The 53,151-nt window shown below is 67.9% G+C and carries 57 protein-coding genes, 3 tRNA genes, 1 other RNA gene and 1 pseudogene (2 of these 62 only partly in view); 35 read left to right on the forward strand and 27 right to left on the reverse strand.

The genetic code is table 11. From position 1 onward, the window contains the following. On the reverse strand, positions 1-145 hold the beginning of the coding sequence (locus tag FPZ61_RS09580) for a glycosyltransferase family 4 protein (protein ID WP_185465951.1). The gene continues 947 nt to the left of window position 1, outside the view; 145 of the gene's 1,092 nt are visible here — the first part of the coding sequence; it begins with the start codon at positions 143-145; its stop codon lies off the left edge, out of view. After that, positions 142-1,104: a DMT family transporter gene (locus tag FPZ61_RS09585; protein ID WP_185465953.1), complete on the reverse strand. Its 963-nt coding sequence runs from the start codon at positions 1,102-1,104 to the stop codon at positions 142-144. Before FPZ61_RS09585 ends, FPZ61_RS09580 begins: the two co-directional genes overlap by 4 nt. A 53-nt stretch (positions 1,105-1,157) precedes the next feature. Here FPZ61_RS09585 and sppA point away from each other — a divergent pair, with 53 nt between their 5' ends. The 9 genes from sppA (at position 1,158) to FPZ61_RS09630 (ending at position 7,390) form a co-directional block, all read left to right on the forward strand. Continuing rightward, positions 1,158-1,970, forward strand: a complete 813-nt coding sequence (gene sppA, locus FPZ61_RS09590; protein WP_185465955.1) for a signal peptide peptidase SppA — start codon at positions 1,158-1,160, stop codon at positions 1,968-1,970. Further along, positions 1,967-2,347 carry a chorismate mutase gene (gene aroH / locus FPZ61_RS09595; protein WP_185466095.1) on the forward strand — a complete coding sequence of 127 codons (381 nt, stop codon included), beginning with the start codon at positions 1,967-1,969 and terminating at the stop codon, positions 2,345-2,347. The genes sppA and aroH overlap by 4 nt, the downstream gene beginning before the upstream one ends. A gap of 104 nt (positions 2,348-2,451) precedes the next feature. Continuing rightward, positions 2,452-3,084 carry a DUF2808 domain-containing protein gene (locus tag FPZ61_RS09600; protein WP_185465957.1) on the forward strand — a complete coding sequence of 211 codons (633 nt, stop codon included), beginning with the start codon at positions 2,452-2,454 and terminating at the stop codon, positions 3,082-3,084. A gap of 52 nt (positions 3,085-3,136) precedes the next feature. After that, a complete protein-coding gene (gene rpmH / locus FPZ61_RS09605) occupies positions 3,137-3,274 on the forward strand; it encodes a 50S ribosomal protein L34 (RefSeq protein ID WP_006170261.1) in 138 nt (45 codons plus the stop codon). 24 nt (positions 3,275-3,298) lie between these two features. Beyond that, positions 3,299-3,688 carry a ribonuclease P protein component gene (rnpA, locus tag FPZ61_RS09610; protein WP_185465959.1) on the forward strand — a complete coding sequence of 130 codons (390 nt, stop codon included), beginning with the start codon at positions 3,299-3,301 and terminating at the stop codon, positions 3,686-3,688. Then, a complete protein-coding gene (locus FPZ61_RS09615) occupies positions 3,685-4,113 on the forward strand; it encodes a PH domain-containing protein (RefSeq protein ID WP_185465961.1) in 429 nt (142 codons plus the stop codon). The genes rnpA and FPZ61_RS09615 overlap by 4 nt, the downstream gene beginning before the upstream one ends. A 120-nt stretch (positions 4,114-4,233) precedes the next feature. Then, entirely contained in the window at positions 4,234-5,370 is a 1,137-nt protein-coding gene (yidC, locus tag FPZ61_RS09620; RefSeq protein WP_185465962.1) for a membrane protein insertase YidC, read from the forward strand. Between the two features lie 20 nt (positions 5,371-5,390). Continuing rightward, on the forward strand, positions 5,391-5,912 hold the full coding sequence (locus FPZ61_RS09625; protein ID WP_255441511.1) for a DUF177 domain-containing protein: 522 nt from the start codon (positions 5,391-5,393) through the stop codon (positions 5,910-5,912). After that, positions 5,909-7,390, forward strand: coding sequence for an AAA family ATPase (locus tag FPZ61_RS09630; protein ID WP_185465966.1), 1,482 nt, complete (start codon positions 5,909-5,911; stop codon positions 7,388-7,390). Before FPZ61_RS09625 ends, FPZ61_RS09630 begins: the two co-directional genes overlap by 4 nt. A gap of 7 nt (positions 7,391-7,397) precedes the next feature. On the opposite strand, the gene FPZ61_RS09635 is transcribed toward FPZ61_RS09630, so the two are convergent. Beyond that, complete coding sequence (locus FPZ61_RS09635) at positions 7,398-8,483, reverse strand: acetate/propionate family kinase (RefSeq protein ID WP_370593408.1); 1,086 nt, start codon at positions 8,481-8,483, stop codon at positions 7,398-7,400. A gap of 23 nt (positions 8,484-8,506) precedes the next feature. Then, on the reverse strand, positions 8,507-10,894 hold the full coding sequence (locus FPZ61_RS09640; protein WP_185465970.1) for a phosphoketolase: 2,388 nt from the start codon (positions 10,892-10,894) through the stop codon (positions 8,507-8,509). Between the two features lie 383 nt (positions 10,895-11,277). Here FPZ61_RS09640 and FPZ61_RS09645 point away from each other — a divergent pair, with 383 nt between their 5' ends. Further along, entirely contained in the window at positions 11,278-11,436 is a 159-nt protein-coding gene (locus FPZ61_RS09645) for a hypothetical protein (RefSeq protein WP_185465972.1), read from the forward strand. Positions 11,437-12,407: 971 nt separating this feature from the next. Next, a complete protein-coding gene (locus FPZ61_RS09650; RefSeq protein ID WP_185474815.1) occupies positions 12,408-13,610 on the forward strand; it encodes an aminotransferase class V-fold PLP-dependent enzyme in 1,203 nt (400 codons plus the stop codon). Positions 13,611-13,614: 4 nt separating this feature from the next. Here FPZ61_RS09650 and aqpZ read toward each other — a convergent pair whose 3' ends face one another. The 4 genes from aqpZ to yidD form a co-directional block, all read right to left on the reverse strand. After that, complete coding sequence (gene aqpZ / locus FPZ61_RS09655) at positions 13,615-14,337, reverse strand: aquaporin Z (protein ID WP_185465976.1); 723 nt, start codon at positions 14,335-14,337, stop codon at positions 13,615-13,617. A gap of 121 nt (positions 14,338-14,458) precedes the next feature. Continuing rightward, complete coding sequence (locus FPZ61_RS09660; protein ID WP_185465978.1) at positions 14,459-15,985, reverse strand: UDP-N-acetylmuramoyl-L-alanyl-D-glutamate--2,6-diaminopimelate ligase; 1,527 nt, start codon at positions 15,983-15,985, stop codon at positions 14,459-14,461. Between the two features lie 51 nt (positions 15,986-16,036). Next, positions 16,037-16,342 (reverse strand): glutaredoxin family protein, encoded by a 306-nt coding sequence (locus tag FPZ61_RS09665; protein ID WP_370593409.1) that lies wholly within the window; start codon positions 16,340-16,342, stop codon positions 16,037-16,039. After that, a complete protein-coding gene (gene yidD / locus FPZ61_RS09670) occupies positions 16,339-16,635 on the reverse strand; it encodes a membrane protein insertion efficiency factor YidD (RefSeq protein WP_185465980.1) in 297 nt (98 codons plus the stop codon). Before yidD ends, FPZ61_RS09665 begins: the two co-directional genes overlap by 4 nt. A 69-nt stretch (positions 16,636-16,704) precedes the next feature. Between yidD and rpsD the strand changes: the two genes are divergently transcribed. After that, positions 16,705-17,313: a 30S ribosomal protein S4 gene (gene rpsD / locus FPZ61_RS09675; protein ID WP_185465982.1), complete on the forward strand. Its 609-nt coding sequence runs from the start codon at positions 16,705-16,707 to the stop codon at positions 17,311-17,313. A 182-nt stretch (positions 17,314-17,495) separates the two neighbouring features. Here rpsD and trpC read toward each other — a convergent pair whose 3' ends face one another. The 5 genes from trpC to FPZ61_RS09700 form a co-directional block, all read right to left on the reverse strand. Continuing rightward, positions 17,496-18,380 (reverse strand): indole-3-glycerol phosphate synthase TrpC, encoded by an 885-nt coding sequence (trpC, locus tag FPZ61_RS09680; RefSeq protein WP_185465984.1) that lies wholly within the window; start codon positions 18,378-18,380, stop codon positions 17,496-17,498. Positions 18,381-18,456: 76 nt separating this feature from the next. Beyond that, positions 18,457-19,905, reverse strand: coding sequence for a dihydrolipoyl dehydrogenase (gene lpdA, locus FPZ61_RS09685; RefSeq protein WP_185465986.1), 1,449 nt, complete (start codon positions 19,903-19,905; stop codon positions 18,457-18,459). Next, a complete protein-coding gene (locus FPZ61_RS09690) occupies positions 19,902-20,780 on the reverse strand; it encodes an RNA methyltransferase (protein ID WP_185465988.1) in 879 nt (292 codons plus the stop codon). Before FPZ61_RS09690 ends, lpdA begins: the two co-directional genes overlap by 4 nt. Further along, entirely contained in the window at positions 20,755-21,003 is a 249-nt protein-coding gene (locus FPZ61_RS09695; protein WP_185465990.1) for a hypothetical protein, read from the reverse strand. Before FPZ61_RS09695 ends, FPZ61_RS09690 begins: the two co-directional genes overlap by 26 nt. Before the next feature lie 74 nt (positions 21,004-21,077). Further along, positions 21,078-21,161, reverse strand: a tRNA-Leu gene (locus FPZ61_RS09700). A 185-nt stretch (positions 21,162-21,346) separates the two neighbouring features. Between FPZ61_RS09700 and murA the strand changes: the two genes are divergently transcribed. From murA to FPZ61_RS09725, 5 genes are all read left to right on the forward strand, one after another. Then, positions 21,347-22,648, forward strand: coding sequence for a UDP-N-acetylglucosamine 1-carboxyvinyltransferase (murA, locus tag FPZ61_RS09705; RefSeq protein ID WP_185465992.1), 1,302 nt, complete (start codon positions 21,347-21,349; stop codon positions 22,646-22,648). Positions 22,649-22,678: 30 nt separating this feature from the next. Then, a tRNA-Leu gene (locus FPZ61_RS09710) sits at positions 22,679-22,760 on the forward strand. A gap of 74 nt (positions 22,761-22,834) precedes the next feature. Beyond that, on the forward strand, positions 22,835-24,022 hold the full coding sequence (locus FPZ61_RS09715) for an aspartate aminotransferase family protein (RefSeq protein WP_185474818.1): 1,188 nt from the start codon (positions 22,835-22,837) through the stop codon (positions 24,020-24,022). A gap of 31 nt (positions 24,023-24,053) precedes the next feature. After that, a complete protein-coding gene (locus FPZ61_RS09720) occupies positions 24,054-25,349 on the forward strand; it encodes a folylpolyglutamate synthase/dihydrofolate synthase family protein (protein WP_185465994.1) in 1,296 nt (431 codons plus the stop codon). Beyond that, the gene (locus FPZ61_RS09725; protein ID WP_185465996.1) at positions 25,346-25,942 is read left to right on the forward strand and encodes a pentapeptide repeat-containing protein; all 597 of its coding nucleotides are present in this window, start codon (positions 25,346-25,348) and stop codon (positions 25,940-25,942) included. Before FPZ61_RS09720 ends, FPZ61_RS09725 begins: the two co-directional genes overlap by 4 nt. Here FPZ61_RS09725 and FPZ61_RS09730 read toward each other — a convergent pair. From FPZ61_RS09730 to FPZ61_RS09740, 3 genes are read right to left on the reverse strand one after another with little or no spacing between them, the layout of a single operon-like run. Beyond that, positions 25,923-27,425, reverse strand: coding sequence for an FAD-binding oxidoreductase (locus FPZ61_RS09730; RefSeq protein WP_185465998.1), 1,503 nt, complete (start codon positions 27,423-27,425; stop codon positions 25,923-25,925). The two genes, FPZ61_RS09725 and FPZ61_RS09730, sit on opposite strands and share 20 nt — an antisense overlap. A gap of 49 nt (positions 27,426-27,474) precedes the next feature. Beyond that, positions 27,475-28,797: an amidohydrolase family protein gene (locus tag FPZ61_RS09735; RefSeq protein WP_185466000.1), complete on the reverse strand. Its 1,323-nt coding sequence runs from the start codon at positions 28,795-28,797 to the stop codon at positions 27,475-27,477. Beyond that, entirely contained in the window at positions 28,791-29,240 is a 450-nt protein-coding gene (locus FPZ61_RS09740) for a DUF4359 domain-containing protein (RefSeq protein WP_255441512.1), read from the reverse strand. The genes FPZ61_RS09735 and FPZ61_RS09740 overlap by 7 nt, the downstream gene beginning before the upstream one ends. 42 nt (positions 29,241-29,282) lie before the next feature. Here FPZ61_RS09740 and FPZ61_RS09745 point away from each other — a divergent pair. After that, positions 29,283-29,355: transfer RNA gene (locus FPZ61_RS09745), tRNA-His, on the forward strand. A gap of 2 nt (positions 29,356-29,357) precedes the next feature. Here the strand turns inward: FPZ61_RS09745 and FPZ61_RS09750 are convergent. After that, positions 29,358-30,416 (reverse strand): annotated as a pseudogene (locus FPZ61_RS09750) (DUF1611 domain-containing protein); the annotation flags it as partial. Continuing rightward, positions 30,410-31,534 (reverse strand): dipeptide epimerase, encoded by a 1,125-nt coding sequence (locus FPZ61_RS09755; RefSeq protein ID WP_185466103.1) that lies wholly within the window; start codon positions 31,532-31,534, stop codon positions 30,410-30,412. The gene FPZ61_RS09755 and the pseudogene FPZ61_RS09750, both read right to left, overlap by 7 nt. A gap of 34 nt (positions 31,535-31,568) precedes the next feature. Here FPZ61_RS09755 and miaB point away from each other — a divergent pair, with 34 nt between their 5' ends. The 5 genes from miaB (at position 31,569) to ftsZ (ending at position 36,725) form a co-directional block, all read left to right on the forward strand. Next, positions 31,569-32,993, forward strand: coding sequence for a tRNA (N6-isopentenyl adenosine(37)-C2)-methylthiotransferase MiaB (gene miaB, locus FPZ61_RS09760; protein WP_185466002.1), 1,425 nt, complete (start codon positions 31,569-31,571; stop codon positions 32,991-32,993). 50 nt (positions 32,994-33,043) lie between these two features. Then, entirely contained in the window at positions 33,044-34,162 is a 1,119-nt protein-coding gene (locus FPZ61_RS09765; RefSeq protein ID WP_185466004.1) for a D-alanine--D-alanine ligase family protein, read from the forward strand. Further along, positions 34,159-34,569, forward strand: coding sequence for a hypothetical protein (locus tag FPZ61_RS09770; protein WP_185466006.1), 411 nt, complete (start codon positions 34,159-34,161; stop codon positions 34,567-34,569). Before FPZ61_RS09765 ends, FPZ61_RS09770 begins: the two co-directional genes overlap by 4 nt. Next, on the forward strand, positions 34,566-35,405 hold the full coding sequence (locus tag FPZ61_RS09775) for a cell division protein FtsQ/DivIB (RefSeq protein ID WP_185466008.1): 840 nt from the start codon (positions 34,566-34,568) through the stop codon (positions 35,403-35,405). Before FPZ61_RS09770 ends, FPZ61_RS09775 begins: the two co-directional genes overlap by 4 nt. A 213-nt stretch (positions 35,406-35,618) precedes the next feature. Next, positions 35,619-36,725, forward strand: coding sequence for a cell division protein FtsZ (gene ftsZ, locus FPZ61_RS09780; protein ID WP_185466010.1), 1,107 nt, complete (start codon positions 35,619-35,621; stop codon positions 36,723-36,725). 44 nt (positions 36,726-36,769) lie between these two features. Here the strand turns inward: ftsZ and ffs are convergent. Further along, an RNA gene (gene ffs, locus FPZ61_RS09785) (signal recognition particle sRNA small type) lies at positions 36,770-36,866 on the reverse strand. A 46-nt stretch (positions 36,867-36,912) separates the two neighbouring features. On the opposite strand from ffs, the gene panB reads away from it, so the two are divergent. After that, entirely contained in the window at positions 36,913-37,749 is an 837-nt protein-coding gene (gene panB, locus FPZ61_RS09790) for a 3-methyl-2-oxobutanoate hydroxymethyltransferase (protein ID WP_185466105.1), read from the forward strand. On the opposite strand, the gene hemW is transcribed toward panB, so the two are convergent. Next, on the reverse strand, positions 37,652-38,872 hold the full coding sequence (gene hemW, locus FPZ61_RS09795) for a radical SAM family heme chaperone HemW (RefSeq protein WP_370593411.1): 1,221 nt from the start codon (positions 38,870-38,872) through the stop codon (positions 37,652-37,654). The genes panB and hemW overlap by 98 nt on opposite strands. Before the next feature lie 142 nt (positions 38,873-39,014). Here hemW and FPZ61_RS09800 point away from each other — a divergent pair, with 142 nt between their 5' ends. The 6 genes from FPZ61_RS09800 to FPZ61_RS09825 all read left to right on the forward strand — a co-directional run bounded on the left by FPZ61_RS09800 (position 39,015) and on the right by FPZ61_RS09825 (position 44,787). Beyond that, the gene (locus FPZ61_RS09800) at positions 39,015-40,127 is read left to right on the forward strand and encodes a PIN/TRAM domain-containing protein (protein WP_185466012.1); all 1,113 of its coding nucleotides are present in this window, start codon (positions 39,015-39,017) and stop codon (positions 40,125-40,127) included. Between the two features lie 32 nt (positions 40,128-40,159). Next, the gene (locus FPZ61_RS09805) at positions 40,160-40,834 is read left to right on the forward strand and encodes an ATP-dependent Clp protease proteolytic subunit (protein ID WP_185466014.1); all 675 of its coding nucleotides are present in this window, start codon (positions 40,160-40,162) and stop codon (positions 40,832-40,834) included. 83 nt (positions 40,835-40,917) lie between these two features. Next, the gene (locus tag FPZ61_RS09810) at positions 40,918-41,520 is read left to right on the forward strand and encodes an ATP-dependent Clp protease proteolytic subunit (RefSeq protein ID WP_185466016.1); all 603 of its coding nucleotides are present in this window, start codon (positions 40,918-40,920) and stop codon (positions 41,518-41,520) included. A 50-nt stretch (positions 41,521-41,570) separates the two neighbouring features. Next, positions 41,571-42,566: a ketol-acid reductoisomerase gene (ilvC, locus tag FPZ61_RS09815; RefSeq protein ID WP_185466018.1), complete on the forward strand. Its 996-nt coding sequence runs from the start codon at positions 41,571-41,573 to the stop codon at positions 42,564-42,566. 50 nt (positions 42,567-42,616) lie between these two features. Beyond that, positions 42,617-43,693, forward strand: a complete 1,077-nt coding sequence (locus tag FPZ61_RS09820) for a hypothetical protein (RefSeq protein ID WP_370593412.1) — start codon at positions 42,617-42,619, stop codon at positions 43,691-43,693. 17 nt (positions 43,694-43,710) lie between these two features. Continuing rightward, positions 43,711-44,787: a CobD/CbiB family cobalamin biosynthesis protein gene (locus tag FPZ61_RS09825; RefSeq protein WP_370594282.1), complete on the forward strand. Its 1,077-nt coding sequence runs from the start codon at positions 43,711-43,713 to the stop codon at positions 44,785-44,787. 10 nt (positions 44,788-44,797) lie between these two features. Here the strand turns inward: FPZ61_RS09825 and FPZ61_RS09830 are convergent, their stop codons facing one another. Both FPZ61_RS09830 and FPZ61_RS09835 read right to left on the reverse strand, forming a co-directional pair. Continuing rightward, on the reverse strand, positions 44,798-45,466 hold the full coding sequence (locus FPZ61_RS09830) for a sugar transferase (protein ID WP_255441524.1): 669 nt from the start codon (positions 45,464-45,466) through the stop codon (positions 44,798-44,800). A 135-nt stretch (positions 45,467-45,601) separates the two neighbouring features. Beyond that, positions 45,602-46,813, reverse strand: a complete 1,212-nt coding sequence (locus tag FPZ61_RS09835) for a glycosyltransferase (protein ID WP_185466025.1) — start codon at positions 46,811-46,813, stop codon at positions 45,602-45,604. A gap of 103 nt (positions 46,814-46,916) precedes the next feature. On the opposite strand from FPZ61_RS09835, the gene FPZ61_RS09840 reads away from it, so the two are divergent. From FPZ61_RS09840 to FPZ61_RS09855, 4 genes are all read left to right on the forward strand, one after another. After that, on the forward strand, positions 46,917-47,159 hold the full coding sequence (locus FPZ61_RS09840) for a hypothetical protein (RefSeq protein WP_185466027.1): 243 nt from the start codon (positions 46,917-46,919) through the stop codon (positions 47,157-47,159). Positions 47,160-47,173: 14 nt separating this feature from the next. Continuing rightward, positions 47,174-47,428, forward strand: a complete 255-nt coding sequence (locus tag FPZ61_RS09845) for a DUF6737 family protein (RefSeq protein ID WP_185466029.1) — start codon at positions 47,174-47,176, stop codon at positions 47,426-47,428. 106 nt (positions 47,429-47,534) lie between these two features. Continuing rightward, positions 47,535-47,744: a hypothetical protein gene (locus tag FPZ61_RS09850; RefSeq protein WP_185466031.1), complete on the forward strand. Its 210-nt coding sequence runs from the start codon at positions 47,535-47,537 to the stop codon at positions 47,742-47,744. 172 nt (positions 47,745-47,916) lie between these two features. Further along, positions 47,917-48,597, forward strand: a complete 681-nt coding sequence (locus FPZ61_RS09855; protein WP_185466033.1) for a hypothetical protein — start codon at positions 47,917-47,919, stop codon at positions 48,595-48,597. 222 nt (positions 48,598-48,819) lie between these two features. Here the strand turns inward: FPZ61_RS09855 and FPZ61_RS09860 are convergent, their stop codons facing one another. The 4 genes from FPZ61_RS09860 to FPZ61_RS09875 form a co-directional block, all read right to left on the reverse strand. Further along, the gene (locus FPZ61_RS09860; RefSeq protein ID WP_185466035.1) at positions 48,820-49,182 is read right to left on the reverse strand and encodes a hypothetical protein; all 363 of its coding nucleotides are present in this window, start codon (positions 49,180-49,182) and stop codon (positions 48,820-48,822) included. A 36-nt stretch (positions 49,183-49,218) separates the two neighbouring features. After that, on the reverse strand, positions 49,219-50,241 hold the full coding sequence (gene ppk2, locus FPZ61_RS09865; RefSeq protein WP_185466037.1) for a polyphosphate kinase 2: 1,023 nt from the start codon (positions 50,239-50,241) through the stop codon (positions 49,219-49,221). A 73-nt stretch (positions 50,242-50,314) separates the two neighbouring features. Further along, complete coding sequence (locus tag FPZ61_RS09870) at positions 50,315-51,673, reverse strand: ATP-binding protein (protein WP_185466039.1); 1,359 nt, start codon at positions 51,671-51,673, stop codon at positions 50,315-50,317. 3 nt (positions 51,674-51,676) lie between these two features. After that, positions 51,677-52,402 (reverse strand): response regulator, encoded by a 726-nt coding sequence (locus tag FPZ61_RS09875; protein WP_185466041.1) that lies wholly within the window; start codon positions 52,400-52,402, stop codon positions 51,677-51,679. Between the two features lie 157 nt (positions 52,403-52,559). On the opposite strand from FPZ61_RS09875, the gene FPZ61_RS09880 reads away from it, so the two are divergent. After that, positions 52,560-53,087, forward strand: a complete 528-nt coding sequence (locus FPZ61_RS09880) for a hypothetical protein (RefSeq protein ID WP_185466043.1) — start codon at positions 52,560-52,562, stop codon at positions 53,085-53,087. Between the two features lie 2 nt (positions 53,088-53,089). Here the strand turns inward: FPZ61_RS09880 and FPZ61_RS09885 are convergent, their stop codons facing one another. Beyond that, positions 53,090-53,151, reverse strand: the 3' portion of a protein-coding gene (locus tag FPZ61_RS09885) for a hypothetical protein (protein ID WP_185466045.1). The gene runs 388 nt beyond the window's last position; 62 of the gene's 450 nt are visible here — the last part of the coding sequence; the start codon falls outside the window, past its right edge; it ends in the stop codon at positions 53,090-53,092.

Below are 53,151 nucleotides of genomic sequence, written 5' to 3' on the forward strand. Positions count from 1 at the left end.
CGGCCGCGAGCACCGTGAGCTGGTGTCCGCGGCCGATCAGGCCGGCCACCAGGCTCTCGAGGGTGCGCTCGACGCCGCCCCCGCCGCCTGAGCCGAGCGCCCCCACCGGTGTGCTCACCACCAGCAGGCGCCAGGGGGCCGTCATGGCTGCAACCCCGGATCGGGCACGACCTGGCGCCAGAATCGCTGGCGCTGGTTGATCAGCAGCACCGAGCCCAGCGCCAGCACCGAGCCGAACCACTGCAGCGGCCGCAGGCGTTCATCCAGCAGAAGCAGGCCGCAGAGCAGAGCGAACACGGGCGTGAGGAAGGTGAGTGCCGTGAACCCGGTCAGATCGCCGCGGCTGGCGAACCAGAAGAACAGTCCGTAGGCCAGGGCACTCCCCAGCAGACTGGCGTAGGCCATCAACCCCCACTGGAGGGCACTCCAGGTGGGCCAGAAGGGAGTCGCGGCGGCATCGAGGCTTGTGATCCCCAGGGAACCCAGAAGCAGGGGCACCCCGCCGATCAGCATGTGCCAGCCGGTGACGGCCACCGGATCGCTGCCGCGGCTGGCGTAGCGGCAGAGCACGGTGCCGAAGGCCATGGCCACCGCCGCCCCCAGCATCCAGGTTTCGCCATGGCTCCAGGGATGCAGCCCAAGAGCCTCCGGTCCATCCAGCCACCAGTGGCGCAGCAGTGGCGCCGGCAGCCCCAGACAGGCGATGCCGGCCAGGCCCAGCAGCAGGCCCGACCAGCCCACCGGATTGATGGCTTCGCCGAAGAGGCCGCGGGCCAGCAGGGCCACCAGCAGGGGCTGGGAATCAATCAGGACCGAGCCCAGCCCGGCCCCGGTGCTCTCCAGACCACGGGCCAGAAGGCCCTGGAACAGGGTGCCGTCCACCAGGGCGAAGGCCAGCAACCAGGGCCGGTCGGAGGCGGCCACCCCCAGGGAACGCTTCTGCAGTCGCGCCACAGCCAGAACAGCCAGGCCAGCGGGCAGCAGCCTCATCCAGGCGATCGTGAGCGGACCGGCGCTCTCGAGCAGGGGCTTCATCGCCGCCATCGCCGTGCCCCAGAGGGCAAAGGGCAACAGCATCAACAGCCAGCGCAGCGGGGGTGTCATCGAAGCGGCCGACGGTGACCTTTTTAAGATCCAGCCATTCCGATCTGCATCGCATGCCCTGGCCCTGGCGCCGCAAGTCCCGCAAGAGCATGGCGAGGATCGTGATCGAGGGGGCGATCGCTGGCCCGACCCGGGAGCGGGTGGTCAAGGCCCTCCGGCAAGTGGAGGAGAGGGAATTCCCGGCTTTGCTGCTGCGTATCGACAGCCCCGGCGGCACCGTCGGCGACAGCCAGGAGATCCATGCGGCCATCGGCCGCCTGCGCAGCAAAGGGTGCCGCGTGGTGGCCAGCTTCGGCAACATCTCCGCGTCCGGAGGGGTGTACGTGGGGGTGGCCGCGGAGAAGATCGTGGCCAACCCGGGCACGATCACCGGCTCAATCGGCGTGATCCTGCGCGGCAACAACATCTCGAAGCTGCTGGAGCGCATCGGCATCAGCTTCGAGACCGTCAAGAGCGGCCTCTACAAGGACATCCTCTCGCCGGACCGGGCCCTCACGGCCGATGAGCGGCTGCTGCTGCAGGGGTTGATCGACTCCAGCTACGGGCAGTTCGTCGCAGCGGTGGCCAGTGGCCGTGGGCTGAGCGAAAGCGAGGTGCGTGGCTTCGCCGACGGGCGGGTGTTCAGCGGCGCCCAGGCCATGGAGCTGGGTCTGATCGACGAACTCGGTGATGAGGAACACGCCCGCCGACTGGTGGCGCAGCTCGCCGGCCTGGATGAGGAGAAAACCCAGCCCGTGCTGTTCGGCAAGCCCCAGAGACGGCTGGCGGGCCTGATTCCTGGCCGCAACCTGCTGGGGGGGCTGCAGCAGGCCCTCAGCCTGGAGCTGGCCTGGTGCGGCCAACCGCTCTGGCTCTGGCGGCCATGACGGAGGCCCTGGAGTTACGGGCGCTGCGGGGCGCCACCACCGCGATGGCCAACACCACCGCAGCCATCGAGGAGGCTGTGAGCGAACTGCTGGCCAGTCTGATCGCCGGCAATGGCCTGAGCGGGAGCCAGATGCTGTCCGTGACCTTTTCGGTGACCGCCGATCTCGACGCCGGCTTTCCAGCCGCGGTCGCCCGCCGGCAGCCGGGCTGGGACGGGGTCGCCCTGCTCGACTGTCAGCAGATGGCCGTGGCCGGCGATCTGCCCCGCTGCATCCGCCTGCTGGCCCACGCCTGGATGGAGCCCGGACGTCCCCCGCTGCACCCGTACCTGAGGGAGGCGGCGCGGCTGCGGCCAGACAGATCCGGTCACAACTGACAGCTGCGCCGCTGCACCCCCGAGGGACATGCCCCGATGGCGCGGGCCGACAATCCTGAGAACACCGGGCCCGCTTCGCGCTTCCCGCCCCTTCCCTTTCCTTCATGACCCGACCGAATCTGCAACAACGGCTGCGCCGACTGAGGAGCACCTGGCCGAGCCGCGCCGGCCTGCTGATGGCTGCCGCGGGCATGGGTCTTGGAGCGGCGCTGGCCGGTGCGGGAGCCTGGATCGCTCCCACCTCTGTCCTGGCTCAGGGCACCCCCAGTCTGCTGGAGTTCCGCTGGGACAACAACAAGGACTATCGCCGGCTCTACTACTTCGTCACCGACACGTCCCGCCTGAAGCGGTCGGAGTATTACCTGATCCTGAGGCCAAAGGATCGCAAGACGGCCATGCTCAAACTCACCATTTCCGTACCCGATAACTTCGACTCAAAAATCGACCCCGATAAAGTCAAGCTCTGTGTGATGCAGGAAGGTGGGATGCTCTCGCGCACCCGTTGCAAGGAAACGATTCCTGCCGTCATCGAAGTGAATGGCAACGGCAAATCGATCGAGATCTTCCCCGAACGTCCGGTCCCAGTTGATGGCACCATCGGCGTCTACATGTCGCTGTTCAATCCCTTCAACATCGGCATGTACCAGTTCAACGCCCTCGCCCAGGCCCCTGGTGATGTGCCCTTCGGTGGCTACCTGGGCAGCTGGCTGATCCAGATCGACCCGGGGATCGACTGACCCTGGCTGTTAAGTTGATCGATCGACAACAGGCCAGCCGCCGAGACGCACCATGACCAAGCGCACCCTGGAAGGAACAAGCCGTAAGCGCAAGCGGGTGTCGGGCTTCCGCGTCCGGATGCGGTCGCACACCGGCCGCCGCGTGATCCGCACCCGCCGCCGCCGCGGTCGGGCTCGCCTGGCCGTCTGAGGCTGAAGCGACGGGGATCGCCCCATGGCCCTGCCCAGGGAACAGCGCCTGCGGGGCGAGAAGGCTTTCGATCACCTCTACCGAAAAGGCCGCCGCATTCACGGCACCTACCTGGTCCTGCGCTCCGTGGTCGGCGAGCCTTCCCTGCTGCGTCCTCCACTGGGGGATGATCAACTGCAGGGTTGCCGTTGTGCCGTGGTGGTGAGCACCAAGGTGAGCAAGCGGGCGGTGCGGCGCAACCGGCTGAGGCGCTTGGTGCACGGCTGGCTGTGCCAGCGCTGCGCCCACTGGCCCAGCAGCCCCAATGGCCTCTGGCTGCTGATCAGCCTCAAGCCCGGCTGCCTCGACGCCAGTCCCGAGGCCTTGCTGGGAGAATGTTCGGAGCTGTTCCACAAGGCAGGACTGAGTCCATGACCGTTGAGGTGACTGAGACCACGTTCTACGAAGGCGGCCCGGCCCGCGGAGATCTGCTCCTCAACCTGCTGTTCGGTCTCACCCTGATCGGCATCCCCTTCGCTGTCGGCGCCATCGTGCGGGCCCTGTGGCTGCGCTTCCGCATCACCAGTCGGCGGATCTCGGTCAGCGGTGGCTGGCTGGGACGGGATCGGACCCAGGTGGTCTACAGCCAGGTGCGTGAAGTGCGCTCGGTGCCACGGGGCTTCGGCGCCTGGGGCGACATGGTCCTGGTGCTCAACGACGGCTCCAAGCTTGAGATGCGCTCACTGCCTCGCTTCCGCGAAACCGAGGCCTACATCCTCGAGCGGATGGCCGTCAGGGGCGGTGCCAAAACAGCCGCTGACAACAAGGGATTCGCTGACCCGCAGGCGGCCAGTGCCTGACCCCCTCCTCCAGATCGCCCGCCCAGCGCATTCCGAGCGGATTCCACCGCATGGCGGACGCGCCAACCAGTTGCTCGGGCACACTGTGCCAACCCCTCACCCTTCCGCCGCCTCCCCGCTGTGATCGGTTACATCTCCGACAACCTGCTGCTTCCAATCCTCGACTTTTTCTATGGGCTGGTGCCGAGTTACGGGCTGGCGATCATCGCCCTCACCGTGGTGATCCGGCTGGCCCTGTTCCCCCTGAGCGCAGGATCCATCCGCAGCGCCCGTCGCATGCGCATCGCCCAGCCCGTGATGCAGAAGCGCCAGGCGGAAATCAAGAGCCGCTACGCCAGCAACCCCCAGAAGCAACAGGAGGAGCTGGGCAAGCTGATGAAGGAATTCGGCAGCCCCCTCTCCGGTTGTCTCCCTCTGCTGGTGCAGATGCCGATCCTCTTCGCCCTGTTCGCCACCCTGCGCGGCTCACCCTTCGCCGATGTGCCCTACACCCTCAATCTGAAGGTGTTGCCGGCCGACCAGATCGCCGCGGTGGAGATCAAACCCTTCAACAGCGCCAGCCATTCGATCTTCATCACCGAGACCAGCCACGTGCCGGTGATCGCCAGCCTCGAGGCCGGCACCAAGCTGGGGATCGGAGACAAAGTCCAGGTCAACCTGCACACCAAGGACGGGCAGCCCTTCGCCAACGCGCTCGAGGGTGTCGAGGACGGAGCCAAGTTTGTTCCGGCCTGGAGTGTGAGCAAGGGTGAAGGGGTGGTGCGCGTCAGCGAGTCAGGGCTGATCGAGGCCCTGGCCCCTGGTGACGCCACCGTGGAGGCCACCGTGCCTGGCCTGGCCGCCCGCAGCGGGTTCCTGTTCATCAAGGCTCTGGGCCAGGTGGGCTTCTACACCGATGGGGCCGTCAACTGGGACATCGCCATCCTGGTGGGAGCCTTCGGCGCCAGCCTGTTCATCTCCCAGATTCTCTCGGGAGCTGGCATGCCGCCGAACCCGCAGCAGTCGACGGCCAACAAGATCACCCCGGTGATGATCACCGGCATGTTCCTGTTCTTCCCCCTGCCTGCAGGTGTGCTGCTCTACATGGTGGTGGCCAACATCTTCCAGGCCCTGCAGACGTTCCTGCTCAGCCGGGAAGCTCTGCCTGAAAACCTCCAGGACATCCTCGATCAGCAGCTCACCCAGCAGACCGTTGCAGTGGCCGCAAGCAGTGGTGGTGGGGAGCGCCTCCCCTTCGAGCCCAAGGCCAAGAAGTGATGAGGCGGCGTCCCTCGCCGTTGCCTGAACCATCCCGGCTGCGGCCTGTGCCGCTTCAGGAACTCCGCGCGCAGCAGGCCCCCCGGCTGTGGAGCGTCGATCAGCGGCTCGAGGATCTCGAGAGCCTCACTCCGGTGCGGGGCTGGCTGAGCGCCCGCCATGCCGACCCCGTGCTGGAGGTGGAGGGGGAGGCCGAAACCGTTGTCACCCTCTGCTGCGACCGCTGCCTGAGCAACTACAACCACGCTCTCCGCTTCAGCGGGGAGGAGCGGCTCTGGCTGGGCGAGGCCGATCAGCTGGGGGATGACGCCGCCAGTGACGAACTGATCGAGAGCCTGGACCCCCGCGGAACTTTCGATCCAGCCCGCTGGCTGTTCGAGCAACTCAGCCTGCAGTTGCCCCTGCAGAACCGCTGTGGCCCCGATTGCCCCGGTCCGGCCATGCCGCCAGATCCCACTGAGCCTGAGGGCTCAGCCTCCAGCGGGCCCAGCGCGGCGGAGGCCATCGATCCTCGCTGGTCGGCCCTGCGCCAATGGCGATGAGTGAGTCGTGGGCTGACCAGCTTGATCTGCTGATCCGGGCCCGGGCACCGATCCTCTGGATCCGCAGCCCCGAAGAGGAACGCATCGCCGCACTGCTGCAACGCGCCGCCCAGCGCCTTGGCCAGCGCACACTCCTGCGTTGGGATTTCGTCGAGGGGCTCCAGGGTCTTCCGAACCGCGAGGGCGAGGCCAGCCGCAATCCGATGGGAGCGCTGGAGGCGATCGAGAGCCTGCCCCCGGATCAGGCGGCGATCCTGCTGCTGCTCGATTTCCACCGCTACTGCGACGACCCCGGCATCGGCCGCCGGCTGCGCAACCTGGCCGCCAGCCTGCGCCAGAAACCCCGCACGCTGGTGATCACCGCTCCGGAGTGGCAGGTGCCTCGGGAACTGGAGGAGTGCCTGACCATCCTCGACCTTCCCCTCCCCAATGCCGGTGAGATCCGCTCCCTGCTCGAGAGCATCGGCCAGGCCTGCGGCCACCCCCTCAGCTCCGATGTGCTCGAGCAGCTCACCCACTGCTGCAGTGGCCTCAGCGAACAGCGCATCCGCCAGGTGGCAGCGCGCGCCCTGGCCAGGCGCGGCCAGCTGGGGGAACCGGACCTGGCGGAGGTACTGGAGGAGAAACGCCAGGCCATCGCCCGCAGTGAACTGCTGGAGTACTGCCCCACCGAAGCCAGCCCCGCTGACATCGGCGGCCTGGAGGCGCTCAAGCAGTGGCTGGAGCAGCGGCGGCAGGCCTTCAGCGACGAAGCCGCTGCCTATGGCCTGCCCTTGCCCCGGGGGGTGCTGCTGGTGGGCCCCCAGGGCACAGGAAAATCACTGACGGCCAAGGCCATTGCCCACAGCTGGGCCATGCCCCTCCTGCGCCTGGATGTGGGGCGGCTGTTCGCGGGGCTGGTGGGCGCCAGCGAAGCCCGCACCCGCGACATGATCCGCAGAGCCGAGGCCATGGCCCCCTGCGTGCTCTGGATTGACGAGATCGACAAGGGCTTCGGTGGCGACAGCCGCAGCGACGGAGGCACCAGCCAGCGGGTGCTCGCCAGCCTGCTCACCTGGATGGCGGAGAAGCGCTCGGCCGTGTTCGTGGTGGCCACCGCCAACGGGGTGGAGAGCCTGCCGCCTGAGCTGGTGCGCAAGGGGCGCTTCGATGAGATCTTTCTGCTCGATCTGCCCGATGCCTCCGAACGACGCACCATTCTCGATCTGCAGTTGCGCCGCCGCCGCCCCGATCACAGGATTCCCCTGGATGTGCTGGTGGATCGCACCGCGGGCTTCTCCGGCGCCGAACTGGAGCAGACCGTGGTGGAGGCCATGCACCTGGCCTTTGCGAGGCATCGCGAGTTCGGCGAGGCTGACCTGATAGCGGCCGCCAGTGACCTCGTCCCCCTCTCGCGCACGGCCCGCGAGCAGCTGGAGGCCCTGAAGCAGTGGGCCAGCAGCGGCCGGGCCCGTCCCGCCTCTCGCCCGCTGCGCTGAGGGGCGCTCAGAGAATCGCCTCGCCTGCAGCCTTGTGGGCCGCAAGGCAGCGGCGGGCGATCAGCCCTTCCTCATCCGCCGGCACCCGCACCAGCTCGAAGGTCCCGAGCCAGCCCAGGGAGACCTCCAGATCCAGGCGCAGAGCTTCATCGTGCTCGCCGATGCCGCCGGTCAGGGCGATCACATCCACACCCCCGAGATTCGCCGCCATCGCTCCGATGCCCTCCAGCAGGCTGTGGCGGAACACGGCGATGGCCAGGCGCGCGCCGTCATGACCGGCCGCTGCCGCCTGGCGCAGCTGGCGCATGTCGGCACTGAGGCCTGAGAGCCCCAGCAGACCGCTCTCCCCCTGCAGCCCTGCCTCCACCTGCTCGGGCGTCAGACCCTCCCGCAGCAGATGCAGGAGGAGCCCCGGGTCGATCGAGCCGCTGCGCGTGGCCATCACCAGGCCCTCCAGTGGCGTGTAGCCCATGGTGGTGGCCACACTGCGGCCGCCTTTGATCGCACAGAGGGAGCAGCCGGCACCGAGATGGCAGCTGATCAGGCGCAACGGTCCGGTCGGCTTGCCCGGGGCAGCCGCCCAGCGACGGCTGATGGTTTCACTCACATGCTCGTGGTTGAGACCATGGAAACCGAAGCGGCGCAGTCCCCTGGCCCTCCAGGCCAGGGGCAGGGCATAGGTCCTGGCCTCCGGCGGCAGGGTGCGGTGAAACCCTGTGTCGAAACAGGCCCACTGAGGGAGCTGGGGCCGCCAGTGACTCAGCCAGCGCATCAGGGTCAGGGCCGGACCGTTGTGCAGCGGCGCCAGGCTGATCAGATCCTCGAGGGTGTCGAGCACCGCGGGAGTCAAGGGTGTGGGAGTGGTGAAGTGTTCGCCGCCATGGACAACCCGGTGGGCCGCCAGCAGCGGATCCCCATCCCACGCGCGCCAGGCGGCGGGCAACCAGGAGTCGAGCACCGGCTCCATGGCTCCGGAGGACGGCTGCCAGCTGCGCTGTTCCCTCCACAGGCAGCGGCCATCAGCAGCAAACAGCCCCGCCTTGAGGGTGGAACTGCCCGCATTCAGCACCAGCACCGACCCTGCAGTGGACACGGGGGAAGCCAGAGGGTCCATTCCTAGAGCGGGCTGGGCAACGACCAGCGCCACTCGGTCACATCAGGGGAATCCATCCCGTGGGTGTGGGCGTAGTTGCGGTGGACGAGGATCGCCTCCTTCATTCGCTCCTTGACGTGGGCGGCGCGGGAGCCGAGGCCTGGCACCCGGTCGATCACATCGATCACCAGGTTGAAGCGATCGATCTGGTTGTTCATCGCCAGCTCCAGCGGTGTGTTGATGTTGCCTTTCTCCTTGTAGCCGCGCACGTGGATGTTGTGGTGGTTGGTGCGGCGGTAGGTGAGCCGGTGAATCAGCCAGGGATAGCCGTGGAAATTGAAGATCACAGGCTTGTCGGTGGTGAACAGGCTGTCGAAATCCCGATCCGAGAGACCATGGGGATGCTCGCTCGGCTGGGTCAGAGCAAACAGCTTGACCACATTGAGCACACGGATTTTGAGCTGGGGAATCTCCCTCCGCAGGATCTCCACCGCCGCCAGAACTTCCTTGGTGGGGATATCACCGGCACAGGCCATCACCACATCAGGGTCATCTGCCTCGGTGCCGCAGTCGTCGTTGCTGGCCCAGTCCCAGAGGCCGATGCCCTTGGCCACATGGCTGCGGGCCTCCTCGAGGGTGAGGTACTGGAGATGCTTCTGCTTGTCGGAAACGATGATGTTGCATACATTCGTTTCCACCATGGCCTCCTCAGCCACCGCCAGCAGGCAGTTGGCGTCGGCCGGCAGGTAGACCCTCACCACCTCACCGCTCTTGTTGCCGGCGAGGTCGATGAAGCCGGGGTCCTGGTGGGTGAAGCCGTTGTGATCCTGCCGCCAGACGGTGGAGGAGATCAGGCAGTTCCAGGGCGCGATCGGCGCGCGCCAGGTGGCATGCAGGTTGCAGGATTCCAACCACTTGGCGTGCTGGTTGAACATCGAGGCGATCACGTGGGCGAAGGCCTCGTAGGTGTGGAAGAAGCCGTAGCGACCGGTAAGCAGATAACCCTCCATCATTCCCACCAGGGTGTGCTCGGAGAGCATCTCCACCACCCGGCCTTCGCGGGCCAGTTCGCTGCCATTGAGGTCTTCAGGGAGGAACTCCTCCATCCAGACCTTCTTGCTGACCTCATAGATGGCCTGCAGCCGGTTGGAGGCGGTTTCATCGGGGCCGAACACCCGCAGGGAGTCGGGATTGCGCACGATGGTGTCGCGCAGCAGAGCGCCCAGGGGTGCGGTGTTCTCGTGCTCACTCTGGCCTGGCCGCTCGACATGAACGGCATGGGCCTCGATCGGCGCCATCCGGAGGCTTCGGCGCAGGCTGCCCCCATTGGCGTGGGGGCTGGAGCCCATCCGTCGCAAGCCCGTTGGAGAGAGGGCCTGCAACTCGGGCCTGAGGGTGCCCCCGGCGTCGAAAAGCTCCTCCGGGCGGTAGCTGCGCAGCCAGGCCTCGAGCATGGTCAGTTGCTGGGGATCCTTGTTCGGTGCCGGCAGGGGCACCTGGTGGGCCCGCCAGAAGTTCTCCAGCTTCTTGCCGTTCAGCTCCTTGGGACCGGTCCAGCCCTTGGGGGAGCGCAGCACGATCATCGGCCAGGCCGGCCGCACGGCCTCACCGCTTTCCCTGCACTCCCGGCGCACCCGCTGGATGGCACTGACCGCCTGGTCCATGGCCTCGGCCATGGCGCGGTGCATCGCCATCGGCTCGCTCCCCTCCACCAGGATCGGATCCCAGCCGTAGCCGCGCATCAGGTTCACCAGCTCCTCGGAGGGGATACGAGCCAGCAAGGTGGGGTTGGCGATCTTGTAGCCGTTGAGATGCAGCACCGGCAGCACCGCACCGTCGCTGATCGGATTGAGGAACTTGTTGATGTGCCAGGAGGTGGCCAGGGGGCCGGTTTCGGCCTCGCCATCGCCCACGCAGGCCAGGGCGATCAGTTCGGGATTGTCGAAGACAGCGCCGCAGGCATGGGAGAGCACGTAGCCGAGCTCGCCGCCCTCATGGATCGAGCCCGGGGTTTCCGGGGTGCAGTGGGAGCCGATGTGGCCGGGGAAGGAGAACTGCTTGAAAAAGCGCTGCATCCCGCCGGCGTCCTGCGACTTGTCGGGATACACCTCGCTGTAGCTGCCATCGAGGTAGGTGGGGCCGAGTACGCCGGGAGCTCCATGCCCAGGCCCTGAGAGGTAGATCATCTCGAGGTCGTGCTGTCGGATCACCCGATTGGCATGGGCCCAGATGAAGGCCTGTCCAGGACTGGATCCCCAGTGCCCCAGCAGACGGGCCTTGATGTGTTCGGGACGGAGCGGCTCCGCCAGCAATGGATTCTCTCGCAGGTAGATCATCCCCACCGCCAGGTAGTTGGCAGCTCGCCACCACGCGTCAAGGAGATGGAGATCCAGCTCTCGGTCACCAGCCATGGGTCCTGGTCCTTGCCGTTCCCCTAGACGGTCTCACGTTGGTGGAGCTCTGCCAACGGCGCGTGTAGCCCTCCTGACAGCGCCGTCGTTGCAGCACGATCGCACCGATTTTCTCTGGAAACCCTGCGGTGGAAACCAAGCCAGCCTCCAAGGCTCAGTCGCGCCTCGCCCCACAAAAGGTCGTCACTCCCAGCCGAAGCGCAGCAGGGCCGAGCGGAAAGCCGGAGGTGGGCTCTCTGACGGCCTGATCGCAACGGGCCCACCGCTGGAGCCGGGAGGGTGTCGCCCTGTAACGAACCCCAACCCCCCGTAACGAAACCCCAGAGACCTTCAGATCCGCGCAAAAAGGCTCCCTACGGTGCGCCTCAGTCGTCCCCTCCCCTGTGGATCGCCCCTCCGCCGCCACCCAGATCGTCGTCGCCTGCCTCGGGGCCGGCGTTGTCACCAGCTTTGCGGTGGCCCAGGGACAGAACCCCCTCACCGCCCTCGGCATCACCCTCTTCTCGGCCGTGGCAGCGGTGATGGTGGGCCAGGTGCTCTGACAGGCACAGATTTCGTCACAGCACCAAGCATTCAATAGCCCGCTCGGAACTCCGGGCGGGCTTCACAGTGGGATGGGGCAAACCATCCTCCCGGCCTGCTGAGGCCATCGCCGTTGGTGTCGAGTTGCTTAAGCCGCTCCGTGAGGAGTCAGTCAGCCCCAGACCCGTCGATGGAAAACATCGTGGCAATCGCTGCAACCCGTTTCCATCCGCTCCTGACGAATCTGCAATAACGAATCTGCAATCTGGAGTGGCCATTTTCGGCCCATGAACCGACCACAGAGGCAAGCGTGAGAATCGCAGCAGTCCACCGATTCAGAAACAGTTCATTCGCGCAGAATCTGTTCAGCCAGGCAGGCGGCCTGCGCCAGGGACTACTCCCCTATGGTAAAGGATCTCCGCAGGTTGATCATGCGGCTCCCCAGAGCTCGATGTCTGAACTTGCTGTTTAGTCTCATGGTCAGCATCCTTCTGCTTGGGTCGATGGATCTCAGCTTCGGTCAACAGATTGAGGGAGGAGCCCCATTCTTAAATGACTCCGGCTCATCAACTTTGCCTCCAGAAAGCACGGAGGAACTGCAGGAATCAATGCCGGAGTTGCAGCTCTTTCCACCTCAGAACCCTTCCCAGGCTCTGCCTTCTCTCGGTGAAGACCTTGGGTCTCCTTAGCTCTGAGAACAAGACCCCTCGGCCTCTGCTTCGTGCAGGGTGCTTGATCCACGCTCAGCTGTTCAGGACTCTCACACTCAAGGACATCATTGTGTTCACTGCGGCAAGACAATGCGGGCGCGGAAGATGCCCAGAGCGACTGGCGCAACGACATCAACGCAGAACTTCTGCTGCGGCAGTTGATCAGCCAGATGGGACCCCTGGCAGTGAGCTGACTGATCACGCGTCCTGTTCCGGCTGCGATGCTTTCAGCCCATCACCTCCGACCTGTGACGAGCGACCACAATCCAGCCCGGCAGGCCATGACCCCAGCGCAGTTGCGGGATCTGATGCCCGCCCTGGCCAACAAGACCTACTTCAACTACGGCGGCCAGGGGCCGCTCCCCACACCATCCCTTGAGGCGATCACCGCCAGCTGGCGGCGCATCCAGGAGCTGGGTCCCTTCACCGGCGACATCTGGCCCTGGCTGGAGCGGGAGGTGGGCAGCCTTCGCGGAACCCTGGCCGCGCTCTGCGGCGTGCCCCCCCAGCGGCTGGCCCTCACTGAGAACGTCACCAGCGGCTGCGTGCTGCCGCTCTGGGGCCTGCCCTGGCAGGCGGGCGATCAACTGCTGATCAGCGACGCCGAACATCCGGGGGTGGTGGCCGCCTGCCGGGAGCTGGCGCGCCGCGAAGGGCTCACGATTGCCGCCCTGGCGGTGAAGGATCTTCGCCACGGCCCTGAAGCCACCGCAACGGCCGTGCTCCAGTCGCTGGAGGCGGGCCTCACGCCCCGCACCCGCCTCGTGGTGCTCTCGCACCTGCTCTGGAACACCGGTCAGCTGATGCCGATCAAGGCCGTGGCCCAGCGGCTGGGCGAGCACCCACGCCATCCGTGGTTGCTGGTGGATGCGGCCCAGTCGGTGGGAAGCCTGGCGCTGGCGGAAGCCGGAGCGGGGGGCGCGGCCGCGCTGGCCGACATCTATGCCTTCACCGGCCACAAGTGGTGCTGCGGGCCGGAGGGGCTGGGGGGCGTGGCCCTCTCCGAACGGATGCTGACGGACTCCCAACCCACCATGGGCGGCTGGAGAAGCCTGGCCAGCGAAACCGACGGGGCCAGTGCCTGGCATGGCGATGCCCGCCGCTTCGAGGTGGCCACCTCCTGCGCCCCCCTGCTGGCGGGGTTGCGCACCTCCCTCGAGCTGCTGGAAGCTGTGGCTCCCGCACCGCAGCGGCTGGAGCTGATTCAGCAACGCAGCCACAGCCTCTGGCGGGGCCTCCGCCGCCTGCCGGGCATCCGCCCCCTGCTGGAGGAGCCCCCGCCGGCGGGGCTGGTGAGCTTCGTGGTGGACGGGATGGAACCGGGGGATCTGGTTCGCCGGCTGGGGCAGCAGGGGATCTGGCTGCGCACCCTCGACGACCCCCATTGCCTGCGGGCCTGCACCCACATCACCACCAGTGAGCAGGACCTGGAGAGGTTGCTGGAGGTCCTTGCCGAGCTCACCGCACCCTGCCGGGAGAGCTGATCACTCAGTCGCTGGGACCTTCCAGAAGGTGACGCTGAACCCAGCCAGCCAGCAGGGCACCGGCGATCGGAGCCAGCCAGAACAGCCAGAGCTGACCCACGGCATCGCCACCCACCCAGAAGGCCACGCCGGTGCTGCGCGCCGGATTCACCGAGGTGTTGGTGACAGGGATGCTGATCAGGTGGATCAGCGCCAGGCTCAGGCCGATCGGCACGCCGGCCAGGTCCTTGATCGCATCTTTGTGGGTCGCGCCCAGGATCACCAGGAGGAAGATGAAGGTGAGCACCACCTCGATGATCAGCGCCGGCAGCAGGCCATACCCCCCGGGGGAGTGGGCACCGAAGCCATTGGTGGCCAGGGGGTTGCTGCCGGTGAGTTCGAAGCCGGGCCGGCCGCTGGCGATGCCGAGCAGCAGACCACCGGCGATCAGACCGCCCAGCACCTGGGCGCCGATGTAAGGGAGCAGCTGCGAGCCCGGATGGCGACCGCCGGCCCAGAGGCCGAAGGTGACGGCCGGATTGATATGGCAACCGGAGATGTGGCCGATGGCGTAGGCCATGGTCAGCACGGTGAGGCCGAAGGCCAGCGAGACCCCGAGGAAACCGAGACCGAGGGGATTGGCTCCGGCCTGGTCATAGGGGAAGGCGGCGGCGAGAACGGCACTGCCGCAGCCACCGAACACCAGCCAGAACGTACCGATCAACTCGGCGAGGAATTTCCTCGACATGGGCACGGGAGAAGACATGGAACGGTGGGTTGATGAACCGGACGGGGCAAACGTACTGGCCCGGGGGCGTTCCGGCAGCGTGTTCCCTCAGACATCAACGTCCCTGTCACTGCAGCCCGGCTCAGCCCACCCTTGAGCGAAGGGCCTTTTCCGCCTCCTCACGGTCATCGAAGTGGATCTTGGTGGTGCCGAGGATCTGGTAGTCCTCGTGGCCCTTGCCGGCGATCAGAAGGAGATCACTGGGGTTGGCCGCAGCAACGGCCGCGGCGATCGCTTTGGCCCGGTCCGCCTCCACCATCAGGTCGGTGCCGGCCGGAATGCCGGCCACCACGTCGTCGAGAATGCGCTGGGGATCTTCGGTGCGGGGGTTGTCGGAGGTCACCACCACCCGGTCCGCCAGGCGCGCGGCGATCGCGGCCATCTGGGGACGCTTGCCCCGGTCGCGGTCACCGCCGCAGCCGAACACGCAGACCAGCTGGCCCTCGGCAAAGGGACGGCAGGCCGCCAGGGCATTTTCAAGACCATCGGGGGTGTGGGCATAGTCGACCAAGACCGCCGGGAGGTCAGCCGTCTGGGGCAGCACCACCCGCTCCATCCGGCCGGGCACACCCCGGAAACTGGGGATCGCCTCCAGCAACTTCTCGAGGGGCAGGCCCTGCTGCTGCAGCACCCCTACAGCCTGAAGCAGGTTCATCAGGTTGAAGCGGCCCACCAGGGGGGATCGGAACGCTCCGCGCCCCAGGGGTGTGATCAGCGTGCCGCTCACCCCATCGGGGGCGAAGACCAGATCCTCCAGCCGCAGCTCGGCCGGGGCTGAGGCCTCCGATCCGGAATCCGCCGCGGCCAGGGAACTGCGCCAGAGCCTCTCCCCCAGCGGCTCCGCGAGGCGCTCGGCCAGCCGCGCCCCCCAGGGGTCGTCCACGTTCACCACAGCCGTGCCATCGAGCCGCTCAGGGGAGAACAGCCCGGCCTTGGCCTCGAAGTAGGCCTCCATCGAGGGGTGGTAGTCGAGGTGGTCCTGGGTGAGGTTGGTGAACACCGCTCCGGCGAAGTGGCAGCCAGCCACCCGTCGCTGATCGAGGGCGTGGGAGCTCACCTCCATCGCCGCCAGCCGGGCACCGGCCGCCACCGCCTTGGCCAGCTGCTCCTGCAGCACATCGGCAAAGGCAGTGGTGTGCGACGCCGTGACGCTGTGCCCCGGCCAGCGGTTGGTCAGCGTGCCGAACAGCGCCGTGGGCTGGCCGCAGCCGGCGCTCAGATGCTCGATCAGGAAGGTGGTGGTGGTCTTGCCGTTGGTGCCCGTGACTCCGATCAGCCCCAGGCAACGGCTGGGCTCCTGCCAGAACGAGGCCGCCAGGCGACCGGCCCATTCCGCCAGTGGTTCCTCCAGCACCAGCACCGGATCAGCCTGCCCAGGGGGACACTGGGCCGCAGCCGCGGGCCCGATCACCGCCGCCGCGGCTCCCCGCTCCAGGGCCATGGGCCAGAAGGTCCCCCCATCCACCTGCCCGCCGGGCATCCCGATGAACAGGGTGCCGGCGGCAATGTGGCGGGAATCACAGCTCAGGCCGGTGACAACGGCATCGGCCAGCTGGGCGGGGACCGCCACAGCGCAGTCCTGCAGAAGGGAATGGAGCAGCTGGGACATGGAGGAGGTCAGCTCCAGGAACGGGAGCCGGCGCTATGGAGTTGGGCAGTTTTAAGTGCTCTGAGGCGGGGCGGGCAGCTCCGCCAGACACTTCCGCAGCCAGCGCTGCAGACGATCACCCGCCAGCCGCGGCGCGACCCGGGGCAACAGCCGCGGTTGTCCATCCCGCAGCACCGCCAGCAGAGGCACCTCCAGCCCGTAGCGGGCCTGGAGCTCCGGATCGTGATCCACATTCACCACATCCAGTGGCGGAGGGGGCACCAGCGCCCGGAGACGCTCCTCGAGCCCCTCGCAGAGACAGCAGCCATCGCGGCTGTAGAGCAGCAGAGCCGGCAGGGGGGGCACAGGACTGTTCACTCGGGCACCGGATCGCAACCGCAGGGGGTGAAGGGGTGGCAGCGCAGCAGGCGCCTGAGGGTGAGCCAGCCACCTCGCCAGGGGCCATGGCGCTGGATCGCCTCGAGGCCATAGGCGCTGCAGCTGGGAATGAAGCGGCAGCGGGGACCCAGCAGCGGCGAGAGCCAGCTGCGATAGGCGGCGATCAGAGCGAGCAGGGCCAGCTGGAGGGCGCGGCTGAGGCTGGAGAAGCCAACGGATAGGATCGACAACTGGCGTTGCACCACCGGATGCCTGGAGGATGCCTCCAGCATGCTCCCCGGAAGGACCGGCCCACGGCCGCCCTGAGCTTCGTTCCAGCCCCGTCCTTTGTTGTTGTCTGCATGTCTCGCTACCGCGGTCCTCGCCTGAGGGTGACGCGGCGCTTGGGAGACCTCCCCGGTCTCACCCGTAAGTCCGCCAAGCGGTCTTATCCACCCGGTCAGCACGGCCAAGCCCGTCGCAAGCGCTCCGAATACGCCATCCGCCTCGAAGAAAAGCAGAAGCTTCGCTTCAATTACGGCATCTCCGAGCGCCAGCTCGTGCGCTACGTGAAGAAAGCGCGCGCCCAGGAGGGTTCCACCGGAACCAACCTGCTGAAGCTGCTGGAGAACCGCCTCGACAACATCTGCTTCCGCCTCGGTTTCGGCCCCACGGTGCCCGGCGCCCGCCAGCTGGTGAACCACGGCCACATCACCGTCAATGGCCGCGTGGTCGATGTGCCCAGCTACCAGTGCCGCCCCGGCGATGTGATTGTCGTGCGGGAACGCAAGGCCAGCCGTCAGCTGGCTGAAGGAAACCTGGAGTTTCCAGGTCTGGCCAACATCCCCCCCAACCTCGAACTCGACAAGAACAAGCTCACCGCCAAGGTGACCGGTCGGATCGAGCGCGAATGGGTGGCCCTCGAGATCAACGAACTGCTGGTGGTGGAGTTCTACAGCCGCAAGGTCTGAGTTCACGCCTTCCCCAGGCGATGGGCCAGGCCCGGCCTCAAGCCTCCCCCGAATGGCTTCCCCCCGCATCGAGCCTCCACCCAGCGTGCAGGCCCCATGCGGGGGCTTTTTCGTGGCCGGTGTCACCGGATCGCCCGTTCAACGGCACCGGGCTTCGCCGAAGGAGGTGCACCCACCTGGGCTCAGGCTCCGATCAGAGCCTCCAGGGCTGCCGTCACGTCGGCCTGGCGCATCAGTGCCTCACCCACCAGCACCGCATCGGCGCCTGCACCCATCACCCGGTCGAGATCATCCCGGCTGGTCAGCCCCGATTCGCTCACAAGCAGCGCTCCCCGCTCCCGCAGGCGCTGGCCGTAGCGGGCCATCAGCGCCTCGGTGGTGGCCAGATCGGTGTGGAAGCTGGTCAGATCGCGGTTGTTGATCCCGATCAGATCCACACCCGCCAGCGCCAGAGCCCGCTCCATCTCGGGGGCGTCATGCACCTCCAGCAACACCGCCAGCCCCAGGGCGTGGGCCACCTTGAGCAGGTAGATGAGGTCCTGGTCGGAGAGGATCGCGGCGATCAGCAGGGCGGCATCAGCCCCTGCGGCGCGGGCCTGATAGAGCTGGTAAGGGGTGAGGATGAAGTCCTTGCAGAGCAGGGGAATGTCCACGGCCTGCCGCACCTCCACCAACACCTCGAAGCCCCCCTGGAAGAAGGCCTTGTCGGTCAGCACCGACAGGCAGCTCGCCCCTCCGGCCTGGTAGCCGCGGGCGATGGCCACGGGGTCGAAGGCTTCTCGGATCACGCCCTTGCTCGGGCTGGCCTTCTTCACCTCGGCGATCACAGCCGGTTTGCGGCAGCTGGCACGCAGGGCGGCCACGAAGTCTCGGCAGGGGGGAAGATCGGCCACCTGCCGCTTGAGCTTCTCGAGGGGCACACGCTCGCGCGAGGCTGTCACCTCCCGGTCCTTCTCCCAGACGATCTCCTCGAGGATGTGGCGCGGGGCCGCCTCCTCATGGGGGATGCCGTATTGCAGGTGGGCCACCCGCACGGGGGGATTGGGCGGGCGACGACGGATCTCCAAGGACTGGCGAAAGCGGAAGCGGGACTTCGATCGTAGGAGCGCTGAGCCCGCCCCTTCCGACGGTGACGTTCTCTCCTCAGGCCAGGGCCCCGGCCGCCTGCTTGTAGGCCACTTCCACCACTTCACTCAGGGTGGGGTGGGTGTGCACCTCGCTGGCCAGCTCACGCACGCTCTGGCGGCGGGCCACGGCATTGGCGATCTCCTGGATCAGGTCGGCGGCATGCAGACCGTAGATGTGGGCGCCCAGCACCTCACCGCTGGAGCGGTTGAACAAGAGTTTCATCAGGCCGTCGCTTTCCAGTTCCGCCAGCGCCTTGGAGTTGGCTTTGAAGTAGCTGCGCACGAGACCCAGCTCAAAGCCCTCGGCGGCAGCCTGCTCCCTGGCCTCAGCTTCGCTCAGCCCCACCGAGCTGATCTCGGGGTGGGTGAAGGTGGCCGCCGGAATCGAGCGGTAATCGATCAGGCGCTGATGGCCCAGGATGTTATCCACGGCCACGCCCCCCTGGGCGGCGGCAGTGTGAGCCAGCATCATCTTTCCGGTCACATCGCCCACAGCCCAGAGGTGCGGCACCGGGTTGCCATCCACCAGCACGCGCATGGCCTCATCCACCGGAATGAAGCCGCGGTTGGTGGTCACACCGACGCTCTGGAGATTGAGATCCCTGCTCACGGGCACCCGGCCGGTGGCGACCAGCACCGCATCCACCTCCAGGGTCTCCACCGGCTCCCGAGTGGCCATCTCCACCAGCTCGATCCGCACCGGTGATCCCGGGGTCACCGTCTTGGCCAGCACCCCGGAGCGGGCATCGATGTCGCGGCCGTCGATCAACTTGCGGGCTGCGATCTTGGCGATGTCGGGATCGAAGGTGGGCATCACCCGATCGAGCGCTTCGATCATCGTGACCTCACAGCCGAGGGCCGTGTAGACGTCGGCGAATTCCAGGCCGATGTACCCACTGCCGATGATCGCGATCCAACGGGGCAGCCACTCGAGGCTGATGGCCTCGTCGCTGGTGAAGACCGTGCGGCCGTCGGTTTCGATCCCGGGGGGCACGAAGGGATCGGAGCCTGTGGCGAGGATCACATCCCGGGCGGAATACACCCGCTCGATGCCGCCAGCTTCCCGCACCGCCACCCGCTGGGATCCCTCCAGCCGGCCCTTGCCCCGCAGGATCGTGGCGCCCGCGCGCTCCAGCGTCTTGGTGAGGTTGGTGCGGATCGTGGTCACCAGCTGGTTGGCGTGGTCGGCGATCTTCTGGCGCTCGAAGCGCACCGGAGCCGCATGGATGCCGAAGCCCCTCAGGTGCTCAGCATCTGCCAGCTCCCGCACCCGGCCGCTGGCGGCCAGCAGGGCCTTGGAGGGCACGCAGCCACGGTTGACGCAGGTGCCGCCCATGTCGCGCGATTCCACGATCGCCGTGCGCAGGCCATGGTCGGCAGCATGCTTGGCGGCGTCGAAGCCGCCATAACCGGCACCGATCACGATCAGATCGAAATCAAAGTTGGCTGCACTGGCGTCGCTCACCTGGGCTGCTGCGGTTGTTGTCCCGCATTCTCCCCCGTCAGCTGACGCCAGCGCTCCAGCAGCAGCGGCGCCGCGGCCACCGCCACATTCAGGGATTCCACCGCCCCGCTGTGGGGGATGGTGACCTGATGGCTGCTGGCCGCCAGCAACTCCGGGGCCAGCCCGGAGCCCTCGTTGCCGAGCAGCAGCACCGTGGGGCGGGTCCAGTCGAACTGCCAGTAGGGCATCCCGCCGGCCACCACCGAGGCCACCACCTGGGCACCCGCCGAGCGGGCGGCTTCCAGGTGAGGCAGCAACTGCTCGAGCCGGCGGCAGGGCAGCGCCAGGGCAGCGCCGGCGGAGGCACGCAGCACCTTGGGCTGCCAGGGATCAGCCCCCTCCGCCAGCCAGAGCTCCTCCACGCCCGCCGCCAGGGCGGTGCGCATCAAGGTGCCGAGGTTGCCGGGGTCCTGGAGGCGATCGAGCGCGAGCACGAAATCGCAGCGAGGGCGGGGCGTCGGCTCCGGCCACGGCAACGTGAGCACCACCCCATCAGGGTGGGCGGTGGTGGCCACCGCCTCCAGCACCGGCCCTGAGACGGGCTGCAGCACCGCCAGAGCCCCCGGATGGGCCACCAGCAGTGGCCGGTGGCGCTCGATCCAGCTGGGACTGGCCAGCAGTTGCCGGGGCTGCAGGCCCAGACGCAGGGCTTCTTCAAGCAGATGGGTTCCCTCCAGCAGCAGCAGCCCCTGGTCCCGGCGGCCACGGGGCTGTTGCAGGGCGCGAAAGCGTGCCACCAGGGGATTGCGGCGGCTGGTGATCAGGCCTGGAGCCGGCGAGAGCGGGGCCTCAACGGACGCTCCGCTGGGCTCAGAACGTCTGTCGGCGGCGCACATGCATCGGATCCTTGATCAGAACACCGGACTCCTCCAGATCGATGCCGCGTATCGAGGCCACCTCTCCCTCGATGCCCTCACTGCTGAGGTTCTCCACCAGACGACCCATCACGATGTCTTCGATGGTGGATTCATCCATGCCATCGGGGGTAAGACTCTCGAGAAACTTGCCAATTTTCTTGGCGACGACCTCAGAGGAGTTCGTGATCTTGATGACAATCATTGGTGAGGCGCCACCACGGTTGAGAGCACTGCCCCGGCAAGGGGCGTGAAGGGAGGGCGTGGGCTAAAGAAAAATGCGGATGGGGAGACTTGAACTCCCACGACATTGCTGCCACTAGTACCTGAAACTAGCGCGTCTACCAATTCCGCCACATCCGCTGGCGTGCCGCCGAAGCGACCGTGGAACCTTAAATCACGGAGGGGCGCACCGACCAGCGCAAGACCCCTGCAGAGGCAACGGTCGGGCAGACTTGCTACCAACCATGACAGTTCCTCGGGCGGACGCCTAGACGGTCGCCGGCTTGGTTGTCAAGATTCCGGGACCAAAAGTCGGACCGAACGCCATGACCCTGACCGTCGCTCCGACACCCACCGCCGTGCTCGCTCCTCAGCTGGAGATCAGTGGTGGCCGTCGGTTGTCCGGCGAAGTTCGGGTCAGTGGGGCCAAGAATTCCGCCCTGGTGCTGATGGCGGCCTGCCTGCTCAGCCGCGACACCCTTCGCCTGAGCAACGTCCCCCCCCTCACCGACATCGCCGCGATGGGCGAGATCCTCGCCGCCCTCGGTGTGCAGGTCCGCCGAGGGCTCGACTGGGTGGAGCTCGACGCCAGCCACCTGAGCCAGTCGACTCCTCCCTACGAGCTGGTCAACAGCCTCAGGGCCAGCTTCTTCTGCATCGGCCCCCTGTTGGCACGCATGGGCATCGCCAAGGTGCCTCTGCCCGGTGGCTGCCAGATCGGCTCACGGCCGGTCAGTGAGCATGTCAAGGGCCTCAAGACCCTCGGAGCCCAGGTCAGCATCGAGCATGGAGTGGTCTCGGCGGCGGTGCCGGGCCGCAGTCAGCGTCTCAGCGGCGGTCGCATTCACCTGGAATGCCCGAGTGTCGGCGCTACCGAAACCCTGATGATGGCCGCCGCCCTGGCCGAGAGTGAAACGGTGATCGAGAACGCTGCCCTTGAGCCTGAGGTGGTGGATCTGGCCGGCCTCCTCAATGCCATGGGGGGGAGGGTCCGCGGTGCTGGCACCCCCACAATCGTGATTGATGGCGTGGATCGCCTGCACGGGGCCGATTACGCCGTGATCCCTGACCGCATCGAAGCCGGCACCTTCCTGCTGGCTGCCGCCATCACCCGCTCGGCCCTGAGGGTCACCCCTGTGATTCCCGATCATCTCGGCGCCGTGCTCACCAAACTGGTTGATGCCGGCTGCGAGCTGATTCCCGACGGCGAGGGCATGACGCTGCGCGCCGAGCACATCCACGCTGTCGACCTGCGCACCCAACCCTTCCCAGGCTTTCCCACCGACCTGCAGGCCCCGTTCATGAGCGTGCTGGCCACGGCCCGGGGCACCAGCATGGTGGTGGAAAACATCTTCGAAAACCGTCTGCAGCACGTGGCTGAACTCCAACGGATGGGCGCCGACATCCGCATGCAGGGGAACACCGCCCTGGTGGAGGGAGTGGCCAGCCTCAGCGGTGCTCCTGTGCAGGGCACCGACCTCCGTGCCTCGGCGGCGATGGTTCTGGCGGGACTGGCCGCCGATGGCATCACCAACGTCCGCGGTCTGGAGTTCCTCGACCGTGGTTACGCCGATTTCGAAGGCAAGCTCAACCGCGTCGGCGCTTCGATCCGGCGCGTCGAGCCCTGAAAGCTCCTCCCCACGTAAAGTCGCGGTCGCGGGAGCGTGCCGGAATTGGTAGACGGACTCGACTCAAAATCGAGCGCCCTCGGGCATGTGGGTTCAAGTCCCACCGCTCCCATCAACCTGGCTCACCCCAGTCTGTCAGCCCTGAAATCCCAACCGCCCGTGGCACCCAGCTCAGCCTCGGCGGTGATGGACACCTACGCCCGGCTCCCTCTCGAGCTGGTCAGGGGCCGCGGGGTGTGGGTGTGGGATCAGCAGGGTCGGCGATATCTCGATTGCGTGGCCGGCATCGCCACCTGCACTCTCGGCCATAGTGATCGGGTCATGCGCCTGGCCCTGGGCAGGCAGTTGAGGCGCCTGCAGCATGTTTCCAATCTCTATCGGATTCCTGAGCAGGAGGAACTGGCCCGCTGGATCGTGGGGCGCAGCTGCGCCGATCGGGTCTTCTTCTGCAATTCCGGCGCCGAAGCCAACGAAGCGGCCATCAAGCTGGCCCGCAAGCATGGCCACCAGGTGCGGGGGATCGAGCGCCCGCTGATCCTCACCGCTCAGGCCAGTTTCCATGGCCGTACCCTCGCGGCGGTGAGCGCCACCGGCCAGCCCAAGTACCACCAGGGCTTCGAGCCGATGGTGGAAGGGTTCCACTTCTTCCCTTACAACGACACCGCCGCTTTCGAAGCCCTGCTGAGTCGCAGCGAGGCCGACGGTCCCCGGGTGGCGGCCGTGATCCTGGAGCCCCTCCAGGGGGAGGGGGGCGTCAATCCTGGAGATCCGGCCTTCTTCCAGCGGGTGCGCCAGCTGTGCGATCAACACAGCATCCTGCTGATCTTCGACGAGGTCCAGATCGGAATGGGCCGCAGCGGCTGCCTCTGGGGCTACGAGAAGCTGGGCGTCGAGCCCGATGCCTTCACCACAGCCAAGGGACTGGGCGGAGGCTTCCCGATCGGGGCCCTGGCGGTGAAGCAGGCCTTCGATCATTTCCGTCCAGGCGACCACGCCAGCACCTTCGGGGGCAACCCCCTGGCCTGCCGCGCCGCCCTCACCGTGGCCCAGGAACTGGAGCGGCGTCTGCTGGTGCCCCACGTGCAGCGCATGGGCGAGCTGCTGCAACAGCTGCTCGCGGAGCTGGTGAGCCGCCACCCCCAGTTGCTCGAAGGAGTACGCGGCTGGGGGCTGCTCCAGGGACTGGTGCTGCGCCCGGAGGCTCCCACCGCCCCCCAGATCGTGCAGTCAGCCATTGAAGTGGGCTTGCGGGTGGTGCCCGCCGGTCCAAGGGTGGTACGGCTGGTACCGCCCCTGGTGATTCAGCCCCGCCAGTTGCGGCAGGCGGTGGCGCTGCTGGAGCAAGCCCTGCTGGCGATCAGCGCGGGCACCTGAATCGAGGCGGCCACTGACTGCCTTCAATCCGGTGCCAGCCATCGATACGTTCGCCGACCTGATCGAGCCCTTCAGCCGCCGCGGTGTGGACCTGGGCCTGGAGAGGATGCGCAGCGCCCTGGCGGAGCTGGGCCATCCCGAGCGCCGCTTCCCGGCCGTGCAGGTGGCGGGCACCAATGGCAAGGGATCGATCTGCACCCTGGTGCACGCAGCCCTGCTGGCCAGTGGCCTGCGCGCCGGGCTCTACACCTCTCCCCACCTGGTGAGCTGGTGCGAGCGGATCCAGCTGGGGGACGGACCGATCGACGCCCAGGAGCTGCGCCGGCTGCTGAGCGACCTGCAGCCCCTGGCCCGGCGCCACGATCTCACCCCCTTCGAGCTGGTGACCCTGGCGGCCTTCCAGGCCTTCGCCGAGGCAGGCCTCGATCTGGTGGTGCTGGAGGTGGGCCTGGGGGGACGACTGGATGCCACCACCGTCCATCCCGAGCGCCAGGTGCTGGGATTCGCCGCGATCGGCATGGACCACTCCGAAGTGCTCGGCTCCACCATCGCGGCCATCGCCGCCGAGAAAGCGGGGATCTTCACCCCGGGCAGCCTGGCGGTGAGTGGACCCCAGCAACCGGAAGCCGCGGCGGTGCTGCACCAGCGCGCCCTGGAAAGCTGCAGCGACTTGCACTGGGTGGAACCCCTGGCCATGGCCGAAGGGGATCTGGTGGCAGGCCAGCTGCGCTGGCGCAGCGGCCTGCCCGGCCTGGTGCAGCGGCACAACGCCGCGGTGGCTCTCGGCCTGGTGCGTGCCCTGCGCCAGCGGGGCTGGAGGATCCCCGATCAGGCCATCGTTGAGGGTTTTGAGCGGGCCCGCTGGCCGGCGCGGCTGCAACGGGTGCGCTGGCAGGGACAGCCCCTGCTGCTGGATGGGGCCCACAACCTGCCGGCCGCGGAAGCCTTGCGGCAGGAACTGGATCAGGGCGGTGCCGCTCAAGGCGGACGGTGCTGGCTGCTGGGGGTTCTGGCAAACAAACCAGCGCCTGAGATGCTCCGGGCCCTGCTGGCTGCAAGCGATCGGGCCTGGCTGGTGCCAGTGCCGGAGCACCCTTGCTGGTCGCTCGAGCCGCTGCTGGAGGCGGCACCCGAGCTGACGGGCCGTCTGAGAGCGAGCCCCTCTGTGGCTGAGGGCCTTGCGGCCGCAACCACCGGCGCTGGAGGCCAGACGGTGGTCGTGGCTGGATCGCTCTATCTGATCGGGGCCCTGATCAGATCGGGCACGTTGCAGGATCCGCAGCGATCCGGGGGAGAGTGGAGAGAGAACCCCACGGCAGCGCCATGACCCCCGCCACGCGCTCGAACCAGCCCCATGGGGCGGACCACCGGCGCGGCTGGCCCGGGGTCCTGCCCTTGCTGGTGGCGCTGGGGCTGCTGGTCACCGCGCTGCTGGCAGGACCCTGGAGCCCCCCCGCCCTGGCCCTCGACACCAGCACAGGAGTGGGATTACAGGATCGCGCCCTGTTCCAGGACCGGGTCGATTTCACCCTCACCAACCAGGACGGCAAGGATTTCAGCGGACAGCAGCTGGCCAACACCTCCTTCGCCGGAGTGATGGCCCGTGATGCCGATTTCAGTGGGGCCGACCTCCACGGATCGATCCTCACCCAGGCCGCCTTCCTGCGCTCCGATTTCAGTGGCGCCGACCTCTCCGATGCCCTGATGGACCGGGCCGACTTCAGCGGCACCAACCTGAGCGGAGCCCTGCTGAGGGGCGTGATCGCGGCTGGCAGCAGCTTCAGTGGTGCCGTGATCGATGGCGCCGACTTCAGCGACGCCCTGCTTGATCGCTCCGATCAGCGTGCACTCTGTCTGCGGGCCAAGGGGACCCATCCGCTCACGGGGGTGAGCACCCGCCTCAGCCTCGACTGCGCGTAGGCCGCCCGCTCCAACCCCGCAACTTGCCGGGATTGAGCAGGCCGGCCGGGTCGTAGGCCCGCTTGGCCGCCACCTGGTCCGCGTCGATCACCCCCAGACCCCCGTCCTCCACCGTGAACACGTGGGGGTTGAACAGGAAGGCCCCCAGCTGCCGCGCCTGCTCCATCAGCTCCAGCAGTGCCTCGGTGCCGCGCCAGCGCACCAGGGGGAGAGCAGCCAGCCGCTGGCTGCCCTGCTGACGCACGGCCTCAAGGTGCCAGAGCAGATCATCCCCCCAGCGCTGCTTGAGGGCTTCGAGCGCCGGGGCCTCCGGCTGGGGGAGGAGCATCTGCAGATAGGTCCAGCTGGGGTCGTGGGCCCGCATGTGCAGGGTGGTGTGGTTCCAGCAGAGTTCCCGCAGTGGCAGGCCGCGGCTCCCCTGCTCCGGCGCGCTCCAGACCAGCCGTCCCCCCATGGAATCCAGCAGCGTCTCCAGGGGTGGCAGAGCGTCGGGTGCCGCCAGCAGCAGCAGACGATGCCCCTCGGCCTGGGGACAGACGGCAGGCACCGGGTCTGAACCACCCTGCTGAGGCTGACCGTGTCCCCCTGGGCAGGGCAGACGTCGCGCCACGGCCTCCTCCAGCAGGCAGAGGCTGTTCAGGAGCAGAGCCGTGGTGGGCAGGGTACGGATCGCCGCCAGTGCCGCCGTCCAGCTGCTGAAGTCGACCACCAGCTGGTGCCAGGGCACCGCAGCGGCCGTGGCCACGGTCACGGCCGTGAGGATGCCGTTGCTGCCGTAGGAATGGTTGAGAGGAGCGCTGGCCCTGGCATCGAGCTGCAGCAGCCGGGGCTCCGGCTCCATCGTCACCACCTCAAGTCCGAGAAGATGGCCGGGGTCCCGCAGAAAGCCCCAGCGCACCGAGCCGATGCCGCCGGATCCGCCGGCGATGAAGCCCCCCAGGCTGGCGCTGCGACGGGTGCTGGGGGTGAGTCGCAGTTCCCGCCCATGGAGAGCCAGCTGCTGGTCCAGGTCGGCCAGGAGGCAACCCGCCTCGGCGGTCAGCACTCCGCTGACGGGATCCACCTGCCGCACCCGATCGAGGCCGCTCAGGTCGAGCACCATCCCCCCGGCGAGGGGGACGCACTGGCCGTAGTTGCCGGTGCCGCTTCCCCGCACCGTCAGCGGCACCCCATGGCGGGCGCAGGCTCCCGCCACCCGTCGCACCTGCTCAAGGCTGCTGGCCTTGACCACCAGCTGGGCCAGCTTGTCGCGCAGCAGAGGCGTCAGCACGGGGGAGTAGGTGAAGAAATCCCGAGAGAGTCGCTCCAGTTCAGGGCCCGGGAGAACCAGGCTCAGGCCTTCACCGGCTGTCGACTCGGCCAACTCGCTGAGCTCAGTCACCAGCGCCTTCAGCTGGGCATCCGTGGGGGCCGCGGGCAGATCCCCGGGCAGCTGGGTGGCGACGGCCTGAGCAGGGGTCCCCAGGGCTGGATCAAGCGGCACAGCGGTGGTTGTGACGAACGGCAGGCAGGGGGTCGCCCTGTCTCCCTGTCTACTCAGCCCCGCTGGCCGAAGCCGGGGCCAGCTTTTCCAGCAACGTTGCCAGTTCCGGCGGCGCCGGTGCGGGCAGCCAGTGCCCGGCGCGAAGGACCCGCCGCTGGGGAGAGCGGGCCAGCAGATCACTCCAGCTGCCGGCGGCGAGCACCACCAGATCCGCCGGCGAGCCGGGGCGCAGCACCCCGTCCCACTCCAGACCCATCAAGCGGGAGGCGGCCGTGGTGAAGGGGGCCAGCCCCTGCCGTTGCCAGGGGGCCAGGTGCGCCGCCGGAAGGGAGAAGCGCAGCAGTTCCAGCGGGTCGAAATCCCCACCCGGATGCCAGGGATCCTGAACGTTGTCACCACCCACCGCCACCGTCACCCCGGCACGCTGCAGCTGCCGGATCGGCGCCATGGGCCGCCTGGCCGGGGTGTCTTCGCCTTGGTGCCCCAGCAGCCAGAGGTTGGTGGGGGGCAGGGCCACCACGGTCAGGGCGGCTTCCGCCATGGCCTCAGCCAGCTGGCTCAGGCGAGGGGGGCTGAGCTGCGACATCGAGCAGCTGTGGCTGCAGGTGATCGGCACACCGATGCGGTGCTGCCGCGCCAGCTTCGCCACCAGGGACACCCCTGCCCCACCGCCATCGCCGCTTTCATCGACGTGCAGATCGACCGGTACTCCCAGGCTGTCGGCCAGCTTCAGCAAGGCCAGGAGTCCCCTGCCATCGTCGCCGCTGGGGGCCAGGGGGGCGCCCAGCACGCCCCCCAGCAACACCGTTCCCCGCGGGGCGCGGCTGACCAGGCGCCGGGCCAGGGCCGCACCAGCGACGGTCCCCCAGTGCCGCACCGGTACCAGGGCCACCAGTTGCAGCGCCAGCCGGGACATCCAGCGGCCCTGCAACTGCAGCAACCCCTCCCATCCAGGCTCGGCTCCGGGACCAAGGCTGTCGATGTGGCTGCGTATGGCCCGCAATCCGTGGCGCCAGGCCCGCTCCAGGGCTCTCTCGCCCCGCTCCATCACCTGCTCGACGCTGCGCTCCTGGTGCTCGTCCTGGTTGGCCGCCAGGGCCCCCTGCATCGTGCCGGAGAGGTTGGGGTGGCGCTCCCAGCTGAAGGCCTTGTCGAGGTGGGCATGGGGCTCCACCAGGGGGGTGAGTGCCAGCGGCAGCAGCTCCCCGGCAGCCTGGGGGTGGGCTTCGATCGCCGTGATCCGTCCGTTCTGATGGCGCAGGCGCACGGCCAGCAGACCGCCGGCATCCGCCGGGGGGAGATGGTGGCAGCTGGGGTCGATCAGGCCACGGGGCAGCAGCAGCGGCGGCAGGGACCCGGCCGCGCTCACCACGGCCCGCCATCAGCGGAGGCACTCTCGGAATCGTTGTCGCTGGAGGTGCTCAGGATCCTGAACCGGCCCGCGGCAGCCAGGGTGAGCACGCGGTAAAGGGGAAGCTCCAGGAACGGCAACACCGAAGGACCACCGATCTGGGTGCGGTAGAGGCTGAACAGTCCGAGGTTCCGCCGCTGGGTGTTGCGCAGGGCCAGGCGCCCCAGCACCTTGCTCTGGCTGCGGATCAGGTCCGGGCAATTCTGGATCGCCAGCTTCAGGGGCATCGGCAGGCGATTGGTGCAGACCTCCTCCACAGCCAGCTCCGCCAGCTGGTCACCGGCGAAACTCTCGAACTCCTCGGGTCCAGGGTTGGTGAAGGCCAGGGCCATCCCGGTGACCCCTGTGCCCACGGCCAGAGCGGTGCACCAGCGGGCGAGGCGAAGCGAGGGGGCAGGCCGCAAGGAGAGAGTGCAGGGCTGGTTGATACATTGGCAAAGACCACGGCGGGCGTAGCCAAGTGGTTAAGGCAGCGGCTTGTGGCGCCGCCATTCGGGGGTTCGAGTCCCCTCGCTCGCCCTCAATGAGGCCAGCAGCCAATCGGCTGCTGGTTCATTCCTCACCGGATCCGCACAGGGCAATCCCAGCGCGTCACCGATCTCGGCACAGGCCTGCTCAGCCCTGGCTTCAGACAATCCGGCGGTGTTCAGGGCCACGGCGCTCACCCTGGGTGGAGACCCTCCACCGGGCCGGCCAAGGGCCGCCACACCCTCCAGCACCTTGATCAACTCTTCCAGGGGAGGCAGCAGCACCCGTGGGTGCTTGTTGACGTGACTCTGGCCGGCCCGGTGGACCAGCAGCAGGGCGGTGGGCTGGCTGCCTCGGATCAGGGGCAGGGTGGCGGTGGATCCTGGGTGGCAGAGGGAACCCTGGCCTTCCACGAGGAACAGGCTGTCCCCCGTACAGGCTGGCTCTGCCGCCGCCTCCAGCAGCGCCCGCTCCACCGCACCCGCGGCATAGTCGACACGGACGGCATCGAGGGGGACACCCCTGCCGCTGATCAGGATGCCGGCCTGGCCGGTGCCCACGAAACGGCCATCCAGGCCAGCCCGCCTGGCGGCTGCAGTGAGCTCCAGACAGGCGCTCATCTTGCCCACGGCCATGTCGGTACCCACAGCCAGCACCCGCTGGCCGGGAAGATCGGAGGCCAGGGCCGCGGCCACCTCCAGGCCAGGGGGCTCATGGCGCAGATCCCAGATCCACTGGCCGGGCCCCCGCAGGGCGGCCAGGTCCGGGTCAGAGCCCAGGGGGGTGTGCAGACCACTGGCCAGGTGCAGCCCCGCCCGCAGGGCCGCCTCCAGATCGGCCTTCAGCTCCGGCGGCAACTGCCCCCCGGATGGGGCCAGCCCCACCACCGCCACCGCCGGCCGGTAGGCCAGGGCCGCCCTGAGGTCGGCGACGATCGGCACCGCCCTGGCGATGCCGGTGATGGCCTCCAGGTCAGCACCGGCATGGGCCGGATCCACCACGGCCACCACCGGGCCCTGCCGGTAGCGCAGCATCGCCAGGCCCGTCTTGCCCGCGAGGTTGTCGAGGCCGCCATGGAGCAGCAGCACCACGGGTGCATCGGCGGTCAGCACGGGACGCAGGCCGTGGCAGGGTCGGGCCGCTCGATCACCCCCAGGCCGGATCGCGTGGAGGGCTGCACCCGGTCACCGTGGAGCGCGGGGCCCTCGAAGGGGTCGTCGATCAAGTTGAGATGGCTGTCGAGGTCGGGCCAGCGCACCAGCGGCAGCAACTGGGAGGCGGCGCCATTGAGCAGGGCGCTGTCGGAGTAGCAGCCAAGCATCAGATCGAGTCCCAGACGCCGGGCGGTCCGGGCCATCAGCAGGGCCTCACTGAGGCCACCACTCTTGAGCAGCTTGATGTTCACGGCGTCCACATGGGGTGCCAGCCGCAGCAGGTCGGCCAGGTTCCAGCAGCTCTCATCGGCCACCAGGGGAATCGGACAGCTGAGGTCGAGGGCCTCAAAGCTGGCCGCATCGGCCTCGGGGTCGAGCTGGGCAGGGAGTGGCTGCTCCACCAGCACCACCCCCTGGTCCGCCAGCCAGGGGATCAGCTCCTGCGCCGTGGCCAGGTCCCAGCCGCCATTGGCATCCACCTGCAGCTCACTGGCCTGGCTGGCGGCCTGCTCCCGCAGTCGCCTCCCCACAGCCAGCACCAGGGCACGGTCATGGCCTGGGCCGTCCGGGCTGCCCAGCTTCAGCTTCACCCGACTGGGCCAACAGCCGAGCCGCTCGCGCCAGCCCTCCAGCCTGGCGAGCACCTGCTCCACCGTGCCCAGACCAAGGGTGACGCTGGTGGGGACGCAGGCCGAACGATCCAGACCCCAGAGACGCCAGAGCGGCTGGCCCAGCTTCTGCCCCCACCAGTCGTGAAGGGCCAGATCGATGGCGCAGCGGGCAGGGGGCGAGAGCGGTGCCAGCCAGGCCTCGAGGGCCTGAAACGCCGGCAGCTCGGAGGCGAGGGCCAGACCCTCGGCTGAGCCGAAGCGCGGAAGGACGGCCTCCAGTTCCTTCGCCACCGCCTCAGCGGCATAGGCCCGGTGACCGGTCTCGAAGCCGCCGGTTTCACCCCGCCCCACCAGGCCCTCATGCTCCAGTTCGAGCACCAACCGCCGCACCGAGCCAGTGCTGCCCCGGCTGATCGCCAGGGGCACCGCCTTGTTGAGCACAATCCAGCGAAGGTTTGTTTGCATCCCCCAAGTTTCGGCCATGGTCGAAACTTGGGGGATGAATGCGACCACCACCAAGGCGAGTGCCCCAGCGGCTGCCCCACAACGGCAGCAGCAGCGCGGCAGCTACTGGATCACCACCTTCGGCTGCCAGATGAACAAGGCCGATTCCGAGCGGATGGCCGGCATCCTCGAAGGCATGGGCTTTCAGCCCGCAAGCGATGAACACACTGCCGACCTGGTGCTCTACAACACCTGCACCATCCGCGACAACGCTGAGCAGAAGGTCTACAGCTACCTGGGCCGCCAGGCCCGGCGCAAACGGACCAACCCCCACCTGACCCTGGTGGTGGCGGGCTGCGTGGCCCAGCAGGAGGGGGAGTCGCTGCTGCGGCGGGTGCCCGAACTCGACCTGGTGATGGGTCCCCAGCACGCCAACCGGCTGGATGTGCTCCTGACTCAGGTGGAGAACGGCCAGCAGGTGGTGGCCACCGGCGAGCACCACATCCTCGAGGACATCACCACCGCCCGCCGCGATTCCCAGGTGTGCGCCTGGGTCAACGTGATCTACGGCTGCAATGAGCGCTGCACCTACTGCGTGGTGCCTTCGGTGCGCGGCGCCGAACAGAGCCGCCTGCCCCAGGCGATCCGCCTGGAGATGGAGGGGCTGGCCGCCCGTGGCTTCAAGGAGATCACCCTGCTGGGGCAGAACATCGATGCCTACGGCCGTGACCTGCCCGGCATCACCCCCGAGGGCCGCCGCCAGCACACCCTCACCGACCTGCTCCACCAGGTCCATGACGTGGAGGGGATCGAGCGGATCCGCTTCGCCACCAGCCATCCCCGCTACTTCACCGAGCGTCTGATCGACGCCTGCGCCGAGTTGGCGAAGGTGTGCGAGCACTTTCACATCCCCTTCCAGAGCGGCGATGACGCCGTGCTCAAGGCCATGGCGCGTGGCTACACGGTGGAGCGCTACCGCCGCATCCTCGAGCGGATCCGCCACCGCATGCCGGACGCGGCGATCAGCGCCGATGTGATCGTGGCTTTTCCGGGCGAAACCGACGTCCAGTTCCGCCGCACCCTGACGTTGATCGAGGAGATCGGCTTCGACCAGGTGAACACCGCCGCCTACTCGCCGCGGCCGGGCACCCCCGCCGCCGACTGGCCCGATCAGCTCAGCGAGGCGGTCAAGGTGGAGCGCCTGCAGGAGCTCAATGCCCTGGTGGAGCGCACGGCCCGCGAGCGCAGCGCCCGCTATCTGGGGCGCACCGAGCAGGTGCTGGTGGAGGGCAGCAACCCCCGGGACCCCAGCCAGCGGATGGGCCGCACCCGCACCAACCGGCTCACCTTCTTCCCGGCCAGCGGGCCTGCCCAGCATCCAGGGGGGGTTGGGGGTCGCCCCAGCCAACCGGGTGATCTGGTGAACGTGAGCATCGAACAGGTGCGCGCCTTCTCCCTCACCGGCGTGCCGATCAGCTGAGATGAGCTGTCGCTGATACGTTTGGCGCCGACTCGGTCTCTGCCGCACCCATGCCCAGCTCCCCCCGCTGCGTTGGCCTGGTGTTCGGGGGAGCTTCCGATGAGCATCCGGTCTCGATCCGCTCAGCGATCACCGTTCTTGGTGGCCTGAGGCAGGGGGCCAACCTGAAGCGCTATAAGGTGCGCCCGTTTTACATCGACCGCCGCGGCCGCTGGTGGGGCCCCGAGTTGGCCGAGGACGTCCTGGCCAGCGGCGAGCCAGCCCAGGACGCGCAACTGGCGGCGGCTGGCCACCAGCCCCTGGAGAACACCGGCTTCCGCGGGCTTCCCCCCGAGGCCGCGGGCGTGGCGGTCTGGTTTCCGGTGCTGCACGGGCCCAACGGCGAGGACGGCACCATCCAGGGGCTGTTCACCCTGATGCAGGAGCCCTTTGTGGGCTCCGGCGTACTCGGTTCAGCCCTGGGCATGGACAAACAGGCGATGAAGGCGGCCTTCGCCGCCGCAGGTCTGCCCCAGGTCCCCTACGCAGCGGTGCAGGCGCAGGAACTCGAGCAAGACACCGAGGGACTGCTGCAGCGGTTGGAGCAGGATCTGGGCTATCCCTGCTTCGTCAAGCCGGCCAACATGGGCTCCTCCGTGGGAATCAGCAAGGCCAGTGACCGCGCCTCCCTGCGGCAGGGGCTTGAGCTGGCCGCCTCCCTGGACCCGAGGCTGGTGGTGGAGCAAGGGGTGACGGCCCGGGAACTGGAGTGCGCCGTGCTGGGTCAGTCGGCCGGGGGCTGTGGCGGACTGAAGGCCTCGGTGGTGGGGGAGATTCGCTTCTCCGCCGACTGGTACGACTACGAGACGAAATACACCGCTGGCCTCAGCTCCACCGTGATTCCCGCCGACCTGCCGCCGAGTGTCAGCGAGGACCTCCGTGCGATGGCCCTGCGGGCCTGTGCCGCCGTGGCGGCACAGGGGCTGGCCCGGGTGGATTTCTTCTACGACGAAGCGGCGCAGCAGTTGTGGTTGAACGAGATCAACACCCTGCCCGGCTTCACCAACCAGAGCATGTACCCGATGCTGTGGGAGGCCAGCGGAGTGCCATTGGAGGATCTCGTGCATCAGCTGGTGGAGAGCGCGGGAGAATGGGACGGTGGATCATCTGAGGAGGACCTGGCGGAATGAGTCACGGCTTGCTCTGGCTGCCCCTGCTGGTGGTCTTCGTGCTGCTCACGGCCCTCGGCTGGCTTGAGCGGCGCCGTCAACGGCTCTTCCGCGACTGGGCGGCGGGATCGGAACTCTCGAAACTCGATGGCTGCGGTGCGGCACGGCTCGCCGACGGTGTCCTGACCTGGAGCACCTTCGAGGCCGGCACCCTCAAACCCCAGGGATCGTTCGTGATCAGCAAGCTCGAACTGCTGGAGCTGATGTCTCTGGGTTCCGGAGACGCTCCCCTCACCGAGGAAAGCCAGGGCAGCTGCCGGGTTCGGCTGGTGGGCGGTGGTCAGCAGAACGATGTGCCGTTCTCCGATGCCGAACGGGCCCGGCGCTGGATGGATGAGCTGATGGCCCGATCCCGTTGTGAGCTATGAGTTCGGCCCCCCAGGCACCAGGGGTGGAGCGTCGGCGGCAACTGCGTCTGCAGCGCCGTCAGGAACGCCTGCGCAACGTCTGGAGGCTGCTGGTCTTTTCGGCGGCCGCCGCTGGGCTTGGGTACGGACTGCTGCGCCAGGGTTGGACTCTCTCCAGCCCATCCCAGGTGGAGATCAGCGGCAGCGAGCGGGTGAGCCGCGAGCAGGCGATCGCCGCCGCCGAGCTGCGCTTCCCCTTGCCCCTGCTGAACCTCGACCCCCGTCTGGTGCGCTCTGAGCTGCTGGAGGCGCTGCCGGTGGAGCAGGTGGCCGTGCAGCGACTGATCCTTCCCCCCCGTCTTCGCATCGAGCTGGTGGACCGCAAGGTGGTGGCACGGGCCGAGCGACGCACGGCCAAGGGTCCCGAACAGGGCTATATCGACCGGCTGGGGCACTGGATCAGCAGCAGCCAGCAGGCCATGGGATCCGGCGCTACCCAGCCGGAAACGACCATCCGGGTGCAGGGATGGCAGGACCGTTTCAGAGCCACCCTGGTGGAGGTCATGGAGCGCCGCGACGACCTGGGCAGCCCGCTCAAGCTGATTCGCTTCGAGCCCGACGGCACCCTCTGGCTGACCACCGCCACCCTGGGGGAGGTGAAGCTCGGTGAGCCCGACGGCGAGCTCAACCGTCGCCTCGATGTGTTGCGTTATCTGTCCGGTGAACTGCCCAAGCGGGTCAAGGGCCAGACCCTACGCTCCATCGACCTGAGCGACCCGGACCAACCCGAACTGGGGCTCCCTGCACCACCAGCAGGTTCGACCCCGGCGAAACCACCCGGACAAGGGGTGGATTGACCCACGAAGGCTCGCTGATCTCAGGTTGAGCCGCAAACCCTCACAGGACCATTGCGAGAAAAACGATTTCACGCAAAAGTGCCGCATCGCACAGGTTTTTTCCAGCCCGCCGCCGACATAATGCTGCCCGAGATGAGTGTCAACGGTTCCCTGGGCGACCACCCCGACTCAGGCCAGCACCCCATCCCATCTGACGCCTTACTCGGAACACCATTGACCTCCTCGCCCTCCAGCAACGGCATCGTTCCCAGCCAGAGCGCCAGGATTGAAGTGATCGGCGTGGGGGGCGGAGGCAGCAACGCGGTCAACCGAATGATCGCCTCCGATCTGGAGGGGGTCGGCTACAGGGTGCTGAACACCGATGCCCAGGCTCTGCTCCAGTCGGCCGCCCAGCGACGGGTTCAACTCGGCCAGAAACTCACCCGAGGCCTCGGGGCGGGCGGCAACCCGGTGATCGGTCAGAAGGCGGCCGAAGAATCACGCAACGAACTGCAGGAAGCCCTTGAAGGGGCTGATCTGGTTTTCATCGCCGCCGGCATGGGCGGTGGCACGGGCACAGGAGCCGCTCCGATCCTCGCGGAAGTGGCCAAGGAATGCGGTGCCCTCACCGTGGGCATCGTCACCAAGCCCTTCGGCTTCGAGGGTCGCAAGCGCATGAAACAGGCCGAGGAGGGCATCGCCCGTCTGGCTGAGCATGTCGACACCCTGATCGTGATCCCCAATGACCGCCTGCGCGATGCCATCTCGGGCGCACCGTTGCAGGAAGCCTTCCGAGCCGCTGACGACGTGCTGCGTCAGGGCGTCAAGGGCATCAGCGACATGATCACCCGGCCTGGGCTGGTCAACGTCGACTTCGCCGACGTGCGCTCGGTGATGACCCTGGCGGGCACAGCCCTGCTGGGCATCGGAGTCGGCTCCGGCCGCTCAAGGGCCATTGAGGCCGCCCAGGCCGCCATCAGCAGCCCCTTGCTGGAAGCCGCACGGATCGATGGGGCCAAGGGCTGCGTGATCAACATCAGCGGCGGCAGGGACATGACCCTCGAGGACATGACCACCGCCTCCGAAGTGATCTACGACGTGGTGGATCCCGACGCCAACATCATCGTGGGGGCCGTGGTCGACGAGAAGCTCGAAGGCGAGATCCACGTGACTGTGATCGCCACCGGCTTCGAGGCGGGCAGCACCTACCGCACCGAACGGCCCCGGGAGCGTTTCGCCGCCAGCCCCCAGCTCACCCACACCGAGGAAGAGGTGGACCAGCGCGGCGCCAAGATCCCTCCCTTCCTGCTCAACCGACAGAGCCGCTCAACCGACAGCTGATCTTTTGAATAAGGAGTGGGCTCACGCCCCTTTTGAATCAAGAGGGTGACCCGGAGTCCACGCCTGCCAAGAGCATCCCGTGTGGCTGCTCCCTTCCGGTCCTGACCAGATTTGGGCGTCCGGGCCGCGTGGGTCCGAGTCGAGATGATGGTAGCAATGCAAGCCCGAGAGGTTCCCGCCTGTGCCCCTGAGACCCGGTGATCTGGTGACCCGCAAGCAGGCCGGGCGACCGATCCTGATCCTCACCGCCTGGGATGCACTCTCGGCGGCGCTGGTGGAGGAGGCCGGTGCCGAGGTGGTGCTGGTGGGCGACTCACTGGCCATGGTGGTGCTCGGCCACGCCACCACCCTGCCGGTCACCCTGGCGGAGATGATCGGCCACACCCAGGCGGTGGCGCGGGGTCTGCGCCGGCCTGTGGCCCAGCAACCGCTGCTGATCTGCGATCTGCCCTTCCTCAGCTACCAGTGCGGCAGCGATCAGGCAGTGGCCGCCGCCGGCCGGGTGCTCAAGGAAAGCGGCGCCGCCGCCGTGAAGCTGGAGGGTGGTGAGCCGGAAACCGTGGCCGTGGTCGACCGGCTGGTGCGCAGCGGGATTCCGGTGATGGGACACCTCGGCCTGACACCCCAGTCGGTGCATCAGCTGGGCTACCGCCGCCAGGCCCGGGATCCGATCAGCCAGGAGCGGCTGCGGCTCCAGGCCAGGGATCTGGAGGCCGCCGGCTGCTTTGCCCTGGTGCTGGAGCACGTGCCGGACGATCTTGCCGGCAGTCTGCGGCGGCAGCTGACCATCCCGGTGATCGGGATCGGTGCGGGCGATGACTGCGATGGCCAGGTGCGGGTCACGGCGGATCTGCTCGGCCTGACCCCGAGCCAGCCTCCGTTCAGCCCTCCGCTGCTGGCCGGGCGCGAGCTCTGCGTGGACGCCCTCAGGGGCTGGCTGCAGGCAACGGCTCAGCCATGGCCTGCTCGGGCCGCTGACGGGCTTCCCACCAGGCCAGCAGCTCCCGCAGCACCGCATTGCTGAGGGCCAGTCCTTCAGGATCCGCCAGTCGCCAGCGCTGGCCTTCCACCAGCAGCAGGCCCCGCTGCCGCATGGGGGCCATCCAGCGCTTCAGGGAGGCACGATCGGCCGCACTCAGGCCAGCCGCTTCGGCCAGTTGGTGGAGGTTGACCCCTTCGCGCCGGCGCAGACCCACGATCAGCCACTCATCAAAGGGCGGCTCCCCGGCTGGCGGGCTGGCCCCCTTCGTCTGCAACCAGGCCGCATAGGCCTCGCGCGTTCGGGGCCGTGCCTGACGCTGGCCATAGGGGGCCGAGGTGGCCCCCAGCCCGAACCCCCACCAGCCGCCGCCACTCCAGTAGACGCGGTTGTGACGGGAGGCATGCCCTGGCAGCGCGTAGTTGGAGATCTCATAGCGTCCGTAGCCGGCGCCCCGCAGCAGCTCCCCGGTGAGGTCCATCAGGTCGGCACCCAGATCGGGGTCCGGCAGGGGCAGCTGGCCGCGCCGCTGCAAACGCTCGAAAACGGTGCCGGGCTCCACGATCAGGTCGTAGACCGACAGATGGGGTGGCTCCAGGGCAAGCGCCTGCTGCAGCTGCTGCCGCCAGTGGGGGAGGTCCTGCTCCGGCAGTCCCTGGATCAGATCGAGGCTCCAGCTGCTGAGGGCACCGCTGGCACGGGCCTGGCGCAGCCAGCCGGCGGCCTGGAGCAGGTGCCCGCGGCGATGGCGGCGGCCCAGGCGCTCGAGCACGCCGTCATCGAAGCTCTGCCCCCCCAGGCTCACCCGGTTGATTCCCGCCGCCAGCATCCCGTCCAGCCTGAGTCGATCGAAGCTGGCCGGATCCATCTCCAGGGTGATCTCTGCCCCGGGAACCAGGCCGAATCTCTGCCGCAGGCCGTCGAGCAGCTGCCCCAGCTGCCTGGGGGTGAGCAGTGAGGGGGTACCACCGCCGATGTAGACGGTGGAGAGCGGTGCGGGGCTGGCAGAGGCCGCGATCTCGGCCTGCAGCAGGGGCAGGTAGGCGGCGATCGAGGCGGAGTGGGCACCGTCGGCGTGGTCCCCCAGCGGCACCACCGCGAAGTCGCAGTAGTAGCAACGGCGGTGGCAGAAGGGGATATGGAGGTAGGCGGCGCGGGGTGCGTTCACAACCGGGAAATGGCGGTGGACGCGCTCACCGTCAGGATTCGCGACATGTCCGTAGGCAAATGTACGGGTACCTTTCCCGGTCAAATGGAGCGGGATCGGCCATGCTGCGGTTTCCCGGCCCTGGGCAGCCCACAACAGGCACATGGTGGACCCGCTCATCCTGCTGCTGTTCCTGATCTCCGGCGCGGCCACCGGCTGGCTGGGGGTGGATCTGCTGCCGGAGGACCTGCTGATCGAGGTGACGAACCTGGAGGGTCTGCGCTGGGTTCTGGGCGGTTTCGGGGCCTTCTTCGGGTTGCTGGCGGGCTTCTTCTTCCAGCTGCTGCGGCGCCGCCTGATGCGCCAGGTGCGCTCGATGCCCACCGATCTGCTGGTGAGCCGGGCCGTGGGCCTGATCCTCGGGCTGCTGGTGGCCAACCTGCTGCTGGCACCGATCCTGCTGTTGCCGCTGCCCTGGGAGGTGATCTTCGTCAAGCCGCTCGCGGCAGTGCTGAGCAACGTGTTCTTCGGAGTCCTGGGCTACAACCTCGCCGAGGTGCATGGCCGCACGCTGCTGCGGCTGTTCAACCCTTCGAGCACCGAGGCCCTGCTGGTGGCCGACGGGGTGCTGCAACCAGCCACAGCCAAGATCCTCGACACCAGCGTGATCATCGACGGACGGATCCGTGGGCTGCTGGAGTCGGGGCTGCTGGAGGGCCAGGTGATCGTGGCCCAGGCGGTGATCGATGAGCTTCAGCAGCTGGCGGATTCGGCCAATGCCGAGAAGAGGGGCAAGGGCCGGCGCGGCCTGAACCTGCTGGCCGCCCTGCGCGAGACCTACGGCCGGCGCCTGGTGGTGAACAGCACCCGCTACGAGGGCAACGGGGCCGACGACAAGCTGCTGAAGCTCACGGCCGACACCGGCGGCACCCTGCTCACGGCCGACTACAACCTGGCCAAGGTGGCCGAGGTGCAGGATCTCCGGGTGATGAACCTCAGCGCGCTGGTGATCGCCCTGCGGCCCGAGGTTCAGCCCGGTGATGCCCTGCAGCTCAAGATCGTGCGCGAGGGCAAGGAGGCCGACCAGGGGGTGGGCTATCTGGAGGACGGCACCATGGTGGTGGTGGAATCCGCCCGGGCCCGCATCGGCCAGCGTCTGCCGGTGACCGTGACCGGTGCGCTTCAGACCCCGGCAGGGCGCATGGTCTTCGCCCGATGCGACCAGGAAGGGCCGAAACAGCCCGCCCCGGTCCGGCAGCCGACGGGCCCCCGCTAGGCTCACCTGCAGGCCCTGTAGAGCGTTTCCAGATGTCGGTGTCGGCCCCTTACTACGGCGATTCCGCCGTGATGCGCACACCGCCGCCCGATCTCCCTTCACTGCTGCTGAAGGAGCGGATCGTATATCTCGGCCTTCCTCTGTTCTCCGACGACGATGCCAAGCGTCAGATGGGGATCGATGTGACCGAGCTGATCATTGCCCAGCTTCTCTATCTCGAGTTCGACAATCCCGAGAAACCGATCTTTTTCTACATCAATTCCACAGGCACCAGCTGGTATTCGGGCGACGCCATCGGCTTTGAAACCGAGGCCTTCGCCATCTGCGACACCATCCGCTATGTGAAGCCCCCGGTGCACACGATCTGCATCGGTCAGGCCATGGGCACCGCCGCGATGATTCTCTCGGCGGGCGCCAAGGGTCACCGGGCAGCCCTGCCCCATGCCTCGATCGTGCTGCACCAGCCCCGCTCCGGAGCCCGCGGCCAGGCCAGCGACATCCAGATCCGGGCCCAGGAAGTGCTGCACAACAAGCGCGTGATGCTCGAGATGCTCTCCCAGAACACCGGCCGCAGCGTGGAACAGCTCTCCAGTGACTCCGATCGCATGACCTACCTCACCCCGCGGGAGGCCCTGGAATACGGCCTGATCGACCGGATCCTCACCAGCCAGAAGCCTCTGCCGGTGCCGCTGGCCGGCTCGGTATGAGCCTGATCCGCTGAGCTCGCTGATCAGAGCAAGCCCCCCGCTCGCCCTTCACTCCTTCACCACCCAGTTCCGCACCCACAGCCATGCCCATCGGCACCCCCAGCGTTCCCTACCGCCTGCCCGGCAGCCAGTACGAGCGCTGGGTCGACATCTACACCCGTCTCGGCGTGGAGCGGATCCTCTTCCTCGGCCAGGAGGTGAATGACGGCATCGCCAACAGCCTGGTGGCCCAGATGCTGTACCTCGATTCCGAAGACAGCAGCAAGCCGATCTACCTCTACATCAATTCCCCGGGAGGGTCGGTCACCGCCGGACTGGCGATCTACGACACGATCCAGTACGTGAAATCCGACGTGGTGACCATCTGCGTGGGTCTGGCGGCCAGCATGGGCGCCTTCCTGCTGGCGGCGGGCACCAAGGGCAAACGGCTGGCCCTGCCCCATGCACGGATCATGATCCACCAGCCTCTGGGCGGCACCAGTCAGCGCCAGGCCAGCGACATCGAGATCGAAGCCCGCGAAATCCTGCGCATCAAGGACATGCTCAACCAGAGCCTGGCCGAAATGTGTGACCAGAGCCTCGAGAAGGTGACCAAGGACACCGACCGCGACTACTTCCTCAGTGCGGCGGAGGCCAAGGATTACGGCCTGATCGATCGGGTGATCGCCCACCCCAGCGAGGCCTGATCCGCCGGGCGCGACCGTAAAGTCGCTGTTTGCCCTGCCCGATTCGCCGGATGGCCCAGCTCTTCTACGACTCCGATGCCGATCTGAGCCTGCTCGATGGCAAAACGGTGGCCATCATCGGCTACGGCTCCCAGGGCCACGCCCACGCCCTCAACCTCAAGGACAGCGGCGTGAACGTGGTGGTGGGCCTGTACGCGGGCAGCCGCTCCGCTGAGAAAGCCAGGGCCGATGGCCTCGAGGTGCTGAGCGTGGCGGAGGCCGCCGAGCGCGCCGACTGGATCATGGTGCTGCTGCCCGATGAAACCCAGAAGGCCGTCTACGACGCCGAGATCGCACCGCACCTCAAGCCCGGCAAGGTGCTGAGCTTCGCCCATGGCTTCAACATCCGCTTCGAGCTGATCAAGCCCCCCGCTGATGTGGATGTGGTGATGATCGCCCCCAAGGGCCCCGGGCACACCGTGCGCTGGGAATACCAAAACGGCCAGGGGGTGCCGGCCCTCTTCGCCATCCACCAGGACGCCAGCGGCCATGCCCGCGCCCTGGCGATGGCCTACGCGAAGGCCATCGGCGGCACCCGTGCCGGCATCCTCGAAACCAACTTCAAAGAGGAAACCGAAACCGACCTCTTCGGGGAGCAGGCCGTTCTCTGCGGCGGCCTCTCCGAACTGGTGAAGGCCGGCTTTGAGACCCTGGTGGATGCGGGCTACCAGCCCGAGCTCGCCTACTTCGAATGCCTGCACGAAGTGAAGTTGATCGTGGATCTGATGGTGAAGGGCGGCCTCACCGCCATGCGCGATTCGATCTCCAACACCGCCGAGTACGGCGACTACGTGAGCGGCCCGCGCCTGATCACCGCCGACACCAAGGCAGAGATGAAGCGCATCCTCGCCGACATCCAGGACGGTACCTTCGCCCGCAATTTCGTGGCCGAATGCGAGGCCGGCAAGCCGGAGATGACCAAGGCCCGCAACCGTGACGCGGCCCACCCCGTCGAGCAGGTGGGCGTGGGCCTGCGCTCCATGTTCAGCTGGCTGAAGGCCTCCTGAACCGGGATCACCCCGGCGGCCGCAGCGCAGGCTCCAGGCCGAATCTGCCTGTGCTGGCCTGGGGCAGTGCGCAGGCCAGCACCAGCCTCACCCTGGCCGCTGCCGCCTGGATGGTGAGCGGCCTGAGCCCTTCACCTCTGCTGAACAGCCTGCTGCCGGCCCTGGTCACCCTGCCGGCCCTGCTCCCTCTGATCCGCCGGCCCCTGAGCGGGGTGATCGTGCAATTGCTGGCGCTGCTGGTGCTGCTGGGCCTCGGCACCAGCGCGGCCGCGGGCGTCGAAGGCCAGGAGCGCGCCACTGAGGTGCTGCTGGCCATGGCGTCGGTGCTGGCGGTCGCGGTGGGAACCCAGATGACGGCGCTGCCCCTTCAGCGGACCCTTCTGGCCCTTCATCAACGGCCCATGGGCCAGGTGCGGCGTGCCGGTGAAATTGGCATGCTGATCGGCCATGGGCTCGCGGCGCTGCTGTTCCCCATAGGCCGGGCGCTCCTTCAGTTCAGCCAGGCCATGGTGCTGCTGCTGCCGGTGCTGCCACTGGCCCGCCAGGCCCGGGGTGAAGGCCTGCGCGAGGCACCTGGAGCAGAAACCCCGCCTGCTCGGGTGGCTTTCAGCTGGCGCTGCGCCTTGCAGGGGCTGCTGTTCGGCGGGCTGTTCGGGCTACTGCCCCTATGGGTGCGCCAGGTGGAAGCCGGCACCTGCCTGGATTTCGGCCTTGTGCTGGCCGCCTATGGGCTGGGACGCAGCCTGGGCGGAGACTTGGGCCTGGGTTGGTTGAAAGGGGCCTGGCGGCTCGGCGGACCACGCCATGAAGGAGCCGGCTGCTACCTGGCGATGGCCCTGCTGCTGGGGGCAACCCGCTGGCTGCCGGGCTGGGGATCGCTGCTGCTGTTCGTTCCGCTGGGTGGTCTTGCCCAGGCCAGCGACCTGGCCCAGGTGAGGGGCCTGCCTCAGCCGAGCGATGAGCCTCTGCGCTGGCTGACCCTGGCTCGTTCAGGGGCCATTGGCGGCCTGATCGGCAGCCTGGCCATGGGGCTGATGGCCCAGCTGCTCGGCCTGCCCCTGGCCTTCCCCCTTCAGATCGGGCTGTTCGTGGGGGCGGCCCTGGTGCTGCCCCCACGACCATCGTGATCACGCTGGTGGGGCCGATCCAGCTCTGGCTGCTGGTGCTGCTGGCCTGTGGACTGGATCGCCTGGTGGGGGATCCGATCAGCTGGCCCCATCCTGTTCAGGCGATGGGCTGGGCGATCCAGCATCTGCGCGGCATCGGGGAGTGCTGGGCCGGAGATCATCCCCGCCGCTTGCACCTGGCGGGACTGGGCCTCACCGCCCTGGTGGTGGGGGGCAGCAGCCTGGCGGGCTGGGCCATCGAGCAACTGGCGCTCGGATCTTCTTCGCTCCTGCCCCTGCCCGCCTGGGTGGTCTGGGCAGGGCTGCCGGCCCTGCTCGTGGCCATGGCCAGCGCCCTGGCCGCCGGCAGCCTGGAGAAGGCCGTGCGGGGGGTGCTGGCTCCGATCAGCAGGCCGGGGCTCTCCGATGGCGTGGAGCCTGGGGATCCCGAGGGGCTGGAGGAGGCTCGCCGCCGCCTGGCCTGGATCGTGGGTCGTGATGTGGAGGGACTCAGCCGGGCGGAGCTGTTGCGCGGGGCGGCCGAAACCGCGGCGGAGAATGCCGTGGATGGGCTGTTCGGGCCGCTGTTCTGGATGCTGGCCGGCGCTGGCCTCTGGACGGCCCTGGGGGTGGGAACGGGAGCTCCGGGTCCCCTGAGCCTGGCCTGGATGTACAAAGCCTCCAGCACCCTCGACTCAATGCTCGGCTACCGCCTGGGCCGCCTGCGCTGGCTGGGCACCGCCGGGGCCCGCCTGGATGACCTGCTCACCTGGCTGCCCTGCCGGCTGGTGGCGTTCTCACTTCCGCTCGCCGCTGGCCAGCCTGGGCGCTGCCTCCAGCTGGGACGGCTGGCCCTGCGGCAGGGCCAGGCCGATCCATCCCCCAACGCCGGGGTGTCGCAGGCGGCCTTTGCCCAGGCGGCCCGGATCCAGCTTGGGGGCCTGAACCACTACGGCGGCGTGGCCAGAGCCAAACCGATCCTCGGCCAGGGCTACCCAACCGCCGGGCCCGCAGCCGTGGCCCTCATTCTGAGCTTGGTGGGCCGGCTCGAGGCTCTCTGGCTGGCCATGGCCCTGCCCCTGCTGCTGGGGGTGAGCCGTCTGCTCAGCGGTTGAGACCAGCTGATCAGTAGGCGCCGCGATCACGCGGGTAGAGGATCACCCCCACCGTGCGCAGGATGATCGCCAGATCCAGCAGGACGGTGCGGCGGCGCGCGTAGGCGATGTCGAGCTTGACCCGGGCGTCGTAGCTGAGGTTGTTGCGCCCGGAGACCTGCCAGAGTCCCGTGAGCCCAGGCCGCACCGCCAGCACCTCATCCATCTGACGGCCATAGCGCTCCAGTTCGTCCCAGACGATCGGCCGCGGCCCGACCAGGCTCATCTGACCCTTGAGCACGTTGATGAACTGGGGCAGCTCATCGAGACTGGAACGGCGCAGGAAACTGCCGATCGGTGTGATTCGGGGATCTGCTTTGAGCTTGAAGTCTTTGTTGAACTCCGCCTTGAGTTCGGGCGACTGCTCAAGCAGGGCCTTGAGGATGCGGTCGGCGTCCTTGCGCATCGTGCGGAACTTGATGCAGCCGAAGCCCTTGTAGCCCCTGCCGATGCGGCGCTGCACGTAGAACACCGGCCCGGGCGAGCTGAGTTTGACCAGAACGGCCAGCAGCAGGAACAGGGGGCTGCCGAGGGTGAGCACCGCCAGGGAAAACACGATGTCACCGCTGCGCTTGAACACGCGGGATCGTTTCGACTGCGCCCGGATCAGATGTTCGGCCGTGGGCACCGCGGGGGTCATCGAATCAGCGACCGGGAGCGGAGGAACCAGGTGCAGGGGCCTGGGTAAGGGGCCGGCGATGTCAAAGGTGCTGAGCGACGATCCGGACATCAGCGCCCCCAGAGATGCGCGAACTCTAAAAATCGAAAGGTCAACTCACCAGCCGGTGCGGTCACTCACCCCAGAGGCACAGCGCCGCAACCGTCGCTGATGTCCCTGCCAGCGACGCTCGAGAACCCCCTGCAGGCGCTGGCGGAAGCGCTCCGGAGAGAAGCGCTCGGCCCACTGCCGCTGACCCTCCGCAGGCAGTCGGTGCCACAACTGTCCCTGCTCGAAATGCTCCAGCGCCCGCACAAGGGACGCGACACTCTGCTGCTCGAACAGCAGGCCGGTGGGCTGGGGCACGTCGGCCGCCAGGCAACGGACCGTGTCAAGCAGCCCTCCCTGACCCAGGCCGATCACCGGAGCTCCCGCAGCCATGGCCTCCACCGGGGCGATGCCGAAATCCTCCAGACCGGCGTAGAGGTAGGCACGGCAGCGGCCCATCAGATCCGTGACCCGCTCCGGAGTGCAGGCCCCCAGCAGCGTCACGGTGGGTCCGGCAAGGGCCTGCAGGCGGGCCCGCTCCGGCCCGTCGCCCACCACCAGCAGGCGCAGCCCCAGGCGGTTGCAGGCCTCGATCACCAGGTCCACCCGCTTGTAGGGCACCAGCCGGCACAGGGAGAGGTAGAAATCCTCCCGGGGCAGATCCCAGCGGAACCGGTCCACCGCCACCGGCGGATGCACCACCTGACTGGGGCGGCGCCAGCAGCGCCAGATTCTTCGTGCCGTGAAGCGGGAGTTGGCCAGAAGATGGTCGACGCGGGCGCTGCTGCTCACGTCCCACTGGCGCAGCTGATGCAGCTGCCAGCGCACCCACGGCCCGAGGGGTCCGCGGGCGATGGCGGAACCGGCCAGGTAGGCGTGCATCTGATCCCAGGCGTAGCGGACCGGGGTGTGCACATAGCTGATGTGCAGCTGGTCGGGCCCGGTGAGCACACCCTTGGCCACCAGGTGGTTGCTGCTCAGCACCAGGGGAAAGCCGGCCAGATCCAGCTGCTCGATCGCCAGGGGCAGCAGGGGCAGATACTGCTGCACATGGCTCACGCCCCAGGGCAGGTGCTGGATGAAGCTGGTCTGGATGCGTCGGCCCTGCAGCCAGCTGCCCGGTCGGGCGCTCTCGCCATCCACCAGGGCGAAGAGAGCGGCGGCGGGGCGTCCGGCGGCAAGCCACCGGTCGATCTCCTTCACCACCAGTTCGGCTCCCCCGACGGAGCGGGGCGTGAACCACTCATGGACGAGGGCGATCCGGCCGGGGAGTCCTGACATGCCGGCACCGTAGGGCCCGTGCCGGCGCGATCACATCACGAAAACTCTCAGCTGATTGCGTCGCCAGGCCTGGATCCGGATGCTGAACGGAGCCCAGCCCGCCATGCCAATCCGCGACCTGCTCGAAGACGCCCTCGAGGAACCCTCGATCGGGCTCACCCCATGCTTCAGCTGGCATGCCACCCCGGTGGGAATCGCCGCTCTCTGGCGTGCTGGAGCGGCACCCTCGACCCCCCCCTTCGAAGCCGCCCTCAAGGAAGGCCTCGACGTCGGCCTTGATCTGAGCCGTGAGGAACGGGAGTTCCACCAGTTGCGCATGGGCCTGGTGCTGCTGTTCCACTCCTGAGGATCCCCAGCCCGATGACCGAAACCGGCGAGGACACCTCCCAAGCCCCGGGAGCGGTGTCGATCTGGCAACTGAAGCCCTGGTGGTGCCAGCCCTGGTCGATCCTGCTGACGGGGGTGCTCCTGATCGCGGGCAGCTGGCTCTGGCTGAGGCTCTGGTGGCTTAGCGTTCCGCTCGCCGTCGGGGTGTCGCTTTGGTGGTGGCTGTTCCTGGTGCTGATGCCCCGTCAGGCGGCGGCGCTGGTATCAGGACCGGATGACATCGGTTGAAATGCAACCGATCCAACAGCGTCAACGCCAGCCTTTCCGTTAAAGCTCGTTACAGCACGATTCAGAGGATTGACTTCACCCCGTTCTTTCCACTCCAGGAGTCTCCATGAGTTACGAACCCGGTACCAGTGAATGCCGGTTGTTGATCGACAGCAAGGCCCAGATCGAAGGGGTCCTGGCCAACCTCGCCAAGCTCGAGAACACCGATCACATCCGCATGCAGCTGCTGGCGGTCTACAACCAGCTGGAGGGTCTGCACGACCTCAGGCGGACCAAGCCAGTGGGCGCGATCCCCGGCAGGGATGAAAGCGCCTGAGAAACCCGTCCAGCTCGATCGGTCCACAGCGCCGTCGCCATCCCTGCTGAGCAATCGGATGCCTCCAGGCCGTGATCCGCAACGGCCAGCTCCCCTGGGCCCGGTGGACGATCAGATACCGGTAGCGGCAATCGCGGCGAAAGTCCGGCGAGCCCAGGGGTTCAGCCCCCGGATGGCAGCGCAGGAAACCAGCCACCAAGCCCCCGGGGCCGGCACCATCGTCCTGGCAGGCCTCGAGGGCAGCGCCCAGGCGGAGCGCTGCACCTGCTGGATCACCCTGGCGAGGGAGGTAGAGATGAAGGGGTCCCCAGCCGGGAAAGCCCAGAAAGGAATACACCGCGGGGATGTCCATGGCAACGGCTCGAGAGGGTCCGCTTCTTCAGTGCCCCTGGTGTCCCATCGTTCGCTGGGGGGCAGTTCCCTGCCAGGGGTCCTGCTGCTGGCCCTGCTGGCTGGTGCCGGGGTGGCTCTGGCCCAGCAGCGCAGTGGCGATCCGCTCGCGCTGGCCACCCTGCTGCGCGTGGGTCAGCCGATCCTCGAGAGTGACCGCCGACTGCTCCAGCTCGGCTGGCGGCCCTCTCCCGCCAGCGCCCCCGCGGCTCTTGACCGGGAGCGCTCCGGCAGCACCCTGGCCAGCCTCAGTGGCTGCTCCGGCACTGGAGCGGGTTTCTGCCGCTTCGACTACCGGCGGGGCCGGGCCAGACTGGCGGTGATCACCGTGCCCTCGCCGGCGGGGCACTCCGGCGGGCCGATTGTGCTGCGCTGGGTGGATGACATCAGCGGGCGCCGTTGGGGTCTCTGTCAGAGCGACACCTCTGAGCAGCTGATCCCCTGCAAGGGCCTGGGGCCCTAGCCCGCAGCCGGCGCAGGGACCCGGAGCCGATAAGTTTGGGCAGCTGCCGCTGCAGGGCCGATGGGTCTGGAGAACAAGCAACGCCCTCCCTGGCTGAACTGGGTGTTCCTGCTGATCTTTCTCTGGAGCAGCTGGCAGCTGGCGGGCTTCTGGTTCGATCGGCTGAACTGAACCGTCCCCGAGGGACTCAGGGCTTGAGCCGATCAGTGGTCAACGGACTGGTCACTGCTCCTCGAGGGACTGCTTCAGGCGCGAGAGCAGCGTTCTGCGGGCGACTGCCGGCGGCAGTCCCTGGTCGCTGGCCTCAGCCACCCAGTCTCTGGCCGCCTGGATGAGGGCCTCCAGGCCAGGAGCTCCGGATCGCAGGGCCTGAAAGGTCGCCATCAGATCCTGATCCATGGCCTGGGAGGGATCGCTGCAGACGATGTACTGCCGACCGTCGCAGCCGGTGTAGAGCAGGCTTCCCTCAGGACCACGCAGGGGGGCCGTGGCCGGAACAGTCAGGGAAGTCTCCGGTTCATCCCCGGAACGGGAGGGCTGGGAGGAGTCAGGGCCAAGGGCCGAATCATCGTCGGAGCGGGGCATGGCAAGGCGGCGATGGAGCGGGAGGGGTTGAGACGCTCAGGAATAGGCGTTGGGGACGAAGAACTGCTCATTCATGGGGGGCCGCTGGTAATCACCGACGGTCTTGCGCGGTGGCAGTTCGATGGGAGCAGGCGTCATGTCTTCGTAGGGGATCTTCGAGAGAAGATGGCGAATGCAATTGAGGCGGGCCCTGCGCTTGTCATCGGCCTCAACGGTGAACCAGGGGGCCTCCGGGATGTTGGTGTGGGCAAACATCTGGTCCTTCGCCTTGGAAAACTCCACCCAGCGGTCGCGTGATTCGAGATCCATCGGTGACAGTTTCCAGCGGCGGGCGGGATCATCCAGCCGGGAGCGGAAACGGGCCTCCTGCTCCTCGTCGCTGACCGAGAACCAGTACTTGAGAAGAACGATGCCGGAGCGGACCAGCATGCGCTCGAACTGGGGAGCCGATTGCATGAATTCCTCCACCTGAGGTTCGCTGCAGAAGCCCATCACCCGCTCCACGCCGGCCCGGTTGTACCAACTGCGATCGAAGATCACGATCTCACCGGCAGCCGGGAAATGCTCGACGTAGCGCTGGAAATACCACTGGGTGCGCTGCTGGTCAGAGGGGGTTCCCAGGGCCACCACATTGCAGCCCCTGGGGTTGAGAGGTTCGGTGATGCGCTTGATGGCTCCTCCCTTGCCGGCGGCATCGCGGCCTTCGAAAAGGATGACCAGACGAAAGCCCACATGCTTCACCCAGTACTGCATCTTCACCAGCTCGACCTGGAGTTTCTCCAGTTCTTTCTCGTAGAACTTGCGGCTGAGCTTGGCTGACTTTTCCTCGGGTGGGGCACCCAGATCATCCTCCTGCTCCCCAGCCAGATAGGAGGGGTGATAGCGATCATTCAGGCCGTTGGGAGGGTAAGGGGAAGGGGCGCCTGCGAGGCCAGCCAGAGCGGAATCGCCGTGGCGAGCACCCTTGGTTCCTGTCTTGGCACCACCGTGCTTTCCGGATCTGGCCTTCTTGGCCTGGCCGCCAGCCTTGTCCTTCCCTTTGGCTTTGCCTTTGCCCATCCCGCTCAGCCCCGTCTCACCTGACTATCCATCCTGTCTAGAGGGATCAGCCTTGAGAGACTGTGGGTTCAGCTCAGATTGTTGAGGCCCTGACACGATCCTCACTGAGGGAATGGCCGCTCAGGCTGACGCAGAACTGCCCCGGCACCGGCTCGGGTGAGAGATCCACCAGGGGCTGATCCCCCAGCCGCAGCTCTCCGCCGTGGGTGCGGGCCACCCGCTGGGCGATCGCCAGACCGAGCCCGCAGTGGCCATGGCCACTGCGGGCTTCATCGAGCCTCTGGAAGGGCATCAGTGCCTGGGTGCGTTGCTCCTCGGCGATCCCCTGGCCCTGGTCCCACACCTGCAGCTCAAAGCCATCCTTCTGCCAGGCCCGCAGCACCAACCGCACGGGCGGCTGGCCGTAACTGAGGGCATTGTCGATCAGATTGGCGACGGCACGGCCCAGGGTGATCGGCTGAACCGTGGCGGTGACAGGAGCCAGATCCAGCTCGACGGGCTGTCCGTCGTAGCGGGCCGCCAGCTCCGCCAGCAGCTCCGCCAGCGGCACCTGCACCGCTGCCTCCCCGCCACCGCCGCCGGCGAAAAGCAGAAACTGGCCGGTGATGCGCTCGAGGTCGTCGAGATCGGCCCCCGCCCGGGCGCTGGCGGCCCCATCCCCCAGCATCGACAAGCGCAGCCTCAGGCGGGTGAGCGGGGTTTTGAGGTCATGGGCAATGCCGGCCAGCATGGTGGCGCGCTCCCGCTCGCTGTCCTCCAGGCGCTGGAGCATGGCGTTGAAGCGCTGCGCCAGCCGCCGCACCTCGGGGGCGCCCCGCTGGGGCATCGGCTCCGGCTTTGCCTCGAGGCCCACCCGTGCCAGGGCGCGCTCCAGCTGCTGCAGCGGCCGCTGCACCTCCAGCAGCAGAAACAGGGCCCCCGCCATCACACTTCCGCTGGCCAGCGACAGGGTGACCAGCAATGGATCCGGCGGCCAGCCGAAGCGCGGACGAATGGCGGCATAGAGCCAGACCGGCTCCAGGGGGGAGGCCAGCTCGATCCAGACACCACGGGCGGCGCCGTGGTTCGGCACCACCTCGGGGCAACGGGGCAGCCGGCGGCAGAGCTCCAGCTGCAACTGGTCAGCCTGGCGATCCAGGCGCCGATCGTGCCCGTGGCCGAGAAGCCCCCACCGCCTGGGACGGCGCGGCGGCCGCCCCACCCCCAGCTGCAGGCCGCTGAGCTGGGAGACGGTGGCCGGTGGGAAACGTTCCAGCGCCAGTTCCGAGAGCCTCAGGTTGAGGGCCACCTGCGGGCCCATCTGGGCGATCTGGAGCTGGCCGATTCTGGTGCCGAGCAGAGCCTGGAGCAGCACCAGGCTGAGGGCCCATCCCCCCAGGAAGAACACCCCGAGACGCAACGACAGGGCTGCGGAGCGAATCGAGGGGGCCATCGCTCAGCGGTTGCGGGGCTGGCCATCGGGCACGAACACGTAGCCATAGCCCCAGACCGTCTGGAGGTAGCGCGGACGGCTGGGATCGGGCTCCACCAGCCGCCTCACCCGTGAGACCTGCACATCCATGCTGCGGGTGTCGGTGTCGCTGGCGGGGCCGCGGGCCAGCTCAATCAGCCGCTCCCGCGAGAGGGGACGGTGAGGATGCTGCACGAAGGCGGCGAGCAGGCTGAATTCACCGCTGGTGATCATCACGGGCTGATTCTGCCGCTCCAGGGTGCGCGCCGAGAGATCCAGCACGTTGTCGCCGAAGCGGATCAGCTCGCCATCGGCGAGTGGAGTGCCGGCCGGCAGGGTGCCGCGGCGGCGCAGCACCGCCTCAATGCGGGCCATCAGCTCCCGGGGAAGGAAGGGCTTGGCCAGGTAGTCATCGGCTCCCTGCTCCAGGCCGATGATCCGGTCGACCGCCTCGCCGCGGGCCGTGAGCATCACCACGGGCAGATCGTCGCTGGCATCACGCAGGCGGCGCAGCAGGGTGAGACCGTCATCACCGGGCAGCATCAGATCCAGCACCACCAGATCGGGGCGCTGGAATTCCAGGCGGGCCATCAGCTGGCGTCCATCGGTGAGGCAGCGCACCTCATAGCCCTGGTCGGTGAGGTAAGTCCCCAGCAACTGGCGCAGTTCCGGGTCGTCATCGACAACCCAGATCGTGTGGGTTCGGCTCAAGGCGGGGGCCGCAGCTGCGCCGACTGTATGGAGACAGACCGCCTGCGCCCAGGCCCCTCACCAGAACGGCCCTTGCCAAAGGTGACTGCCCGGCCCTGCAGACAGGTCCGGTCATGCCTTGCCCCCTGGATCCGTCCCCGGTCCGTCCCTGGGGCGCGTGAGCGTCCATAAGGTGAACACCATGGCGCTCCCCATTCCCTCCAGATCCGTCGCCGGCCCCCTGGCTGGTTCCGGCCCGAGGTGGTGGCCGGTGGTCCTGGCCGCTCTGCTGCTGGCCTGTTCAGGGCCAGGGTTGGCCGAGGAGACACAGACCCTGCAGCGCTACCAGCAACGGATGCAGGCCTGGTTCGAGCGCCTGGACCGCAACCGGGACGGCAGGCTGACCCCCCGGGAAAGTCAGGGACAGCCCTTTCTGGAAACCAATTTCCAGCGGCTCGACAGGCGCGGGCGCGGCTATCTGCTGCCCACCGATCTGCCCCCCCGTCAGAAGGTCTTCCTTGGAGTGCGGGTGCGCACGGTGTTCGCCAGGGCCGACCGCAACGGTGACGGCCAGCTCAGCCGCCAGGAGGCGCGTTCCTTCCCCTGGCTCAACCGCCGCTTCCTGGAGATCGACCTGAATCGCGATGGGGCCGTCAGCCTCCAGGAGCTGTGGGAGTCACGGCGGGCCCTGGCCCCACGCCCCTGAGATCAACGCTCGGGGCGATCCGGTGGCTGGATGCGCACCACCGACCAGATCAGTCGCGCCAGTC

It is taken from the genome of Synechococcus sp. BSA11S (assembly GCF_014224355.1).
Lineage (GTDB): Bacteria > Cyanobacteriota > Cyanobacteriia > PCC-6307 > Cyanobiaceae > Regnicoccus_A.

What these genes read in the sequence shown, in the direction of transcription:
- FPZ61_RS09840 (WP_185466027.1), top strand. Translation starts at nt 46,917, where the DNA reads ATGCCAATCCGCGACCTGCTCGAAGACGCCCTCGAGGAACCCTCGATC.
- FPZ61_RS09755 (WP_185466103.1), bottom strand. Translation starts at nt 31,534, where the DNA reads ATGCAAACAAACCTTCGCTGGATTGTGCTCAACAAGGCGGTGCCCCTG.
- FPZ61_RS09630 (WP_185465966.1), top strand. Translation starts at nt 5,909, where the DNA reads ATGAGTGAGTCGTGGGCTGACCAGCTTGATCTGCTGATCCGGGCCCGG.
- sppA (WP_185465955.1), top strand. Translation starts at nt 1,158, where the DNA reads ATGCCCTGGCCCTGGCGCCGCAAGTCCCGCAAGAGCATGGCGAGGATC.
- FPZ61_RS09660 (WP_185465978.1), bottom strand. Translation starts at nt 15,985, where the DNA reads ATGTCCCAGCTGCTCCATTCCCTTCTGCAGGACTGCGCTGTGGCGGTC.
- yidD (WP_185465980.1), bottom strand. Translation starts at nt 16,635, where the DNA reads ATGCTGGAGGCATCCTCCAGGCATCCGGTGGTGCAACGCCAGTTGTCG.
- FPZ61_RS09835 (WP_185466025.1), bottom strand. Translation starts at nt 46,813, where the DNA reads ATGTCAGGACTCCCCGGCCGGATCGCCCTCGTCCATGAGTGGTTCACG.
- FPZ61_RS09810 (WP_185466016.1), top strand. Translation starts at nt 40,918, where the DNA reads ATGCCCATCGGCACCCCCAGCGTTCCCTACCGCCTGCCCGGCAGCCAG.
- ilvC (WP_185466018.1), top strand. Translation starts at nt 41,571, where the DNA reads ATGGCCCAGCTCTTCTACGACTCCGATGCCGATCTGAGCCTGCTCGAT.
- FPZ61_RS09830 (WP_255441524.1), bottom strand. Translation starts at nt 45,466, where the DNA reads ATGACCCCCGCGGTGCCCACGGCCGAACATCTGATCCGGGCGCAGTCG.
- FPZ61_RS09870 (WP_185466039.1), bottom strand. Translation starts at nt 51,673, where the DNA reads ATGGCCCCCTCGATTCGCTCCGCAGCCCTGTCGTTGCGTCTCGGGGTG.
- FPZ61_RS09765 (WP_185466004.1), top strand. Translation starts at nt 33,044, where the DNA reads ATGCCCAGCTCCCCCCGCTGCGTTGGCCTGGTGTTCGGGGGAGCTTCC.
- rpmH (WP_006170261.1), top strand. Translation starts at nt 3,137, where the DNA reads ATGACCAAGCGCACCCTGGAAGGAACAAGCCGTAAGCGCAAGCGGGTG.
- FPZ61_RS09770 (WP_185466006.1), top strand. Translation starts at nt 34,159, where the DNA reads ATGAGTCACGGCTTGCTCTGGCTGCCCCTGCTGGTGGTCTTCGTGCTG.
- FPZ61_RS09585 (WP_185465953.1), bottom strand. Translation starts at nt 1,104, where the DNA reads ATGACACCCCCGCTGCGCTGGCTGTTGATGCTGTTGCCCTTTGCCCTC.
- murA (WP_185465992.1), top strand. Translation starts at nt 21,347, where the DNA reads ATGACCCTGACCGTCGCTCCGACACCCACCGCCGTGCTCGCTCCTCAG.
- aqpZ (WP_185465976.1), bottom strand. Translation starts at nt 14,337, where the DNA reads ATGTCGAGGAAATTCCTCGCCGAGTTGATCGGTACGTTCTGGCTGGTG.
- rpsD (WP_185465982.1), top strand. Translation starts at nt 16,705, where the DNA reads ATGTCTCGCTACCGCGGTCCTCGCCTGAGGGTGACGCGGCGCTTGGGA.
- rnpA (WP_185465959.1), top strand. Translation starts at nt 3,299, where the DNA reads ATGGCCCTGCCCAGGGAACAGCGCCTGCGGGGCGAGAAGGCTTTCGAT.
- FPZ61_RS09615 (WP_185465961.1), top strand. Translation starts at nt 3,685, where the DNA reads ATGACCGTTGAGGTGACTGAGACCACGTTCTACGAAGGCGGCCCGGCC.
- FPZ61_RS09690 (WP_185465988.1), bottom strand. Translation starts at nt 20,780, where the DNA reads ATGTGCGCCGCCGACAGACGTTCTGAGCCCAGCGGAGCGTCCGTTGAG.
- FPZ61_RS09850 (WP_185466031.1), top strand. Translation starts at nt 47,535, where the DNA reads ATGAGTTACGAACCCGGTACCAGTGAATGCCGGTTGTTGATCGACAGC.
- ppk2 (WP_185466037.1), bottom strand. Translation starts at nt 50,241, where the DNA reads ATGGGCAAAGGCAAAGCCAAAGGGAAGGACAAGGCTGGCGGCCAGGCC.
- FPZ61_RS09800 (WP_185466012.1), top strand. Translation starts at nt 39,015, where the DNA reads ATGGTGGACCCGCTCATCCTGCTGCTGTTCCTGATCTCCGGCGCGGCC.
- FPZ61_RS09725 (WP_185465996.1), top strand. Translation starts at nt 25,346, where the DNA reads ATGACCCCCGCCACGCGCTCGAACCAGCCCCATGGGGCGGACCACCGG.
- FPZ61_RS09845 (WP_185466029.1), top strand. Translation starts at nt 47,174, where the DNA reads ATGACCGAAACCGGCGAGGACACCTCCCAAGCCCCGGGAGCGGTGTCG.
- FPZ61_RS09860 (WP_185466035.1), bottom strand. Translation starts at nt 49,182, where the DNA reads ATGCCCCGCTCCGACGATGATTCGGCCCTTGGCCCTGACTCCTCCCAG.
- FPZ61_RS09715 (WP_185474818.1), top strand. Translation starts at nt 22,835, where the DNA reads ATGGACACCTACGCCCGGCTCCCTCTCGAGCTGGTCAGGGGCCGCGGG.
- miaB (WP_185466002.1), top strand. Translation starts at nt 31,569, where the DNA reads ATGAATGCGACCACCACCAAGGCGAGTGCCCCAGCGGCTGCCCCACAA.
- FPZ61_RS09650 (WP_185474815.1), top strand. Translation starts at nt 12,408, where the DNA reads ATGACCCCAGCGCAGTTGCGGGATCTGATGCCCGCCCTGGCCAACAAG.
- FPZ61_RS09600 (WP_185465957.1), top strand. Translation starts at nt 2,452, where the DNA reads ATGACCCGACCGAATCTGCAACAACGGCTGCGCCGACTGAGGAGCACC.
- aroH (WP_185466095.1), top strand. Translation starts at nt 1,967, where the DNA reads ATGACGGAGGCCCTGGAGTTACGGGCGCTGCGGGGCGCCACCACCGCG.
- FPZ61_RS09855 (WP_185466033.1), top strand. Translation starts at nt 47,917, where the DNA reads ATGGCAGCGCAGGAAACCAGCCACCAAGCCCCCGGGGCCGGCACCATC.
- FPZ61_RS09775 (WP_185466008.1), top strand. Translation starts at nt 34,566, where the DNA reads ATGAGTTCGGCCCCCCAGGCACCAGGGGTGGAGCGTCGGCGGCAACTG.
- FPZ61_RS09805 (WP_185466014.1), top strand. Translation starts at nt 40,160, where the DNA reads ATGTCGGTGTCGGCCCCTTACTACGGCGATTCCGCCGTGATGCGCACA.
- FPZ61_RS09695 (WP_185465990.1), bottom strand. Translation starts at nt 21,003, where the DNA reads ATGATTGTCATCAAGATCACGAACTCCTCTGAGGTCGTCGCCAAGAAA.
- FPZ61_RS09640 (WP_185465970.1), bottom strand. Translation starts at nt 10,894, where the DNA reads ATGGCTGGTGACCGAGAGCTGGATCTCCATCTCCTTGACGCGTGGTGG.